The organism is Marichromatium sp. AB31 (assembly GCF_003718685.1).
Lineage (GTDB): Bacteria > Pseudomonadota > Gammaproteobacteria > Chromatiales > Chromatiaceae > Marichromatium > Marichromatium gracile.
In genome coordinates this window covers 1-56,137 of sequence record NZ_RHFI01000001.1, presented here as the reverse complement: position 1 = coordinate 56,137, position 56,137 = coordinate 1, and the positions used below count along the sequence as shown (strand labels likewise).

Genomic DNA, 56,137 nt, shown 5'->3' with positions numbered 1-56,137 from the left:
CCTCGGCGATATGGGCGGTGAGCCGGTCCATCTCCTCGTCGACGTCGAGCTTGGTGGCGACGAGCACGATCTCCTGTTCGAGACGGGCTTCGTCGAGCTCCTCGCGCAGCTCGGCGAGACGCTCGGCGAGCCGGGCGCGGGTCTCGGCGATGACCTCGGGCATGCGGTTGCGCACTTGTCCGACACAGACCTCGAGCCGGTCGCAGCGCTCGCGTACCAGCTGCGCGAGGCGCGCGCCCTCGCGCTCGCGGGTGGCGATCAGGCCGTCGATGGTCTGATCGAGCAGCGCCATCGCGGCGGCGCCGATCTGATCGAGATCGCGCTCCTGCTCCCGGATCACGCCGGGCCAGCGCAGCAGTTCGAAGGGCGTGGGGCGGGTGTCGCGACCGCTGAGCCCGGCGAGGGCGTCGCCGGCGGCGAGCAGCTGCTCGACCAGCGGGCGGTTGAGCTCGAGCGCGACCGGGGCGCCGGCGCCGGGATTGAAGCGCAGCGCGCAGTCGACCTTGCCGCGGTGCAGGCGCTCGCCGAGCCGCGCGCGGATCCGGGTGTCGAGCGCGCGCAGCTCCTCGGGCAGGCGCAGCATCGGCTCGAGATAGCGATGGTTGACGGTCCTGAGCTCCCAGGTAAGCTCGCCGAGCGCGCTCTGGCTGGATTCGCGGGCGAAGGCGGTCATGCTCTTGATCATGCTGGCGCGGCTCTCGGGGGCGGAAGAACGGTCGGATGGACTCCAGTATAAGGCAGCGTCGCCCGGCCTTTCGAGCGTCGGTGTCGTGGGTGGTGCGTATACTTGGCGCCGATGCGTGTCGCCCCGTGACGCGTGTCGTCGCCATCGGGCGCCATCAATGGGTGCCGTGTAGCAAGACACCCGGTCCGGCCGTTCGGCCGCCCGGGTCCAGTGGAGCAGATGATCCAGCCATGGCCCTGGCCCGACAAAGCCTCTCTCCGGGCACCCTGGTGGGTGCCTATCAGCTCGCCGAGGTCATCGGCAAGGGCGGCTTCAGCCTGATCTATCTCGCCCACGACCTCGACACCGGGGCCGAGGTGGTGATCAAGGAGTACATGCCGAAGAAGCTCGCCCGCCGCCGCGACGGCGGGCGTGTCGTCCCGATGAGCGCCGAGCAGGCGCTGTCGCTGCACCACGGGCGCCGACTGTTCTTCCAGGAGGTGCAGGCGCTGGCCTCGCTGTCGCACCCGAGCATCGTCCGCGTGCTCGACTTCTTCCTCGCCAACGACACCGGCTATCTGGTGATGCCCAACGAGCGCGGGCGCAACCTCTCGGGCTATCTGCAGCAGCGCCGCGGCGGCGTCAGCACCACCTTTCTGCTGGATGTCTTCGTGCCGGTGCTCGATGCCCTGGCGCTGATGCACCGGCACGCGATGGTCCATCTCGACGTCAAGCCCGGCAACATCCATCTGCGTCACGGCAACCAGCCGCTGCTGCTCGATCTCGGCGCGGTGCACCCGCTCAACCGCGAGCGTGCCCGCGGCAGCCAGGTGGTCACCGCCGGTTACTCGCCGGTCGAGCAGTACTTCAGTCGCGCCGAGCTCGGTCCCTGGACCGATGTCTATGCCGTCGGCGCGAGCATCCGCACCTGCATGGAGCGCAAGACCCCGCCCCCGGCGCTCGAGCGCAAGAAGGAGGACACCCTGGTGTCGGCACGCGAGGCGCTCGCCGGGCGCTATCCCGGCTTCCTGCTCGAGGCGGTCGACTGGGCGATGCAGATGGAGGCGGCGCGCCGTCCGCGGGATGCCAGCGCGTTGCTCGACTGGTTGCGCCCGCACCTGGATCGCTACCGGACGGGCGCGGTCACCAGCGCCGCCGACAGCCGTCCGACCGGGGTCGAGGCGCATTGACGCCCCCCTGGCCGGCGACCGAAGATGGCCGGCCAATCAACCGAGAGACAGAGCCCATGCGACCATCCCAACGCCGTCCCGACCAGCTGCGCGACCTGCGCTTCACCCGTGGCTTCACCAAGCACGCCGAGGGCTCGGTGCTGGTGGAGTTCGGCGACACCCGGGTGCTCTGTACCGCCAGTGTCGAGGCCCGGGTGCCGCCCTTCCTCAGGGGCCAGGGCAAGGGCTGGGTGACCGCCGAGTACGGCATGCTGCCGCGCGCCACCGGCGAGCGCAGCCCGCGCGAGGCGGCGCGCGGCAAGCAGGGCGGTCGCACCCTCGAGATCCAGCGCCTGATCGGGCGCGCGCTGCGGACCGCGATCGATCTCGACGCCCTCGGCGAGCGCACCATCACCCTCGACTGCGACGTCCTCCAGGCCGACGGCGGCACCCGCACCGCGGCGATCTCCGGCGCCTGGGTGGCGCTGCGCGAGGCCGTCGACGGTCTGCTCGCCAGCGGCGCGCTCGGCGCCGATCCGCTGCACACCCAGGTCGCGGCGGTCTCGGTCGGGGTGTTCGAGGGCGAGCCGGTGCTCGATCTCGACTATGCCGAGGACAGCAAGGCCGAGACCGACATGAACCTGGTGATGGACGCCGACGGGCGCTTCATCGAGATCCAGGGTACCGCCGAGGGCGTACCCTTCGCCCGCGCCGAACTCGACGCGCTGCTGGCGCTGGGCGAGGCCGGCATTCGCGAGATCCAGGCCGCGCAGCGCGCGGTGCTGGCCGACTGACCACCCGATCAACCCACCTGCCGATGGACCCCGCCATGAACCCAAACGTACCCGAGACCCGGATCGTGCTGGCGAGCAACAATGCCGGCAAGGTCCGCGAGATCAACCAGCTGCTCGCCGCCAGCGGGCTGCAGGTCGAGCCACAGCGCGACCACGCCATCCCCGAGATCGAGGAGACCGGGCTGAGCTTCGTCGAGAACGCCATCCTCAAGGCGCGCAACGCCGCGCGTCACAGTGGGCTGCCGGCGATCGCCGACGACTCCGGGATCGAGGTCGACGCCCTCCAGGGCGCGCCCGGGATCCGCTCGGCGCGTTATGCCGGGGCGGGCGCGAGCGATGCCGAGAACCTCGCGCAGCTGCTGCAGGCGCTCGCCGGTGTCGCCCCCGAGGCGCGCAGCGCGCGTTTCCAGTGCGTGCTGGTCTATCTGCGTCATGCCGAGGATCCGACCCCGGTGATCTGCCAGGGCACCTGGGAGGGGCGGGTGCTCGAGACCCCGCGCGGCACCAACGGCTTCGGCTACGACCCGGTGTTCTTCGTCCCCGAGACCGGCTGCAGCGCCGCCGAGCTCGACGCCGAGACCAAGAACCGGCTCAGTCATCGCGGCCAGGCGCTGCGGCTGCTGCAGGCGCGGCTGGCGCCGGCGGGTGTCTGAGTCCCAACGAACACGTTATCGATCATGACCCAAGAGACCATCGACACGCGGCTGCAGCAGGTGCAGTCGCGCATCCAGGCCGCCGCCGCGCGCGCCGGGCGCGATCCGGCCACGATCGCGCTGCTGGCGGTGAGCAAGAAGCAGCCGCTGGCGGCCATCGCCGCCGCCCACGAGGCTGGCCAGCGCGCCTTCGGCGAGAGCTATGTGCAGGAGGCGCTCGACAAGATCACCGCGCTCGAGGCGCCCGGCATCGAATGGCACTTCATCGGTCGGGTGCAGTCGAACAAGACGCGCCAGATCGCCGCCCACTTCGACTGGGTGCACGGGCTGTGCAGCCCGGATCACGCCCGTCGGCTCAACGACCAGCGCCCCGCGGATGCCGCGCCGCTCAACGTCTGCATCCAGGTCAATCTCGCCGGCGAGGCGAGCAAGGCCGGACTCGCGCCCGAACAGGCCGCCGAGTTGCTGGCGCTCTGCGAGACCCTGCCGGCGCTGCGCGTGCGCGGGCTGATGACGCTGCCGCCGCCGGCCGAGGACGAGGCCGCGCAGCGCGTCCCCTTCCGCGCGCTGCGCGCGCTGCGCGACACGCTGGCCAGCGCCGCCACCCCGCTCGAGTGTCTGTCGATGGGGATGTCGGGCGATCTCGAGGCGGCGATCCTCGAGGGCTCGACCCTGGTGCGGGTCGGCACCGCGGTGTTCGGGCCGCGTCCTTATAATTGAGTTTTGGCATGGCGCCCGCCGGGCGTCTGCCGCATGGTTTCCTTCTGTTTCCGGGGTTGATATGACGACAGCCAGCATTGCCTTCATCGGTGGCGGCAACATGGCCACCAGCCTGATCGCCGGCCTGATCGCCGACGGCTACGATGCCGCCGCGATCCGGGTCGTCGAGCCCGACGACCAGCGCCGCGGCGAGCTGCAGGCGCGCTTCGGCGTGCGTGCCTTCGCCGCTGGTGCCGCCGCGATCGACGGGGTCGAGATCGTCGCCCTGTGCGTCAAGCCGCAGGTCGCCGCCGCCGTCTGCCGTGATCTGGCCCCGGCGCTCGCCGGTCGCCGGGTGCTGGTGATCTCGGTGATGGCCGGGGTGCGCGAGGCGACGCTGCAACGCTGGCTCGGCGCGCCGCTGCCGGTGGTGCGGGCGATGCCCAACACCCCGGCGATGGTGCAGAGCGGTGCGATCGGCCTGCACGCCAGCGCCGAGGTCGATGCCGCCGGTCGCAATCATGCCGAGACCATCCTGCGCGCCGCCGGGCTGACCCGCTGGGTCGACAACGAGGCGCAGATCGATGCCGTCACCGCCATCTCCGGCAGTGGCCCGGCCTATTTCCTGCGCTTCATGGAGGCGCTCGAGGAGGCCGGGGTCGCCCTCGGGCTGGATGCCGAGACGGCGCGGTTGCTGACCGTACAGACCGCGCTCGGCGCGGCCAAGATGGCCATGGAGAGCGACGAGACCCCGGCGCGGCTGCGCGAACGGGTGACCTCGCCCGGCGGTACCACGGCGCGCGCGCTGGCGGTGTTCGACGGCGCCGACCTGCACGATCTGGTGGCGCGTGCCGCGCGTGCCGCGCGTGATCGCGCCGCCGAGATCTCGACCGAGCTCGAGGGCCAGTCATGAGTTCGTCCTATCTGCTCAATCCCGCCGTCTTCCTGATCCAGACCCTGTTCGGGCTCTATGCCGCGGTGGTGGCCATCCGCTTCCTGCTGCAGTGGTCGCGCGCCGACTTCTACAACCCGATCTCGCAGTTCGTGGTCAAGGTCACCACCCCGGTGCTGCGCCCGCTGCGCAAGCTGGTGCCCGGCTACGGCGGACTCGATCTCGCCTCGCTGCTGCTGGTGTGGCTGCTGCTTGCCGTCGAGTCGTTGCTGCTGATGCTGCTGCTCGGGGTCGATCGCTCGCCCTTCGCGGTGCTCGGCTGGGCCGTGCCCGGGGTGCTGGAGCTGTTCTTCGACATCTTCTTCTTCGCCGTGCTGGCGCGCGCCCTGCTCAGCTGGCTCAACCCCGATCCCTTCAACCCGGCCGTGGCGCTGCTCGCGCGCCTGACCGATCCGCTGATGCGTCCGGCGCAGCGGCTGATCCCCCCGATCGGTGGCATCGACCTGTCGCCGATGGCGGTGCTGATCGGGTTGGTGCTGCTCAAGATGCTGCTGGTGCCGCCGCTCGATTTCCTCGTCGGCAATCCCTTCTGAGGCGGGCATGAGCTGGTATCGCTGGAGCGGGGAGGATCTGGAGCTGTCGTTGCGGGTGCAGGTGCGCGCGCCGCGCGACGCCTTCATCGGCCCCGATCCCGGTGGCGAGTATTACCGGGTCCGGATCAAGGCCCCGCCGGTCGATGGCAAGGGCAATCAGGCGCTGCGGCGGTTCGTCGCCGACGCCTTCGGGGTGGCACCCTCGCGGGTCACCCTAATCGGGGGCGAGCACGCACGCTACAAGCGGCTGCGCATCGAGGCGCCGCAGCAGCTCCCCCTACCCGTCGAGCGCCCCTGAAGCCGCGAGTCTTTCGCTCAATGTGTTCAACAGGAGATTGCGTTATGTTCAGACTTAGAGCCCTGCTGCTCCCGCTCGGCGTGGCACTGAGCCTCAGCGCCCCGGTCGGCGCCGAGACCGCCACCAGTGCCGATGGCTACCAGATCCACTACAACGCCATCCCCACCGCGACGCTCAACCCCGAGATCGCCAGTGAGTTCAAGATCCTGCGCAGCAAGCGCCGCGGCATGCTCAACGTCGGCGTGCGCGGTCCGAGCGAACAGGGCATGGGGGCGCCGACCCGCGCGCGCATCGAGGTCGAGGCCCTGACCCCGCCCTCGACCGAGACCACGCGTGTGCCGATGCGCGAGATCACCATCCCCGAGCGCGGCACCGTGCACTATGTCGGTGAGTTCCCGATCGAGGAGGAGCAGGTGATGGTGTTCCGCATCGCGGTGACCCCCGAGGGCAGCGATCAGACCACCGAGGTCGAGCTCGAACAGCAGTTCTTTACCGAGGACTGATCCCCGCCGCGCGCGTTCAGCGCAGCACCAGGAGCTGCCAGAGCGCGTGCACCCCGAAGCCCGTCACCACCGCTCCGGCGAGCTGGCGCACCCAGACGCGCTCGCCGAGCCTGGCGGCTGCGCCGGCGAGTAGCCCGAGCCCGACCAGGGTCGGCAGGGTGCCGGCGCCGAAGGCGAGCATCACCAGTGCGCCGCGTCCGGCATCGGCACTCGCCAGGGCGCTGATCAGCACGCTATAGACCAGCCCGCAGGGCAGCCAGGCCCAGATCAGCCCGATCAGCGCCGCCCGCGGCAGGCTGCGCACCGGCAGCAGCGCGCGCCCCAGCGGTTCGAGCCGGCGCCACAGCACCAGTCCCAGTCGCTCGCCGAGCGCGAGTACCCGCCACCAGCCGCCGAGATAGAGCCCGAGCAGGATCATCACCACCCCGGCGAGGCCATAGAGCGCGCGCTGCACCGCCAGCAGCGGACCGAGTTCGACCAGCAGCGCCCCCAGCGCGCCGACCAGCGCCCCGGCCAGGGCATAGCCGGCGATGCGCGCGAGGTTGTAGGCGAGCAGGAAGGGCAGCAGACGTCGTGGCCGGGCACGGGTGGCGGGGTCGAGCCCGAGGGTGAGGGTACCGGCGACGCCGCCGCACATCCCCAGACAGTGCACGCCGCCGAGCAGGCCGACGAGGAAGGCGGTGGGATAGAGTCCCAGTGGGGCCTGTTCGAGCATCGATCGACTCCTCGCAGGGCGCGCGACCCTGCTCAAATGCACGGATGAGCGTTTATCCTATTGGGTCTGTGGCGCCGGCGCGGCCTGGTCGTGTCGGGCGCCGATCCCATCCATCCGACGTTTTCTTTCAGGACACGCCCCCATGATGCAAGACTACCAGCGCGACCTTCTGGACTTCGCGACCTCGATCGGCGCGCTCCGGTTCGGCGAGTTCACGCTGAAATCCGGCCGCCAGAGCCCCTATTTCTTCAATGCCGGTCTGTTCGACACGGGTGTGCGCCTGGCGCGGCTGGGCGAGGCCTTCGCCCAGCGCATCGTCGACGCCGGGGTCGAGTTCGACGTGCTCTACGGTCCCGCCTACAAGGGCATCCCGCTGGCGGCGACCACCGCCATCGCACTCGCCACCAAGCACGACCGCGACCAGCCCTATGCCTTCAACCGCAAGGAGGCCAAGGACCACGGTGAGGGCGGCATCATCGTCGGCAGTCCGCTGCGCGGCCGGGTGCTGATCATCGACGACGTGATCACCGCCGGGACCTCGGTGCGCGAGTCGGTCGAGATCATCCGCGCTGCCGGGGCCGAGCCCGCGGGGGTGGTGATCGCGCTCGATCGTCAGGAGCGCGGGCGCGATGTCCGCTCGGCGGTGCAGGAGGTCGAGGAGACCTATGCCATGCCGGTCTACAGCGTGGTCACCCTCGATGATCTCATCGCCTTCCTCGGCGAGCGCCCCGAGGCCGACGCGATGGCCGCCGCGGTGCGCGATTATCGCGCCCGTTACGGGGCCTGATCGCCGCACGCAAGCCAGGGAGGGCGGGCGCCGCCGCTGGTCTGCCGGTCCGTGAGCGCGGCGCGGCGAAGCCTCCCCGGCGGCGCTCAGCGCCCCTTCCTCGATCGTCAGGAGGTCTTGCGATGTCGAAGCGATCGCCCCGCCCAAGTCCACTCTGCTCGCTGGTCGTGGCGGCCTGTCTGTGCGGTTGTCTGCAGCAGGTCGAGGCGCGCCTGTATCGCTGGGTCGACGAGACGGGCAACATCCATTATTCCGATATCCTGCCGGCCGAGTCGGTCGATCGCGGGCATGTCGAACTCGATACCCGTGGCGTCGAGCGCGAGACGGTCCCGCCCGCGCCCTCCGAGGCGGAGATCGAGGCCGAGCGCGCCCGCGCGCTGGCACAGATGTATGACGACTACATCCTCGCGAATTATCGCAACGAGGAGGATGTCCGCATGGTCATGCAGGGGCAACTGAGCGCGCTCGACGCCCGCATCCAGGTGCAGCGCGACGGCATCCGCCGCGAACGGACGCGTCTCGAGGCGCTCGCCACCGAGCGGGCCGAGGCCGATCAGGGGCAGGCCGAGACCCTGCGTACGCTGGAATCCGAGGTGATCGAGGTCGAGCGACGGATTCTCGAGCACTATCGGCGCATCGTCGGTCTGGAGCGCTCCAAGGACGCGGCGCGCCGACGCTTCGCCGAGGTGCTGGAGCGGCTGCGTGAGCTACGTGGGCTGGACGGGGAGGCGGCGGCGCCGCTCCCGGTGCCATCCCATCGTCTGGTGTGTGGTGAGCGCGCGCGCTGCGCGCGCGACTGGACGCGGGCGCGGGCCTATCTGACGGAGCGCTTCGCGCCGCCCGAGTTGCACCAGAGCATCGATCTGCTGATCGCCCGGGTGCGTGACGAGCGCGAGGTGCGGGTGCTCACCCTGGCCCGGCTGAGCGGGCTGGAGGGCGGCACCGTGCTCTATCTCGACCTGCAGTGCCGCAACCGGCTGACCGGCGCCGACGACTGTATCGACGCCGCCGCCAAGGCCACGGTCGCGGGCTTTCGCGACGCGCTGCGGTCCCCGCGCTGAGTCTCAGCGGCTGCGGATCAGGGTACCGACGCCCTCGTCGGTGAACAGATCGAGCATCACCGCGTGCTCCACCCGGCCGTCGATGATGTGCGCCGAACGCACCCCGGAGTGCACCGCGTCGAGCGCACAGCGGGTCTTCGGCAGCATCCCGCCGGAGATCACCCCCTCCTCGATCAGCGCCTCGACCCGCGCCGCGTCGATCTCCTTGATCAGCGTGCCCTCGCCGTCGAGCAGCCCGGGGGTGTTGGTCAGCAGCAGCAGCTTCTCGGCCTCGAGCACCTCGGCCATCTTGCCGGCGACCAGATCGGCGTTGATGTTGTAGGCGCGACCGTCCTCACCGACCCCGATCGGTGCGATCACCGGGATGAAGTCGCTCTTGACCAGCATGTGCAGGACGTGGGGGGCGATGCTCTCGACCTCACCGACATGGCCGAGGTCGATGATCTCGGAGGCCTTGAGCTCGGGTGCGCCGCGGCGCAGCACCAGCTTGCGGGCGCGGATCAGGTCGCCGTCCTTGCCGGTGAGACCGACGGCATGGCCGCCGTGCTGGTTGATGAAGTTGACGATCTCCTTGTTGACCAATCCGCCGAGGACCATCTCGACCACGTCCATGGTCTCGGCGTCGGTCACCCGCATCCCCTGGACGAACTCGGTGGCCTTGCCCAGACGCTTGAGCAGCGAGCCGATCTGCGGGCCGCCGCCGTGGACGATCACCGGGTTGATGCCGACGAGCTTCATCAGCACCACGTCGCGGGCGAAGCCCTGCTTGAGGCGCTCGTCGACCATGGCGTTGCCGCCGTACTTGATCACCATGGTCTTGCCCTGGAAGCGACGGATATAGGGCAGCGACTCGTTGAGGACGTGGGCGATGGTATGGGCGCGTTCGTTTGCGAGTGTCATCTGTGGTGTCCGGGTCTGTCGATGCGTCGGCGCGCCGGGCGGCGCGGGTGGGACGCGGGTGGGGCGAGCGGAGACGATCGGCGCGTCTTCGCAGCGGGTGCGCCGGGGCGGTCCTGGAGGCCGATGGCGGGCGTCCCCGGCGTGGCGCGGCGCCGCGCCGGCGGTCCGCCGGCGCGCGCTCTGGCGCTCGATTCAGTGTCTGCCGGTGTGGCCGAAGCCGCCCGCGCCACGGTTGGTGGCGTCGAATGCATCGACCACCCGCAATTCGGCCTGCAGTACCGGCACCAATATCAGCTGGGCGATGCGCTCACCGGGTTCGATACGGAAGGGGACCGTACCGCGGTTCCAGCAGGAGACCATCAGCGGTCCCTGGTAGTCGGAGTCGATCAACCCGACCAGGTTGCCGAGGACGATGCCGTGGCGATGGCCCAGCCCGGAGCGCGGCAGGATCATCCCGGCGACGCCGGGCTCGGCGATGTGGATCGCCATCCCGGTGGGCAGCAGCTCGGCGTCGCCGGGGGCGAGCTCGAGCGGGGCCTCGAGCATGGCACGCAGGTCGAGCCCGGCCGAGCCGGTGGTGGCGTATTGCGGCAGTGGATAGTCGCGCCCGAGTCGGGGATCGAGCAGCTTGACGTCAAGACGATGGTGCATGGTGTTCGAGATAGCGTTCGGCGATGAGTTCGGCCAGCGCCCGCGCGAGTCGGGGCTTGGCCATCATGGGCAGGTCGCGCTGACCGTCGGGCCAGAGCACGGTGAGCGCGTTCTCCTCGCGTTCGAAGCCGCCGCGCGGACCGCCGACACGATTGGCGGCGATCATATCGAGCCCCTTGTCGACGAGCTTGCCACGGGCATAGTGCTCGACCCGCTCGGTCTCGGCGGCGAAGCCGACGGTGAAGGGGGCGGGGCGGCGCGCGGCGACCTCGGCGAGGATGTCGGGGTTGCGTTCGAGACGGATCTCGAGCGCGGCGTGTTCCTTCTTGATCTTGGTCTCGGCCGGGGCGACCGGACGATAGTCGGCGACCGCGGCGGTGCCGACGAAGAGTTCACAGGCGTCGGCGCGGGCGATCACCTCGGCGTGCATCTGCAGCGCGGTCTCGACCTGCACCACCTGCTCGACCGGCGGTGGCGTCAGCGCGGTGGGGCCGCTGACCAGGGTCACCCGGGCGCCGAGCGCGGTGAGCGCCTCGGCCAGCGCATAGCCCATGCGCCCGGAGCTGCGGTTGCCGAGATAGCGCACCGGGTCGAGCGGCTCGCGGGTGGGGCCTGCGGTGAGCAGCACCCGGACCCCGTCGAGCGGTCGCGCCGGGTGCAGCGCGGCGGCGATCTCGGCCGGTTCGAGCATCCGCCCCGGGCCCTCGTCGCCGCACGCCTGGACGCCGACGCCGGGGCCGATCACCTGGACGCCGCGCGCGCGCAACCGCGCCAGGTTGTCCTGGGTGGCCGGGTGGCACCACATCTGTTGGTTCATCGCCGGGGCGATCGCCAGCGGTGCCGGGCTGGCCAGCACCAGGGTGGTGAGCAGGTCGTCGGCGATGCCGGCGGCCAGCCGCGCCATCAGGTCGGCGGTGGCCGGGGCGATGAGGATCTGGTCGGCCCAGCGGGCGAGCTCGATGTGGCCCATCCCGGCCTCGGCGCCGGGGTCGAGCATCTCGACCCGCGCCGGGCGCCCGGAAACGGCCTGAAAGGTCAGCGGACCGACGAAGGCGGTGGCCGCCCGGGTCATCACCACCTGTACCTCGCAGCCCTGCTCGCTGAGGCGACGGACCAGCTCGACCGACTTGTAGGCGGCAATACCGCCCCCGACCCCGAGCAGGATGCGGGATCCCGCGCTTGGTTGAGTCGACAAATCGTGTATCCTTGGTGTTCGAATCGGATCAGTTTAACGCAGATCACCGGGTGCGAGCGCGACCGCCGAGCGTGGCCGGACGGCACCCGGCGGGAGACCACGGCGATGCCGATCCGCGACTGGCCGAGTGCCGAGCGCCCGCGCGAGAAGCTGTTGGCGCACGGCGCGCAGGCGCTCACCGACGCCGAGCTGCTGGCGATCTTCCTGCGCACCGGGGTAACCGGCAAGAGCGCGGTCGACCTGGCGCGCGAGCTGCTCGCCGACTACGGCGGGCTGCCCGGTCTGCTCGCCGCCGACCAGCGCCGCTTCTGCGCCGGCAAGGGGCTGGGCACGGCCAAGTACGCGCAGCTCCAGGCGGTACTCGAACTCAGCCGCCGCTATCTGTTCAGCCGCATCGGCGGCGCCGATGCGCTCAGCGACGTGCAGTGCACCCGCGACTATCTCAAGCTACGTCTCTACGGCTCGCCGCACGAGATCTTCGCCTGTCTCTTCCTCGACACCCGCAACCGGGTGATCCGCTACGAGGAGCTGTTCCGCGGCACCGTCGACGGCGCCAGCGTACACCCGCGCGAGGTGGTGCGACGGGTGCTCGAGACCAATGCCGCAGCGGTGATCTTCGCCCACAACCACCCCTCCGGGGTCGCCGAGCCGAGTCAGGCCGATCTACGCATCACCGAGCGGTTGCGCGCTGCCCTGGCGCTGATCGACGTGCGCGTGCTCGACCACTTCGTCATCGGCGCCGGCGCGGGCGTCTCCTTCGCCGAGCGCGGCCTGCTCTGAGTCCGGGCGCGGCCGCTCGCTCGGCCAGCCCGGCTCGGGCAGCTCGCCCTCGGTCATGATCGGGCGCATGGCGTGGAGCATGTTGGCGAACAGCCCCTGGTGCTCGCGCTCCTCGCGCGCCAGCAGGGTCTTCATGTAGGCGCGCTGCGAGGGCATGGTGAAGCAGGCCGGGCAGCTGTCGGGCACCACCGGCAGCCCGGCGTGGGCGGCGAAGTCGGCGGTCTGGCGCTCGCGACAGTAGGCCAGCGGGCGGATCACCCGCAGGTCGCCCTCCTGGTTGCGATAGTGCGCCTTCATGGTGCGCAGCTGGCCGCCGTGGAACAGCGACATCATCAGGCTCTCGGCGAGGTCGTCGAGGTGCTGGCCGAGGGCGAGCACGTTGTAGCCGTGCTCGCGACAGAGACGGTACATGATGCCGCGCTTCATCCGCGAGCAGTAGGCGCAGAAGGAGTCGCCGTCCATGTGCGTCTTGGCCTGCTCCATCAGCGGCTGCTGCTCGTAGTGCCAGGGCACGCCGAGGCGGGTGTAGTAGTCCTTGAGCGGTTGCGGGTCGAACCCCGGCACCTCAGGGTCGACGGTGAGCGCGGCGAGCTCGAAGCGTACCGGGGCATAGGTGCGCAGATGGGCGAGGATGTGGAGCAGCGACAGCGAGTCCTTGCCGCCGGAGACGCCGAGCAGGATGCGGTCGCCGTCGCCGATCATGCGGAAGTCGGCGATGGCGCGGCCGACCTGACGCAGCAGGGACTTCGGGGGTTTGACGAGGTGCGCGGTGGTTGAACTCATGAATGGTGTCGTCAGGCGATGCGCGCGCGCGGCGCGTGCGAATGATGGGTGAATCTGTGCACCTCGACCGTCCAGGTCGAGGCGCGTGCCTCGAGGATCAGGCAGGAGGGGCCGCCGTGGGTCCGGGTGCGGCCGGCCGCGCCCGGGTTGAGCACCCAGGGCGAGACGTCGGTGTCGACGACCAGCCGATGGCTGTGACCGTACACCAGGACCCGGGCCTCGGGGAAGCGTCGGCGCAGCCAGCCGTGGCGGTCGCGCGCCGGGGTCTGGTGGCCGTGGATCACCACCAGGGTGCCGCCGGGCAGGGGGTAGGCGCGCCACTCCGGCAGGTGCTGGAGCAGCTCGCGGTCGGCGCTCGGCCACTGGCGCGGCGAGTCGTTGTTGCCATAGACCGCGAGCACCCGCCCCTGACGGGGTTGCAGGCGCGCGAGCACGGCGGCGTTGCCGATGTCGCCGGCGTGCACCGCGAGGTCGCAGTCGCCGACCAGTTGCTCGATACGTCCATCGAGGCTGCCGTGGGTGTCGGCGAGCAGGGCCACGCGCAGCGCGGGTTCGGGTTGTGGGGCGGGGGTCGGCATGATCTCGGTCCGTGAATGACGTGTGCTCGCCGCGGCGGTCGCCGCTCGGCGGTGGTGTCCGTCCGCCGTGGCGAACCCGTCAGTCTACTGATGATTCTCAATGTGAGGGTGACCGATAGGCAGCGACAAGGGTGTGGGGTCTGGCACAATCGATGGTCCGGTATCGACGCCGGCCATCCCTTCAGCCGAGGAGTGCACGACATGTCCAGCTCCACCCAGGCCAGATCCACCAAGCCCCAACTGTTGGTCCGCAACGCTCGCATCGCCGATATTCCCGCTATCCGCGCCCTGGTCGCCAAGGTCTACCAGAGCGCCGGCATGGGCACCTATTCGGCAGCGATGTTGCGCGGCCAGATCAACAATTTCGCCGAGGGACAGTTCGTCGCCGAGTATCAGGGCGAGATCGTCGGCTACTGCGCCACCTTCCTGATCAGCGGTCAGTTCGCGCTCAAGCCCCATACCTGGGCCGAGATCAGCGGCGGCGGCTATGCCTCGCGGCACGACCCCGACGGCGACTATCTCTACGGCATGGAGGTCTGCGTCGACCCCGATTATCGCGGGCTGCGCATCGGTCAGCGTCTCTATGACGCGCGCAAGAAGCTGGCGCGCGCCTGGGACGCCAAGGGGATCGTCTTCGGTGGCCGGCTGCCGACCCTGGCGCGACGAGTGCGCCGCTTCGACGGTCCCGAGCACTATCTCGAGGAGGCCAAGGCCAGCCGCCAGCGCGACCCGGTGCTCGCCTTCCAGATGCGCAACGGCTTCGAGGTGCTCGGGCTGCTGCCGGACTACCTCAAGGAGGACAAGGAGTCGCTCGGGTATGCGGTGCATCTGCTGTGGCGCAACCCCAATGCCCCGGACGAGCAGGAGGAGCGTCGCGCCAAGAGCTATGGGGCGCGGTTGCCCGACACCGTGCGGGTGGCGACGGTGCAGTACATGCAGCGCCGGGTGGGGTCGTTCGATGAATTCATCGATCTGGTGCGCTATTTCGTCGACGTCACCGCCGACTATCGCGCCGACTTCGTGGTCTTCCCCGAGCTGTTCTCGCTACAGCTGCTGTCGATGGAGGACCAGGAGCTGTCGCCGGCCGAGTCGATCGAGGCGCTCACCAAGTACACCACGCCGCTCAAGGAAGCGCTCAGCGAGATGGCGGTGCGCTACAACATCAACATCATCGGCGGTTCGCACCCGACGCGGATGGCCAATGGCCGGGTCGAGAACATCTGCTACGTCTGTCTGCGTGGCGGCGAGGTCCACGAGCAGCCGAAAATCCACCCGACCCCCAACGAGGTCTACTGGTGGAACATCGAGGGCGGCGACTCGCTCAACGCGATCAACACCGACTGCGGTCCCATCGGGGTGCTGATCTGCTACGACTCGGAGTTCCCCGAACTCGGCCGTCATCTCGTCGACCAGGGCGCCAACATCATCTTCGTGCCCTTCTGCACCGACGAGCGCCAGTCCTATCTGCGGGTGCGCTACTGCTGTCAGGCGCGGGCGGTGGAGAACCAGTGCTATGTCGCCCTCTCGGGCAACGTCGGCAACCTGCCGAACGTGCACAACATGGACATCCAGTACGCCCAGAGCTGCATCCTCACCCCCTGCGACTTCCCCTTCGCGCGCGATGGCATCGCCGCCGACACCACGCCCAACGTCGAGACCGTGGCCTTCGCCGACCTGCGTCTCGAGGCGCTGCGTGCGGCGCGCAACTCGGGCACGGTGCAGAACCTGAAGGATCGGCGTCACGATCTCTACACCACGGTGTGGCGCGAGCGCTGAGGGACGGGTCGTGCCAGGGCCGCAACGACGCGCCCCCGGGCCGGGTGTCGACACCGGGGGCGTTGCGGGCTCGGGGGCGCGCGTGGTGGATGATCACTTCACCTCGACGCGGCGGCGCTCGGCGCGCTCGGTCTTCGGCAGGTGGACCTCGAGGACGCCGTCCTCGAAGGTCGCCTCGACCCGCTCGGTGGCGACCTCATCGGGCAGCCGGATGCTGCGGGTGAAGCCACCGCGGGCGATCTCGGTGTGGCAGTAGGTGCCGCGCTCCTCGCGGGTCTCGTGCGCCCGTTCGCCCCGGATGGTAAGCAGCCGTCCGCTGAGTTCGATCTCCAGGTCCTTGCGGGCCACGCCCGGCACCTCGGCGCGGACCAGGATCTCGTCGTCGCGGTCGATCACGTCCATCCGCGGTACCACCGCCGTCGCCTTGGTCTCGGCGTCCCAGCCCCGCCACAGCCCGGGGAACGGACGCTGCAGCCAGCCCTGTCGCATCATCTGCTCGAAGGCGCGATCCATCTCGTCGAAGAGGGTCGGCGCGCGCTGCGCGCTGGTCTCGGCGGGCATCTTCGTCTTGGTCTTCATGGCACTCCCCTCCTCCCTTGCATCAGCTCGGGGTTTCTGCTTCAAGCATAGCCTGCCGGCGGCCGTTTTCAATCCCGATCATTTCGTTTTTATTTCTTTTATAACATGTGTTTATAGCGATTCTTTCGGCGTCTTGCAGGTCGCGAGATCGGCCGCCAGCCGACGGCTTGCGCCGTAGTCGACCTTGCCGCTGCCGAGCCTGGGGATGCGCTCGACCTGATGGATCTCGGCGGGCATCTCCAGCGGCGTCATCCCCGCCGTGCGCAGCTGACCGCGCAGTTGGTCGAGTTCGAGCACGGCGCTGACCAGCAGCACGATGCGCTCGCCCTTGCGCGGGTCGGGCAGGGTGGTGGCCACCAGGTCGAGCTCGGGGCAGGCGAGCGCGGCCTTGACCTGCTGCTCGACATGACCGAGCCCGACCATCTCGCCGCCGATCTTGGCGAAGCGCGAGTAACGCTCGACGATGGTGAGGAAGCCGTCGGCGTCGACCCGGCCCTTGTCGCCGGTGCGGTACCAGCGCATGCCGTCGAGGGTGATCACCGTCGCGGCGGTGCGTTCGGGATCGTCGAGATAGCCCTTCATCACCTGCACCCCACCGATCAGGATCAGCCCCTCCTCGCCGGGGGGCAGGGTGCGCAGGTCCTCGGGGTCGACGATGCGGAAGCTGGTGCCCGGCAACGGCATGCCGACGCTGCCCGGGCGCGAGCCGATCTGCACCTTCCAGGTGGCGGTCTCGAGCGCGTCGGGGACGTTGACGCTGGCCACCGGGGTGGTCTCGGTGGCGCCATAGCCCTCGTAGATCGGCTTGTTGAAGCGCAGCAGGAAGGACTTGCGCACCTCCGGGTCGAGCCGCTCGGCGCCGGCGACCACCACCCGCAGCGACTGCAGCATCAGCGGGTGTACCCGCGGGTGGCGCAGATACAGCCGCAGGAAGCTCGAGGTGCTGCACAGCACGGTGGCGCGATAGCGGGCGATGGCGCGGGCGTTGGCGAGCGCGTCGGTGGGGTCGGGGTGACAGACCACGGGGATGCCCTCGAGCAGCGGCAGGAAGGTGGTGACCGTCAGCCCGAAGGCGTGGAAGGGCGGCAGGTTGGCGAGGATCAGGTCGTCGCGCTCGGTGTTGAGCACGTCGGCGATCTGGCGCACGTTGGCGAGGATGTTGCGATGGGTCAGCTCGACCCCCTTGGGCAGGCCCTCGCTGCCGCTGGAAAACAGGATCGCCGCGGTCTCGTCGGCATCGAGCCGGGCGCCGAGCGCGCGCAGCAGCCAGCGCGGCGGCAGCAGCCGGGCGAGGACGATCAGCAGCAGTGGCCGTACCCGACCGATTCGCCCGCGCAGGTCCTCCAGCGCCACCGCCTCGACCCCGTCGAGTGCCGCGTCGAGATCGATGCCACGCTGTGCGAGCCGCGCGCGAAAGCGCCTCGAGGTCAGCACCACGCCGCAGTCGGCGCGCGCGATCGACTGGCGCAGCACCTCGGGCCCGGTGGTGTAGTTGAGGTTGACCACCGTCTTGCCGGCGAGCAGCGCGGCGAGGTTGGCGAGCGCGGCGCCGACGCTCGCCGGCAGCAGGATGCCGACCCGCGGCCCGGGGCAACTGGCGCGGACCTCGAGGGCGAAGGCGAGCGCCGCGCCGGCGAGTCGGGGCTGACCCAGACTGGCGCCCTCGGCATCGGCCAGACAGACCCGCGCCGGGGTGCGCCGATTGGCCTCCAGCCAGGCCTCGGGCAGGCTCGGCAGCTGTTCGACATGGCGCTGCCAGGAGCTCACCGAGAGTTCGAACACCGCCTGCTTGACCTGCTCGGCACTGCTCTCGCGCGTCATCGGGGCGCCGAAGGCGACCACCAGGTCGCGGGTGCGCCCGACCCGGCGGTTGGCCTTGAGTTGGTCGCTGGCGTACGAGAAGCGGCTGCCCCAGAGCCCGCGCAGATAGAAGGGCACGATCACCGCGTCGGTGGCCGCGCTGGCGGCGCGCTCGAAGCCGCGCTTGAAGGCCGAGAGCTGGCCGTTCTTGCTCAGCGTGCCTTCGGGGAACAGACAGACCACCTCGCCGGCCTCGAGCAGCCGGGTCACCCGCGCGGTGGCCTCGCGGCTGGCGCCGCCGGAGATCGGGATCACACCGAAGAAGTCGAGCAGGTGGCGCAGGTACCAGCGCTCATAGAGCCCGCGTTCCATGACGAAGCGCACCGGGCGCGGCGCGGCCATCTGCACCACCGCCCAGTCGATCCAGCTGACGTGGTTGCCGAGCAGCAGCACGCCGCCGAGCGGCGGTAGCTGCTCGACCCCGATCACCGCGAGGCGGTAGCGGGTGGCGAGCAGCCGACCGGCGACGAAGCGGGCGAGCGACTGCGGCAGGTGATAGAGGGTGTAGCCGGCGCCGAGCAGGGCGGTCAGCGCCAACACCCCGAGCAGCGCACCCGGGGCGATGCCGAGCGCGAGCGCGGCGGCCACCGCCAGCGTGCCGCCGAGCACCCCGGCGCGCGAGAGCGCCTGAGCACACCCCAGTGCGCTGCCGTGGCGGGCGGTGACGTGGAACTGGATCAGCGCCTGCAGCGGCACCAGGAAGAGCGCGCCGGCGAGCCCGAAGGCGGCGAGTGCGAGCACCTGGGCGCCGCCGGAGAGCCCGGGCAGCAGCAGTAGCGAGACGGCGACGCCGATGGCGCCGAAGGAGGCGAGCGCGCTCTCGATATGATCGCGCGAGAGTCGTGCGGCGAGCAGTGCGCCGAGCACGAGCCCGACGAGCCCGGCGGCCAGCGGCCACAGCAGGGGCAGTGGACGCTCGTCGAGCGCGGCGGGGAGACCGAACAGCAGCCCGGCGGCGATCGCCCAGAACAGGGTGAGGCCGATCAGCGAGCGCCAGATCACCGGATTGGCGCGCAGCGCCCGGACCTCGGCGAGTAGGGACCCGGCCAGCGGCGGTTCCGGCGCCGGTTCGGGCGCGCGCGCCAGGGCGCGGGTCAGCGCGAGCTGGGCGAGCGCGGCCAGCACCAGCGGGACGAGCGCGGGGAGCAATTGGTGCAGCCGTGTCGCCAGGTCCGCGCCCGTGGGGGTGACCAGCAGCAACGACCAGCCGGCGAGCAGCCCCAGCCCGAGCGCGCCGAGCAACTGGGCATTGGCCACCCCCAGCCGGTGCTTGCCGGTGAGCCCCTGGAGGCGCGCCACCACCGCCGGGGCGAAGAGGGCGAGCTGGGCGCCGAGCAGCAGCGCCGCGAGCCAGGGTGTGCCCGGCCAGCCGCGCCACTGCAGTCCGGCGAGCGTCGCGACCAGCAGCGCCTGGGTCCAGGCGGCCAGCCGCAGCACCGGGGTGGCGCCGCGGCGGTCGATCCGGCCACCGATCGCATGGGCGAGCAGCGCCGAGGGTGCGAGCAGCAGCGCCCACACCAGGGGCTCGGCGAGCGGCGCGGCAGCGGCGGGTGACAGCGCGCGATGCAGCAGCGCCAGCACGCCGCCGGCGACGAGACCGTTGAGTGCGACCAGCGCCTGCAGCTGAGTGGTGGCGGTGGGCTGTGGCGACTGATCCATGGAGCGATCCTCGCGTACCGAGTCGGGTGGGAGGCGGTGGCCTTCCACCCGAGTCTAGGCAGGCGGATGCGCGCGCGCCATGGCGCGCGCCGCTCAGTCGTCTTCGGGGATCTCGGCCTCGAGCGCGACCTGGCGACCGACGGCACCGAGCAGCTGGATGACGAAGAACAGCCCGCGCCTGACCTCCGGGTCGTTGAGCTGGCGCGAGAGCTGCCACAGGGTCGGCGGCTCGCTGTCGGCGGCGGTGGCCGAGGCGCTGCGCAGCGCGTTGCCGGCCGACCAGCCGGCCCACACCACCTCCTCGAAGGCCTTGGCGAGCTTCTGGGTGAGCTGGTCGTCGGCCATGTCGATGAAGTCGGAGGTGGCCGAGAGCAGGTCGACGACATTGTGCAGGCGCCGCGTCTGCAGCAGTGGGGCCAGGTGTTCGGCGAGGTCGCGCAGCCCTGCGGCGGTATCGGGGTCGGCGAGCACCGCTGCGGCGTCCTGGGGTTTGGTGGCGGTCAGCATGATCGGGTCCTCCTCTCCACTACACCAGACCGCGTGCCGTGGCCCAGTAGACGCCACGGTTGAAGGTCTTGCGCATCAGCCCGCCGACCTTGGTCGGTGGGGTCGGTTGGACGTCCTGGTCGTAGTCGTACCAGAGCGGCATCCCGGCCTCGAGCCCCATCTGCGCGATCGCCTGGACGCGACCGTCGTAGACTGCCGGGGTGGCGCCCTGACGCAGGTCGAAGGCGATGTTGTCGATGATCACCGGCGACTGGTTGTGACAGGAGCCGCCGGCCTTGGAGATCGGCAGGTCGACGGTGTCGCCCATGCAGTAGACGTTGGGGTAGCCCTTGAGCTGCAGGCTGCGACGGTTGGTCGGCAGCCAGCCCTCGTCCTCGGCGGCTTCGGAGACGCCGGAGTTGATCACCGCGTCGACGGCGCGGATCGGCGGGGTCGACATCAGGATGTCGAAGTCCTCGCTGTCGCCCTCGCTGGAGTGGGCGACGCGGGCATCGGGGTCGACGCGTTCGAGGGTGAAGCCGCGTTTGAAGTGGATGTCGCGGTCGCTGAAGATCTGCGGCAGGACCTCGCAGGTCTGCTTCTGCATGAACAGACAGTTGCGCAACAGTTGCGAGACGCTGGGATAGGTGTAGAGGATCTCGACGCGGTCGCGCACGCCGCGCCGGCGCAGCAGCTCGTCGACCATCAGCGTGGTCTCGATCGGCGCGATCCCGCACTGGTGGGGGACGTCCGGGGTCTTGGGGAAGGTGACGGTGATGAAGATGCGCCCGCGCTCGATGGTGCGCAGCTTCTGCGCCAGACGCCGGGCCGGCTCGAACTGGTAGAAGTGGTCACCGGCCTCGGCCAGCCCCTCGATGCGCTCGGGCGCGGGCAGGCAACCGGTGGAGACGACCAGATAATCGTAGTCGTAGTGGGCGCCGCTGCGGGTGTGCAGACGGCTGGCGGAGAACTCGAAGGCCTCCACCTCGTCGACCACGAAACGCACCTCGGGGCGCAGCAGGGTCGCTTGTTTGCGACGTAATTCGGCCTTGTGGTACATGTCGAAGGCGACATACATGAAGGCCGGCTTGTAGTAGTGCCAGGGTGAGTTGGAGATCAACATCACCTCGACCTGGTTGCGCCGGATCTCGACGCCGAGCTTGGAGACCATGTTGTTGGCGGTCATGGTGCCGCCGATGCCGCCACCGACGATGACGATGCGCTTCTTCATCATCCACCCTCGTCTCGTGTTGCGAACCTGAGTCGGACGGGCCGGAGGCCGGGTGCTCGCCCGGCGCCGCCTCCCGGGCGGTTGCCGATCCCGTGCGCGTCCCGTTCCCGGGCGCGCTTCAGTGCCATGCGGGGCCGCCCGGACGGCTGGTTCGCGAACAGTCGTGGCGGGGCGACTCGATCCCTCATGGTGTCGCGATCCACGGTACTTGGCCGCTGGGGAAAAGGGAATAACCGAGTTTTCCAATCTGAAAAGGTCCCTGTCATGCCCGTCGATCCGTCCCCTTCCGTCCCCGTCGATCCGGTCGATCAGGTTCGCCGGGCGATCATCGAGTGCCTGAACCGCTTCTATGCCATCGAGAGCGGGATGTGGGGCGATCCGCTCTCGAGCCTGATGATCCGTACCGTGACCCAGGCGCGGCTCGAGGGCCGTCCCCACGACATCTCCTCGTTGAGCACCTGTCTCGACCTGAGCCTCGCCACCGTGCACCGCAAGCTCAAGCGCATCGCCGCCGACGGCTATATCGAGATGCGCCGCGAGGGGCGCTCGATCCGGCTCTATCCGACCGAACGGGTGGAGGTGCTGTTCGACACCCGCTTCGACGAGATGATCGAGACCCTGCGCGCGCTCTACGGGCGTGGCGAGGGGAGGGCGTCGGACTGGGGGCCGCCGCGACCGTGCCGTGTCGACGACGGCGATGACTGAGCGCGCTCAGTCGGTCAGCCGGCCGGCTTCGTAGTCGGCGATCGCCTGGTCGATCTCGGCCTGGGTGTTCATCACGAAGGGGCCGTAGTGGGCGAGCGGCTCGGCGAGCGGCCGGGCGGCGATCAGGAGTGCGCCCGCGCCCTCTGTCCCCGCGGTCAGTCGCAGTCCTTCGGTGTCGTCGAGTTCGGCGAGTTGGTGACGCCTGATGCCGTCGTCGGCGATCGCGACCCTGCCCTGGTGGACATAGAGCAGCCGGCGCCAGCCCGGGGTCGCCGGCGGGTCGAACTCGCCGTTCGGGTCGAGCGCGAGGTCGAGCAGCAGGGGGGCGCACGCCGCCTCGGTGAGCGGGCCGTGCGTCTGCGTGCCGGCGAGTTCCAGGTCGCCGGCGATCACCCGTACCCGACAGCCCGGGGTGGGAGCGAGCCGGGGGATCTGTGCGGCGGGGATGCGCCGGTAGGCGGGGTCGCTGAGCTTGTCGCGCGCCGGCAGGTTGAGCCAGAGCTGCAGCCCGTGTGCCCGACCGTTGCGCAGCACGGGTTGTTCGGCATGGATCACGCCGCGCCCGGCGCGCATCCAAGCGACGTCGCCGGTCTCGACCAGATCGCGGTTGCCGAGATGGTCGGCGTGGGCCATGGCCCCGTCGAGCATCAGCGTCAGGGTCTCGAAGCCTCGATGCGGGTGCTCGGGGAAGCCCGGCGGGGTGTCGTGCCGGTCGGTGATGGCGAAGTCGTCGAGCAGCAGCAGCGGGTCGAGCGCACCCATCCCCTCGCGGGCGAGGATGCGCTGCAGCCTGACCCCGGAACCGTCCGAGGCGCGGCGCGCGTCGATCAGTCGGCGGTGGCCTGGGGGGCCATCTCAGTGCACCAGCTCTGCGGCCAGAGCCTGTACCTGCTCGGTGGCCCGGGCGATGCTCGCGCGACGGGGCTGGTCACCGAGATTGAGTCCCTCGGCATAGATCAGGCGCACGTCGTCGATGCCGAGGAAGGGCAGCATGCTCGTCAGATAGGCCGCGACCGTGTCCTCGGGGCTGTCGCGGTGGATGCCGCCACGACTGAGCAGGGCCACCGCGCGCTTGCCCTCGAGCAGCCCGACCGGCCCCTGCTCGGTATAGCGGAAGGTCTCGCCGGCGCGGGCGACGTGATCGAACCAGCTCTTGAGCTGCACGGGGATGGCGAAGTTGTACATCGGTGCGCCGATCACCAACAGATCGGCCTCGCGCAGCTCGGCGATCAGTGCGTCGGATCGCGCGACCCTGGCCTGTTGGTCGGCGTCGCGCTGCTCGGCGGGGGTGGCGAAGGCGGAGACGCCGGCGGCGTCGAGCGCGGGCAGTGGTGTGGCGGCGAGGTCGCGATGGGTGATCTCCAGCGCCGGGTGGTGCGCGCGCAGGGCGTCGACGAGGTGTGCGCCGAGGATGGTCGAGACGCCCTGGGCGGCGAACAGGCTACTGTCGAGATGGAGGATCTTGTTCATGGTGTCCGGCTCCGGTCGGTGATGCAGAGAGGCTTTCAGTTCAGGATAGAGCTGGATTTCGTCGTCTTTCATGCGAATATTCGCGCTTTCCCATCAAGAATTTAGATCAGTCATGTCCAAGCCCCCACGCACCTCGCTCGAACACTGGGCCATGCTCCAAGCGGTGATCGATCACGGCGGGTTCGAGGCGGCAGCCGAGGCGCTCGGGCGCAGCCAGTCGGCGATCAGCTATGGCATCAAGCGCCTGCAGGAACGATTGCCGGTGGCGTTGCTCGAGCAGCGCGGTCGGCGCAGCCTGCCGACCGCTGCCGGTGAGCGCTTGCTGCGTCGTTCGCGGGTGTTGCTCGAAGAGGCGCAGCGTCTCGAACGGCTGGCCGCGACCCTCGCCGAGGGCTGGGCGCCCGAGGTGCGGCTCGCGCTCGATGCCGTGGTGACGCCGCAGGCGCTGGTGGTGGAGGCGCTCGCGGCCTTTGCCGGCGAGGCGCCGCAGATCAGGGTGGAGTTGATCGAGTCGGTGCTCTCCGGGGCGAGTGATGCACTGTTGCAGCGTCGGGTCGATCTGGCGATCACCCCGCTGGTGCCGCCGGGGTTTCTCGGCGAGGCGCTGATCGAGGTCGAGTTCGTCGCCGTCGCCCACCCCGAGCACCCGCTGCATCGGTTGGGACGGACGCTGGGGATCGCCGATCTGCGTCAGCACCGTCAGGTGGTGGTGCGCGACAGCGGACAGCAGCAGATCGATCGCGGCTGGCTGGGGGCGGATGCGCGCTGGACCGTCTCGCAGCTGGAGAGCGCGGTCGCGCTCATCCGCCGGGGGCTGGCCTTCGCCTGGATCCCGCGGGCCGCGATCGCCGCGGCGCTGGCGAGCGGCGCGCTGCGCGAACTCGATCTGGTGGAGGGCGGACGCTATCGGGTGACCCTGTATCTGGTGCACGCCGAGCACGATGAGGCGGGACCGGCGGTCGATGCGTTGACCCGCTCGCTGTTCGAGGCCGCCGCACGCGTGGCGGATTAGATCGCCGCCGGCCATGGGGCCGGCGGCGGGACGGGTCAGCGCAGCAGGTGCAGGAAGTGCATGTGCTTGTGGTACTGGCTGATGATGTCGTTGATCACCGCCTCGCGCGACCAGCCCATCACGTCGTAGTCCTGACCGCCCTCGCCGAGGTGGATCTCGGCGCGGTAGTAGCGCTGCTCCTCGGGCGCGTCCTCGGCGGAGAACTCGGGCTGGATGAAGGCCGGCTTGATGTGCGAGCGGCTGCGCACCTCGTAGATGAAGTCGACCTCCTCGCCGAGCATCACGATCAGTCGCACCCGATCACGCTCCTCGTCGAGTTCGACGGCGGTCTCGAGGTCGTGCTTGCGCAGCTCGTTGGCCACCGCCTCGCAGGCGGGCCGGGCGATACGACGCATGAAGCGGCGCACGTTCTCGCGGCTGGGCGCGTCCATGATGGTACCGAGTCGGTCCTGCCAGTCGCCGAGTCGCTCGCTGGGGACGATCGGGGCCACGTTCATCTGCAGGCTGTCGCGCTTGGCCGCGTCCACCCTGAGCGCCTTGAGCAGGCCGAAGGTGGCGATCAGCAGCACCACGGCGAAGGGCAGCGCCGAGGCGATGGTCATGGTCTGCAGCGCGCCGAGTCCGCCGGCCACCAGCAGCACCGCGGCGACCACGCCCTCGCCCGAGGCCCAGTAGATGCGTTGCCACAGCGGGGTGTTGTCGTGACCGTTGGAGCAGAGCATGTCGACCACCATCGAGCCCGAGTCCGAGGAGGTGACGAAGAACACCACCACCATCACCGTGGCCACCACCGAGAGCACGCCCGACATCGGGAACTGCTCGAGGAAGGCGAACAGCGCCAGGGTGACATCGCTCGAGACGGTGTCGCCGAGACTGGTCAGCCCCTCGTTGAGGATCATGTTGATCGCCGAGTTACCGAAGAAGGTCATCCACATCAGGGTGAAGCCGCTGGGGATGAAGAGCACGCCCATGGCGAACTCGCGGATGGTGCGACCGCGCGAGACACGGGCGATGAACAGCCCGACGAAGGGCGCCCAGGACAGCCACCAGCCCCAGTAGAGGATGGTCCAGCCGCCGATCCAGTCGGTCTTCTCGTAGGCGTAGAGGTTGAAGGTGTTGCGCACGATGTCAGAGGCATAGGAGCCGACGTTCTGCACGAAGGCCTGGAGCAGGAACACCGTGGGGCCGGCGAGCAGCACGAAGGCGAGCAGCAGCACCGCCAGGCCCATGTTGAGCTCGGAGAGCCGACGGATGCCCTTGTCGAGGCCGGTGGTGACCGAGATGATCGCCAGCAGGGTGACGCCGGCGATCAGCAGCACCTGGACACCGACCCCGACCGGGACGCCGAAGAGGTGGTTAAGCCCGGAGTTGACCTGGAGCACGCCGTAGCCGAGCGAGGTGGCCACACCGAACACGGTGCCGACCACCGCGAACACGTCGACGGCATGACCGATGGGGCCGTAGATACGGTCGCCGATCATCGGGTAGAGCGCCGAGCGCAGGGTCAGCGGCAGGCCGTGACGATAGCTGAAGAAGGCCAGGATCAGCGCCACGATGGCATAGATCGCCCAGGCGTGCAGACCCCAGTGGAAGAAGGTGATCTTCATCGCCTCGCGCGCGGCGGCGACGGTGGCGCCGTCGCCGACCGGCGGCGAGAGAAAGTGCATCACCGGCTCGGCCACGCCGAAGAACATCAGCCCGATGCCCATGCCGGCGGAGAACAGCATCGCGAACCAAGTGGTGTAGGAATAGTCCGGGCTGGAGTGATCCGGTCCGAGCTTGATCTCGCCGTAGCGCGACAGTCCCAGGAAGGCGACGGTGATCAGGATCACCGCTACCGTCAATACGTAGAACCAGCTGGCGTTGTCGACGATGCCCTGCTGGAGGTGCTGCAGCCAGGCGTCGGCGGTCTCAGGAAAGGCCGCTGCGATCACCACCATCAGGATGATCAGGGCGGAGGCGGTATAGAAGACTGGAGGGTTGAGTCGGGCTTTTTCTGGAGTGGATTGCATTCATTACCCTTTGGGGTCTTCGGTTTGCAGTCCGATAAGAGTAAATGCAATCGCGTCTGACGGGCAGTCTGGAGCACGTTTCGTGGTGTTTTGGTGGTCTTGCGCGTCGTTCAGCGTCGCCAGAAGGCGGGCGAGAGGATCACCAGGATGGTGAGGACTTCCAGTCGGCCCAGCAGCATCGCGACGACGGCGATCAGCTTGCCGAGATCGCTGACCGTGGCGAAGCTGGTGGCGACCTCGCCGAGTCCGGGACCGAGGTTGTTGATGCTGGTGGCCACCGCGCTGAAGGCATCGAGCGGAGCGAGCCCGGCATGGATCATCAGCAGGGTGAGCAGGGCGAAGGTGGTGAGATAGAGGGCGAAGAATCCCCACACGGACCGTGCCAGTCGCGAGTCGACGGTGCGCCCGCCGAGACGCAGCGGCAGCAAGGCGCGGGGGTGGATCTGCTGGCGGATCTCCAGCAGCCCCTGCTTGACCATCAGCAGCACGCGCAACACCTTGATGCCGCCGGCGGTGGAGCCGCCGCAGCCACCGATGAAGCTGATATAGATCAGCAGGATCGGCAGGAAATCCGGCCAGTGGGCGAAGTCGACGGTGCCGAAGCCGGTGCTGGTGACCACCGAGACGACCTCGAACAGCGCATCGCGCAGGCTCTCGTCGAGTCCCTCGTAACCGCCCTCGAGGCGGAGCACCACACCGATCAAGAGTACACAGCCGAACACCAGCGCGAGGAAGGCGCGGGTCTCGGCATCACGCAGATAGCGCATCGGCTCGCGGCTGCTCCAGGCCGCGTAATGCACCGCGAAGTTGATCGCCGCGAGCAGCATGAAACAGACCGCCACCGTCTCCACCGCCGCGCTGGCGAAATAGCCGATGCTGGCGTCATGGGTCGAGAAACCGCCGGTCGAGAGCGTCGAGAGGCTGTGGCAGAGGGCATCGAAGGGCGTCATTCCGGCCAGCCAGTAGGCCAGGGCGCAGGCCAGGGTGAGTCCGAGATAGAGCGTCCACAGGGTGCGCGCGGTCTGGGTCAGGCGCGGGGTGAGTTTCTCCTCCTTGAGCGGTCCCGGGGCCTCGGCGCGATAGAGCTGCATGCCGCCGATGCCGAGCAGCGGCATCACCGCCAGCCCGAGCACGATCAGTCCCATGCCGCCGAACCATTGCAACTGCTGACGATAGAAGAGCAGCGCGCGGGGCAGGGTGTCGAGCCCGCTGATCACCGTCGCGCCGGTGGTGGTGACCCCGGAGGTGGACTCGAACAGGGCGTCGACCGGTGCCAGCCCGAAGCCCTGGTGCAACGGCCAGGCGCCGAGCAGGCTGAGCAGGATCCAGAACAGCGCCACCACCAGATAGCCGTCGGCGACGCCGAGGGTGCGCGCCTGGTGGCGCCCACCGAGCCAGAGCAGGGCGCCGAGCCCGATCGAGCCGAGCATCGGCCAGAGGAAGTGGCGCCACTGCGGCTCGCCGTACCACAGCCCCACCGCGATCGGGGCGAGCAGGGTGAGACCGAACAGCAGCGCGTAGACCCCGACGATGGCACCGATCAGTGGCAGTCGCATGGGCGTGGTCTCCGCTGGTTTGGCCGCGTGTGCCCCGGCTCAGCCGGCGAGCCCGAGCACCTCGAGATAGTGTGCGGCACTGCGCTCCTGACGATAGGCCGCGACCGCCCGGCGCAGGGTCGCCGGCGGCAGCGGCGCGTCCAGGGTCGCGGTCATGGCGCGTGCCAGCGCCTGATCGTCGCCGACCGCGACCAGCGGACCGTAGCGACCGCCATCGAGCAGTTCGCGCGGACCGCTCGGGCAGTCGGTGGCCACCGACGGCACGCCGAGCGCGAGCGCCTCGGTGAGCACGTTGGGCGAGCCCTCCCAGGCCGAGGAGAGCACGAACTGCCGGGCGCGGGCGATGAAGGCGTAGGGATTGTGCTGGAAGCCGGGCAGGGCGACCGCCGCGCCGATCCCCAGTTCGCGGGCGAGGCGCTCGAGTCGTGCCCGGCCACCGCCCTCGCCGAGGATCATCAGCCGGCACTCGGGCCGTTCGGCATGAACTCTGGCGAAGGCGCGCAACAGGGTCGGGAAGTCCTTCTGGCGCTGTAGCCGCCCGGCGCCGAGGATCACCGGGGGGGCGGCGTCGGCGAGCCAGGGATGGGGGCAGGGCGCGGCGGCCTGCTCGGCCAGCTCCGGGGTGATCACCGGGTTGCGGATCACGCCGATGCGCGCCGGCTCGAGCCGGGCGATCCGCGCGGTGTCGGCCGCCACCCCCTCGGAGACGGCGACGATGCCGTCGAGCCGGGGATAGAGGACGCGGATCGGGGCATAGCGCAGCCAGCGCGCGAGCGCGCCGCGCTCGGCCATGGCGGTCGAGAGATGGGTGCCGAGCCGCAGCACCAGCCGGGTGTCGGTGCCGGCGAGGGCGCGGGCGATCACCGCCGCACGCCCGGCGCGGTCCTTGGCCGCGAGCAGGGCCGCGGGACGACGGCGGCGCAGATAGCGCGCCAGCGCCGGGATGGCCAGCTGGGTGTGATCGACGCCGAGGCGGATCTGTCGGACCTCGGGCGGGAGACGTTCCAGGTGCGGACCCTCGGCACGCACCAGCAGCAGCTCGACCGGCTGACCGAGATCGACGAGACCACGGATCAGGTTGACCAGCATGCGCTCGACCCCGCCGCTCCCGGAGAAGGAGGCGAATACGGCGAGCACGGGCTTGGGGTGGGGCATGGCGCGAGATCCTGGGCTGGGGATGGGGCGGAGGTCTCGCGCGAGACGGGTCCGCCGTCCGGGGCCGGACGCCCCGGACGGCGATCATGATACCCGAGCCGGTGAGCGGCTCGGGTCGGTCGGCGTGGCTCAGGGCAGCCAGGCCTCGACCACCTCGGGGTAGGTCTCGACCCAGCGGCGGGCGTTCTCGTAGGGATCGGCGCGCTTCTCCTCGTTCCACGCCATCAGCTCGCCCATCTGCTCCGGGGTCCAGTGGAAGTTGTCGAGCACCGCATAGGCCTCGGGCAGGTCCTCGGCCAGTCCCTTGCGCACCACGGTGTGGATGCGCTCGACGCCGCCGTAGATGTTCTCGGGGTCGGCGAGATACTTCAGCTCATGGGTCGAGAAGATCCAGTGCGGGGTCCAGCCGGTGACCACCACCCAGTCGCCGTCCTCGATGGCGTCACCGAGCACCGCGGTCATGATCGGGCCGGAGCTCTCCACCAGCTTCATGTCCTCGAGCCCGTAGGTCGCCATCATCTGCTCGGTGCGGCGCATGATGCCGGTGCCCGGCTCGATGCCGATGATCTTGTTGTCGAAGCGCTCGGCGCTGTCCTTGAGCTCGGCGATGGTGTCGATCTCGACATAGCTCGGCACCACCAGGCCCACCTGGGTGCCGATGAGGTTGGGACCGAGGTCGTCGATGCGATCGCGCACATTGTCGTAATAGTTCTGTTGGGTGGTCGGCAGCCAGGCGGCGACCATGCCGTCGACATCGCCCTCGGCGATCGCCTGCCACATGGCGCCGACCGCGACCGAGCGGATGGTGACGTCATAGCCGAGGTCCTCGAGCACCACCTTGATCAGGTTGGTGCTGGCGATCTCGGTGGTCCACTCGCCGTAGACCAGTTCGATCTTGCCCTTGGAGCCGGCGAAGGCGCCGCTGGAGAGCAGCGCGCAGAGACCGAACAGGACGAGGCTGGGGAGGGTGAGGCGGGGTTTATCCATACTGCGAATCAATCCTTCAGGTTGAACGACGCGCCGTCACCGCACGCGCGGGACGCGTTGCGCGGAGCCGGGGGCGTGGGGGAGGGAATGCGAAGCGGGGGAGTTGCAAGCGGGTTGTCGGACGGGCGTCGCGCGCCCGTCCGGGTCGGCATCAGAAGTAGTAGCCCAGGTTCAGGGTGAACCGGTAGTTCCACTCGTCGTTGCCGTTGGCGCCGAAGTCGCCGACGCCGTAGATGCTGCCGTAGTTGTCCTGCAGCCCGTTGCCGGCGTCGTTGCCGACGAAGTAGTTGCCGTTGGAGTAGGCCAGGTCGCTGTAGATGTACCAGCCGCCGCTGGCCCAGGCGGCACCGACGGTGATCAGGTCGCTGTTGTTGAACTCACCCTCGTCCTTGATGATCGAGCTGTACTCGACATAGGGCAGCACATAGTCGAGCCAGGGCAGGTTCGGGGTCTCGTGCTTGTAGCTCAGCGACACCGCCGGGACCCACGCCTTGCTGGCCACCGGCCAGGCGAAGTCGAAGGCACCCATCGGGATCAGGGTGTCGGTCCCCCAGGGGTTGTCGGCGTCGATGTCGTACTCGTAACGGGTCAGCTGGGTGGCCAGGGTCCAGTTGCGGTAACGATTGACCATGTGCGCCGAGGCCGCCCAATGGCTGCCGTCGTCGGCGCGCTGGCCCTTGAGCTGGCCGTACTGCAGCGATACGCCGAGGTCGGTGGGGATGGCGGCGTCGGTGAGGTGGTAGATGGCGCGCAGGTTGAACTGGTGGCGCTCCTCGTAGCCGTTGTTGGCGCCGCCGTAGGTGACGTTGCCGTTCTCGTCGACCGACTCGGTCCAGCGCACCGGGTCGTAGCTGTAGCGGGCGCTGTCGAGGCTGCGACCGAAGTAGTTCCCCTCGCTGGCGGCGTAGTAGCCGACATCGATCGTCCAGTTGTCGATGTCGGTGGTGTACTTCACGCCCAGATCCATGTCGTCGGCGAGTCCGACATAGTAGTGCATGTCGAACATGTAGCTCTGCGACACGCCGAAGGGGCCGGGACCGAAGGGCACCCGGTTGACGCCGACCTTGAGCTCGCTGTCGTCGGCGAAGCGGTAGCCGAGCCAACCGGTATGGAGGAAGTTGTAACTCTCCCGGGTGCCGGCCGGATACCAGCGGTACTGGAACTCGCCGATGAAGTTGTTGTAGTCGAGCGAGAGCTCGAGGCGGAAGGTGTCGAACTCGACGTTGCCGCCGTTGCCGCCACGGTTGGGGGCGTTGTCGAGGCCCTCGTAGCTGCCGAGGACGTAGTTGGCGCGCAGCGCGCCGCCGACGGTGACCGGGCCGAGCTTGATGCTGCGGTCGGCCGGCTCGGGTGCTGCGGTGGCGAGACGCTGCTCGGCCTCCGCCGCCTGCTGCTCGGCGGCGACGGTCTCGGAGCGGGCGGCGGCCAGCTCGCGCTGGGCCGCGGCGAGTTGGCGCTGCAGCTCGGCGATACGGCCTTCGAGGGCTGCGGCATCGGTGGTCGCGGCCGTCGCCGGCAGGGCGCTCAGCGCCCCGCCGAGGGCGAGCAGCGCGAGCGAGGCTCGCGCGCCCGGCTGGGGCAGGTGGTTGCTGTTATTGGTCTTTTTCTTGATCACGGTTTCCAGCTCTCAACAGTCTCTGCGTTCTCTTCGACCCAGCGGCGGGCGTTCTTGTAAGGATCGGCGCGCTTTTCCTGGTTCCACACCATCAGCTCGGCCATCTGTTCCGGGGCCCAGTGGAAGTTGTCGAGCACGGCGTAGACCTCGGGCATGTCTTCCTTGAGCCCCTTGCGCACGATGGTGTGGATCTCTTCCTCACCGCCGTAGATGCCCTCGGGGTCCTCGAGGTACTTCAGGTCGTACTGGGCGAACATCCAGTGCGGGGTCCAGCCGGTGATGACGACCCATTCGTTGTCGTCGATGGCATCGCCGAGCACGGCGGTCATGATCGGGCCGGTGCCCTCGACCAGGGTGATGTCCTCGAGCTCATAGCGCTCGATCGCCAGCTCGGTCTTGCTCATGATACCGGCGCCGGGGTCGATGCCGATGATCTTGTTGTCGAAGCGCTCGGCGGCGTCGTCGAGTTCGGCGATCGAGTCGATCTCGACATAGCTCGGCACCACCAGGCCGATGCGGGTGCCCTCGAGGTTGGGGCCGAGGTCCTCGACGTCGTCGGCGACCTTCTCGAGATAGTGCATGTGGGTGGTGGGCAACCAAGCGGCGACCAGCCCGTCGACGTCGCCGGTTCCCACCGCCTGCCACATGGCGGCGGCCGAGACCGGGGTGATCTTGACGTCATAGCCCAGGTCCTCGAGCACCACCTTGACGACATTGGTGCTGGCGATCTCGGTCGACCATTCGACGTAGGCGAGTTCGACCTCGCCCTTGTCGGCGGCCAGTGCCGGGGTGACGAGCGCACTCAATGCCGTGGCGGCAGCGGTCAGGGTGAATCGGTTCATGGTACGGACTCCTCTGGTTTTGGTGGATGGCACATCATCGATGTGTCGTGGCGCCCCGTCCCTGGGGCACCGGTCGGCATGCGCCGCAATCAGCCCGAGGTCTGGCGGTTGTCGCGGGTGATGCCCTGGGTGATGCGGTCGAGCACCATCGCCAGGATCACCACCGCGAGCCCGGCCTCGAAGCCCATGCCCGCCTCGTTGCGCTGGATCGCGCGCCAGACCTCGCCGCCGAGGCCCTGGGCGCCGATCATGGCGGCGATCACCACCATCGAGAGGGCGAGCATGATGGTCTGGTTGATGCCGGCCATGATGGTCGGGATCGCCAGCGGCAGCTGGACCTTGCGCAGCTTCTGCCAGCGCGTCGAGCCGAAGGCGTCGGCCGCCTCGACCAGGTCGGAGGGCACCTGACGGATACCGAGGGTGGTGAGACGGATCGCCGGTGGCATGGCGAAGATCACGGTGGAGAACACCGCCGCCACCGGACCCAGGCCGAAGAAGGGGATGGCCGGGATCAGATAGACGAAGGCGGGCATCGTCTGCATGAGATCGAGGATCGGGAAGATGATCCGGTAGCCTGTCTGCGAGAGCGCGGCGAGGATGCCGAGCGGGGCGCCGATCAGCACTGCGATCAGGGTGGCGATGATGACCAGCACCAGAGTCTGCAGGGTCGGCTCCCACAGCCCCAGGTTCCACAGCAGCAGGAAGCCGGCGAGGGTGCCGATGGCGGTCTTGACCCCGGCGAGGCGCCAGCTCAATGCCGCGAACAACAGGATGGTGAGCCATGGCGGCAGCCACATCAGGCCGTCGACTGCGCCCTCGATGCCGGTCTCCATGACATCGGAGACGACCTTGGTGGCGGTGGCGAACTGATCGGTGAGGGCGTCGAGACCGTCGTCGATCCAGTCCGAGAGGGGAAGGCGTGGGATCTCGATCATGCGGCCTCCTCGGCGCTGTCTTCGCTGCTGCTGTGCTCGGCTAGGCCCTGGAGCAGCGAGGCGCGGACCACCTGACCCTTGAGTTTGCCCTCGTCGTCGACCACCGGGGCCGGCATCGGGCTCTGCGCGAGCGGCGCGAAGAGGTCGCGCACCGGGGTGTCCGGCGAGACCGGGTCGGCGCACGGCTCGAGGATCTCCTGGATGCTGCGTTCGCCGCGCTGCACCGCCGCCAACGCGGCCTCGTCGCGCACCATGCCCTGGAGCTTGAAGTCACCGCTGACCACGAACAGCGCGCTGAGGTTCTGCTCGTCCATCTTGCGCAGTACGGTGCGCGGCCCGTCGGTGAGGAAGGCGACGTTGCGCACCCGGTGCATCACCGCGCTGGCGGTCAGCACCTTGGTCTTGTCGACCTCGGCGACGAAGCGCTCGACATAAGCGGTGGCCGGGTCGGAGAGGATCTCCTCGCCGGTGCCGACCTGCTCGATGCGCGCGTCCTTCATCAGCACGATGCGGTTGCCGAGATAGAGCGCCTCGTCGAGGTCGTGGGTGATGAAGACGATGGTCTTCTGCAGCCGGTTCTGCAGCGCCAGCAGCTCCTGCTGCATGTCGCGACGGATCAGCGGATCGAGCGCGGAGAAGGCCTCGTCCATCAACAGCACATCAGGGTCGACTGCGAGTGCGCGGGCCAGTCCGACGCGCTGCTGCATGCCGCCGGAGAGCTGGTCGGGACGGGCGTCCTCCCAGCCCTCCAGCCCGACCTGACGCAGTGCGGCGATCGCCTTCTCGGCGCGTACCTCGGGCGCCACGCCCTGGATCTCGAGACCGTATTCGACGTTCTCGCGGATGGTGCGGTGGGGGAACAGGGCGAAGTGCTGGAAGACCATGCCGAACTTGCGTCGGCGGGTCTCGAGCAGCTGGTGGTGATCGAGTCCGACGATGTCCTCGCCGTCGATCAGGATCTCGCCCCGAGTCGGTTCGTTGAGCCGGTTGAGACAGCGGATCAGGCTCGACTTGCCGCTGCCCGAGAGTCCCATGACGACCAGGATCTCGCCCTCGTAGACATCGAAGCTGGCATCGGCGACGCCGACCGTTTGCCCGGTCTTCTCGAGAATGGTTTTTTTGTCGGCGCCCTGGGCGAGCAGCTCCAGGGCCTTCTCCGGCTCGTCGCCGAAGATCTTGGTGAGACCGCGCACGGCGATCTTGATGGATTGTTCTGCGGGCATGGCCCCGATGGTCCTTGACGGATAGATTGATGTGTGAGCACCCGAGGGCCACTCACGGCTTTTGATCGCGGCATGGTGTCGCGCGTACCCCGACCGACCGGGGTGCTTGTGGCACCGTCTCCGGCGGGCGTCGGGGCGATGGTTGATGTTCTGCCGGGGGGTTTCCGGCTGACAGACATTTTCCAACCCTAACAGACTGTTGCGTGTGCGCGCAACCATCCGGGACGGTGTTCGGGGGCGGTTTTGGGGTGGTTTTCGGCCTCGTTGTGTGTGTCGCGCGCGCGGATCGGCAGCGCTTGGCTGGTGACGTAGAATGAGGGCTTTGAACGAGCGGAAGGATGGCTATGACGAGCTTTCGCGGTACAACGATCCTCTCCGTGCGACGCGGCGGCAAGGTCGTGGTCGGCGGTGACGGGCAGGTCTCACTGGGCAACACGGTGATGAAGGGCAACGCGCGCAAGGTGCGGCGGCTCTATCATGGCCGGGTGCTGGCCGGTTTCGCCGGCGCCACCGCCGACGCCTTCACCCTGTTCGAGCGCTTCGAGGCCAAGCTGGAGAAGCACCAGGGCCACCTCACCCGCGCCGCGGTGGAGATGGCCAAGGACTGGCGCACCGACCGCATGCTGCGCCGTCTCGAGGCGTTGCTCTGTATCGCCGACGCCGAGACCTCGCTGATGATCTCGGGGACCGGCGACGTGATGGAGCCGGAGCACGACCTGATGGCGATCGGTTCGGGCGGGGCCTTCGCCCAGGCCGCGGCGCGCGCGCTGCTCGAGAACACCGAGCTCGATGCCCGCGAGATCGTCGAACGGGCCTTGAGTATCGCCGCCGATATTTGCATCTATACCAATCACAATCTGGTGCTCGAGGAACTCGACGCCCAGGCGTGAGTGTCCCGGCGCCCTGGCGCAACCTGCCCGGGGAGCGGAGAATGGCCGCTCGACCGGGCGCGGGAGGTCTCCGCGGCCCCCGTCCCCTTCGCGCTCACCCGCCGTGCCGTCTCGCGGAGGCGGCCCACCCGATGGACAGGCTCAATGTCGGAAATCACCCCACAACGCATCGTCGCCGAGCTCGACAAGCACATCGTCGGTCAGCACGAGGCCAAGCGTGCCGTGGCCATCGCGCTGCGCAATCGCTGGCGTCGCTCCTGCATCGAGGAGCCGCTGCGCTCGGAGATCACCCCCAAGAACATCCTGATGATCGGCCCCACCGGCGTCGGCAAGACCGAGATCGCGCGTCGGCTGGCGCGTCTGGCCAATGCGCCCTTCCTCAAGGTGGAGGCCACCAAGTTCACCGAGGTCGGCTACGTCGGGCGTGATGTCGAGTCGATCGTGCGCGATCTGGTCGATATCAGCATGAAGATGGCGCGCGAGCAGGAGATGGCCAAGCTCGCCGACCAGGCCGCCGCCGCGGCCGAGGAGCGCATCCTCGATGCGCTGCTGCCGCCGCCCTCGGGCTTCGAGCAGGACAGTCGCGCCAGCGCGCCGAGCTCGGCCACCCGCGAGAAGCTGCGCACCAAGCTCCAGGCCGGCGAACTCGACGGGCGCGAGATCGACATCCAGGTCTCCGCCACCCCGCACGGGGTCGACATCATGGCCCCGCCGGGGATGGAGGAGATGACCAACCAGCTCCAGGGGCTGTTCCAGAACCTCGGTCAGGGGCACCAGCAGCGGCGCAAGCTGCGTATCGGTGAGGCGCGCAAGCTGCTCGAGGAGGAAGAAGCGGCCAAGCGGGTCAACGACGAGGATCTCAAGCTGCGCGCCATCGACAATGCCGAGCAGCACGGCATCGTCTTCATCGACGAGCTCGACAAGGTCACCCGCCGGGGCGAGGGCGCGAGCAGCGCCGACGTCTCGCGCGAGGGCGTGCAGCGCGATCTGCTGCCCCTGGTCGAGGGCAGCACGGTGTCGACCAAGTACGGCGCGGTGCGCACCGATCACATCCTCTTCATCGCCTCGGGGGCCTTCCATCTCGCCAAGCCCTCCGACCTGATCCCCGAGCTGCAGGGTCGGCTGCCGATCCGCGTCGAGCTCAAGGCGCTCGACAGCGACGACTTCGTGCGCATCCTCACCGAGCCCGACGCCTCGCTCACCGGCCAGTATCGCGCCCTGCTCGCCACCGAGGGGGTGAACCTGGAGTTCACCGAGGACGGCATCCGCCGTATCGCCGAGATCGCCTGGCAGGTCAACGAGCGCACCGAGAACATCGGCGCGCGGCGCCTGCACACGGTGCTCGAACGGCTGCTCGAGGACATCTCCTTCAACGCCTCCGAGCTCGACCGCGTCACCGTCACCGTCAACGCCGCCTATGTCGACGACAACCTGTCGGGGCTGGCCGAGGACGAGGATCTCTCGCGCTACATCCTGTGATCGATCGCGTCGGGCGCCCGGCGCGCCCGACCCTGGAGGCCCAGCCATGCCCGTACCCACCGAACTCAATCTCCATCGTCAGTCGCGCGTGCTCGAGGTGAGCTTCGACGACGGCGCGCGCTTCGCGCTGCCCTGCGAGTATCTGCGCGTCTACTCGCCCTCGGCCGAGGTGCAGGGGCACAGCCCCGAGGAGCGCATCCTCGTCGTCGGCAAGGAGGAGGTCGCCATCGACCGCATCGAGCCGGTCGGCAACTATGCCGTCTGTCTGCACTTCGACGACGAGCACAACACCGGGATCTACTCCTGGGACTATCTCTACCAGCTCGGTGCCGAGCAGGCCGAGCGTTGGCAGACCTATCTCGACGAACTCGCCCAGTCCGGACATGTCCACAAGGATCGTTCGAACTGACTGATATGACGGCCACGCGCCGGCGGTCCCCGGGCCGCCCGGAGCGCCCTCCGGCAGCGGCCCGGGGGCCCCGATCGGCGCCGGCCTTTGGTGTAAACTAGCCGCCGATTCGACAGCAGGGACACACTATGTCCGACCAGAAGACCACCCATTTCGGCTATCAGCAGGTGCCGATCGAAGAGAAGGCCGCGCGCGTGCGCGAGGTCTTCGACTCGGTCGCCACCCGCTACGACCTGATGAACGACCTGATGTCGCTCGGCATCCATCGGCTGTGGAAGCGCCACACCATCGAGCTGGCCGGCGTGCGTCGCGGTCAGCGCGTGCTCGACCTCGCCTCGGGCACCGGCGACCTGGCCGATCGCTTCGCCGCCATCGTCGGCCCCGACGGTCAGGTGGTGATGTCCGACATCAACGCCGCGATGCTCGGCGAGGGGCGCAAGCGGATGCTCGATCGCGGGCGCGTCGGCAACATCCAGTACTCGCTGATCAACGCCGAACAGATCCCCTTCCCCGACGACTACTTCGACTGCGTCACCATCGGTTTCGGGCTGCGCAACGTCACCGACAAGCAGAAGGCGCTCGGCGAGATGCAGCGCGTGCTGCGGCCCGGCGGTCGGGCGCTGGTGCTCGAGTTCTCCCACCCGCTGACCAAGCCGCTGGGCCGTGCCTACGATCTCTATTCGTTCTCGGTGCTGCCCACCCTGGGCAAGCTGGTGACCAACGACCCGGGCAGCTATCGCTATCTCGCCGAGTCGATCCGCATGCACCCGGACCAGGAGACGCTGCGCGGCATGATGGAGACGGCCGGGCTCGAGCGTTGCGAATACTTCAACCACAGCGGTGGCATCGTCGCGATCCACCGGGGATACAAGTTGTGAGCGAAGGCATCCAGATTCCCGACGCCCTGCTCGCGGTGATCGAGCAGGCGCTCAACCGCTACATCGCCCTCGACCCCGAGGGTCAGGCCGGGTTCGCGGCGCTCGAGGGGCGGATCATCGCCATCGAGGTCAAGGGCTTCGGCACCCGGGTGACGGTGCTGCCGGGGCAGCGCGGGCTGCAGCTGTTCGGGCTCTACGATGCCGAGCCCGATTGTCTGATCCACGGCACCCCGCTGGGGCTGGCGCGCATGGGCATGGCCGAGCGCAAGGCCGCCCAGCTGATCTCCGGCGAGGTCGAGATCGAGGGCGACACCGCGCTGGCGCAGTCCTTCAGCCAGGCGCTGGCGCACCTCGACGTCGACTGGGAGGAGCAGCTCGCGCGCGTCCTCGGCGACCCCTTCGCCCACCAGCTCGGCAACCGTGCGCGCGCCGCCGCCGACTGGCGCGAGCGTGCCTCCGAGACGATGAACGCCAACCTCAGGGAGTACCTGCAGGAGGAGCGGCGCCTGCTGCCGACCCGCTATGAGGTCGAGGCCTTCCTCGAGCAGGTCGACATCCTCCGCGACGATGTCGAGCGGCTCGCCGCCCGCATCGAGCGACTCACCACCCAGGCAGCGGACCTCGGCACCCAGCAATGATCGGACCCCGTCAGGCGTTACGCCTCTTTCGCATCAACTGGGTGCTGCTTCGCAACGGACTCGACGAGGTCATCCTCGCCACCCATCTGCTCCGCCCGCTGCGCTGGTTGATCTATCTCACCCCCTGGTACTGGTTGCGCGGCGAGCTGCCGCCCTATCCGGCACGGGTGCGCCAGACCCTCGAGGACCTGGGGCCGATCTTCGTCAAGTTCGGCCAGATCCTCTCCACCCGTCGCGACCTGCTGCCCGACGACCTGGCCGTCGAGCTGGCCAAGCTCCAGGACCGGGTGCCGCCCTTCGGCGGCGATCAGGCGCGGGTGCTGATCGAGCGCGCCTGGGGCTGTCCGATCGAGGACGTACTCGATGAGTTCGACCCCGAGCCGCTGGCCTCGGCCTCGATCGCCCAGGTCCACACCGGGCGTCTCAAGGACGGTCGCGAGGTGGTGGTCAAGGTGCTGCGTCCGGGCATCGACCGGGTGATCCGCCAGGATCTCGGCTTGATGTATACCGTCGCCCAGCTCGCCGAGCGCTACTGGGCCGATGGCCGGCGGCTGCGTCCGGTCGAGGTGGTGCGCGAGTACGAGAAGACCATCTACGACGAGCTCGACCTGCAGCGCGAGGCGGCCAACGCCTCACAGTTGCGCCGCAACTGGCAGGGCAGCGAGATGCTCTACATCCCCGAGGTGTTCTGGGACTGGACCCGCTCCAACGTGATGGTGATGGAGCGCATCTACGGCATCCCGGTGAGCAACGTCGAGGAGATCAAGGCGCAGGGCGTGAGCATGAAGCAGCTCGGCGAGCGCGGGGTGGAGATCTTCTTCACCCAGGTGTTCCGCGACAACTTCTTCCACGCCGACATGCACCCGGGCAACATCTTCGTCGAGCCCTCGGGGCGCTACATCTCCATCGACTTCGGCATCGTCGGCTCGCTCACCACCGAGGACCAGCGCTATCTCGCCGAGAACCTGCTCGCCTTCTTCGAGCGCGACTATCGTCGGGTGGCCGAGCTGCACGTCGAGTCGGGCTGGGTGCCGCCGGGGACCCGGGTCGACGAGTTCGAGTCGGCGATCCGCACCGTCAGCGAGCCGATCTTCGAGAAGCCGCTGGCCGAGATCTCCTTCGGTCACTTCCTGGTACGGCTGTTCCAGACCGCACGGCGCTTCAACATGGAGATCCAGCCGCAGCTGGTGTTGCTGGAGAAGACCCTGCTCAACATCGAGGGGCTGGGGCGTCAGCTCTATCCCGAACTCGACCTCTGGACCACCGCCAAGCCCTACATGGAGCGCTGGATGAAGGAGCGCGTCGGGGTCAGCGGGCTGGCCGAGCGCACCAAGCGCAACGTGCTCTCGATCGCCGACCAGACCCCCGAGCTGCCGCTGATGGCCTATCGCATCCTCAGCAGCTACGACCGCCGCTTGCGTCTGGCCGAGTCGAGCCACGAGATCAACGCCGAGCGCGCCCGTCAGGCACGCACCAGCGGCAATGCCATCCGCGCCATCGGCGGCGCCACGGTGCTCGTTTGCGGCACCCTGGTGCTGTTGCTCGGCCCCGGCCACTGGCTGCAGGAGGGCGTCGGCGTGGCCCTGGTGGCGCTGTGCTATCTCTCCGGGATCTGGCTGTTCGCGAGCGCCTCGCGTCGGGCCTGAACCGGCGGCGCTGAGACGCTGTGGAACACGGGACGCCCGCGCCGCGGGCGTCCCGTTGTTCGTTCATCCCCGGCGGCCATGCGTGCCGCCGCGCGCAGGAGCGACGACTGCCTCATGGTCGACACCAACCGTTACGGGCCATTGGCCGCCCGGGTCTATCACCTCGACAAGCCCATCGGGCGTTCCTTCGGTGACATCGAATACTATGCCGAGCGCCTGGCCGAGTGCCCGGGGCCAGTCCTCGAGCCGGCCGTCGGCAATGGTCGGGTGCTGATCCCGCTGCTGGAGCGCGGGCTCGACGTCCGTGGCGTCGACACCTCGGCGGAGATGCTCGCGCACTGTCGCGAGGCGTGCGCGACGCGCGGTCTGTCGGCACCGCTCGAACGGCAGGGCTTCGAGGACTTCTCCTCAGCCCTCGCGTTCGCGGCGATCATCGTCCCCGCCGGCTCCTTCCAGCTGATCACCGATCCCGGTCGGGCGCGTGCCGTGCTGCGCCGCTTCCGTGCCGCGCTGCGTCCGGGTGGGCGACTGATCCTCGATCTCGAACCACTCTCGGCGCTGACCGCGCCGCCCGGCGCGGCGCGCCACTGGCGCGATGGCGCGGACCTGCTCACCCTGACCGAGCAACGGGTGGAGACCGATCCCGTGCGCCAGACGACCTGCTCCCAGCTCCGCTACGAGCTGTGGCGCGACGGCGCACTGGTCGCCACCGAGATCGACCTGTTCGCGCTGCGCTTCTGGGGGATACTGGAGTTCGAGCTGGCGCTGCGCGAGGCCGGGTTCGAGGCGGTCGAGGTCGCTGTCGATTATCGCCGCGGCGCCGCGCCGAGCGCACAGGCCGGGATGTTCACCTTCGAGGCGCGCTAACCGCCTTGGAGCCCGTGACCGGCCGGGCCGGGCACAGGCTGTCCGCGTCCGAGCCGCACGGCGAACCAGAAGGTGCTGCCTCGACCCGGCTCGCTGCTGCAGCCGGCGCCGCCGCCGAGTCGCTCGGCGATCTTCTTGACGGTCACCAGGCCGAGCCCCGAGCCTTCGTGGCGCCGGCTCATCGAGTTGTCGGCCTGCTCGAACAGGTTGAACAGACGTGCTCTCACCTCGGGGCCGAAGCCGACCCCGGTGTCGGTGACGGTGAAGCAGACCCTCAGGGCCTCGTCACTGCGCTCCTCGATCTGCATGGCGATCTCGATGCTGCCGTGTTCGGTGAACTTGATGGCATTGTCGAGATAGCAGTGCAGGGCGTGACGGATCCACTCGGCATCCCCGCTCACGGGCTCGTTCAGTGCCGCCACCCGGGTCTCGACGCTCAGTCCCTTGGCGCCGATCCGCGTTCGCAGCGGTGCGACGACCTCCTCGACCAGTGTCGCCGGGTCGAGCGGTTCGGGGTGGGTGGCGAGCATTCGCGAGTCGAGTTCGGTGACGCGCAGGACCGCATCGAACATGCCGGTCAGGCGATGTGCCGAGTCGACCACCTGATCGATCCAGGCGTTGCACTTGGGATTGTCGGGCTGGGTCTGGATGAGCTGCAGCAGACCGACGATCTGGTGCACCGGGGTGCGCATCTCGTGCGACATGTTGTGCAGGAAGTTGCTCTTGGCGCTGTTGGCCGCCTCGGCTGACTCCTTGGCCCGTTGCAGCTCGCCGGTGCGTTCGGCGACCTTGCGTTCGAGTGACTCGTTGAGTGCGAGCAGCGCCTGCTCCTGCTCCTTGAGCGCGAGCTGCAGGGCGATGCGTGATTCGAGCACGTCGAGGTTGACCGGCTTGTGGATGAAGTCGGCCGCGCCGCTGCGCAGGGCATCGGTCTCGCTCTCGGCGGTGTTGGCGGCGGTGACGAAGATCACCGGGATGGCCTGGGTGGCGGCATCCTGTTTCAGTCGCGCGAGGACCTCGTAGCCGTCCATGCCCGGCATCTTCACGTCGAGCAGGATCAGTGCCGGACGCTGGGCGTGGGCGAGCTGCAGTGCCTCCGCGCCGGAGGTCGCGGCGAGCACCTCGAAGCCCTGCATCAGGCGCTTGCCGATCACCAGGATGTTCTCCGGTGCGTCGTCGACGATCAGGATGGTCTTCACGCTGCGGCCTCGTGTCGTGTCCTGGTCCAGGGACGTCACCTGCCTCGTGCCGCCAGGTCTCGGCGCGGGGCATGGGCGTTCAGGTGCCGGGCGAGGCGCGCGATGACTCGATGATGTCGAGCGCCTGGTCGAAGTGCAGTGCCCGGATCGCCGCGTCCAGGGCGGCGAAGTCGGCGCTCGCGAGCGTCGCCTCGAGCCCGGGGGCGAGCGTCTCGAAGGTGGCCACCGCGGTGAGTCGGTGGGCGGCAAGGTCATCGCGCAGTTGTGTCAGCGCCTCTTCATCGACAGCAGCCCCCGGATCGGGGGCGTTCGTCCCCGGCCTCGTCGCGCGCGCGTCTTCTTCCACATAAGGGTGGAGGCGGGTCTCGAGATCTCGAAGGGTCCGGGCGAGTTCGTCGAGAGGAGCGACGAGCGGTGCTGGGTCTGCTTGCCTGAGCTGGAGCTCGACCGACCGGGCCTGTTGTTGCAGCGCCTCGGCGCCGATCAGTCCGGCGTTGCCGGCGAGCTTGTGCAGCCGGTCGGCGAACGCCTGTCTGGTCGGCGCGTCGCTGGCCGGTGCGGGGGCTGCGCGGAGATCGGCAAACTCCCTGAGCAGGCTGCGACAGGTCGACCGGAACAGCGCCCAGTCGCCATCGAGTCTGGTCTCGACCTCGCGCATTCGCAGCCCCGGGATGGCCGGCCAGTGCGTCGCCGGTGCGGTCTCACCGACGTACTGGGTGACCGGCAGCGCGGCGCCGCGCGCCAGTTCGATGTGACGGCGCAGGGTGCGCACCATCTGGTCGGGCTCGAAGGGCTTGGTGAGATAGTCGTTCATCCCCGCGGCGAGCGCGCGCTGGCGCTCGCTGGAGAGTGCCCCGGCGGTCAGCGCGATGACCGGCAGTTGCTCCAGCTGCAACTGGTTGCGGATCGCCCGGACCGTGGCGATACCGTCCATGATCGGCATCTGCACGTCGAGCAGCACCGCGTCGAAGCCATGCTCCGGCTGGTCGAGCAGCTCGAGCACCTCCTGACCATTGGTGCAGGTTCGCACCTCGGCGCCCTGACGCTCGAGGATACGGCGCGCGACATCGAGATTGAGCACGCTGTCGTCGACCAGCAGCACCCGGGTGCCCGGCAGCCACTGGATGTGGTTGGCGTCGAGACAGGTCCCCTCCAGCACCCGGTCCTGGTGGCCGGGGCGCTTGACCACCGCGGAGTTGACCTGGTTGAAGAGCGTCGAGCTGTCGACCGGCTTGACCATGATGCTGTCGGGCAGGTCGGCGTTGGGCTCGGCCTCGAGCGCTTCGGCGTCCTGGGCGGTGATCAGGATGGCGGCGGGAAGTTGGTCGGTGCCGATGTGGGTGCGTAGCCGATCGAGGGCGGTGAGGCCGTCGAGTCCGGGCATCCGCCAGTCGACCACCAGACAGTCGACCGGCTGTTGTGAGGCGTCGCGCCCGAGCACATGGTCGATCAACGCCTCGCCGTCGGCCACCCCGTCGGCGTTCCAGCCGAGCGAGGTGGCCATGGCGATCAGCGCCTCGCGCTGGTCGGCGTCGTCCTCCGCGACCACCACCTCCAGGCGGCGTATCCCGCTCTCGAAGACCGCCAATTGGTCGGTGTCGGGCAGGTCGAGCGGGAGTTCGATGCGGAAGGTGCTGCCCACGCCCTCGGTGCTCTCCAGTGACACGCGTCCATCCATCTGCTCGACGGTCTGACGGACGATCGCCAGCCCCAGTCCGCTGCCGCCGAAGCGGCGGGTGGTGGACTCATCGGCCTGGACGAAGGGGGCGAACAGCCGCTCCTGGGCCGCCGCCGGGATGCCGATGCCGCTGTCCTCGACCTCCAGGCGGAGCAGGATCCGGTGGTCGTGTCGGCTGGCGGTCGCGCGCAGCGTGATGCCACCACTGGCGGTGAACTTCACCGCGTTGGTCAGCAGGTTGAGCAGCATCTGGCGCAGCCGGGTGGCGTCGCCGACGAGGATGTCGGGGACGTCGGTGGCGATGTTGAGGTCCACGGTCAGCCCCTTCTCCGTGGCCTGCTCGGAGACGATGCGCAGCGACTCCCGACAGAGGTTGCCGACGCTGAAGGGGATCTGCTCGAGCACCAGCTCGCCGGCCTCGATCTTCGACAGGTCGAGGACATCGTTGACGATGCCGAGCAACGCCTTGCCGGCCGACTGGATCTTGGTGACATAGTCGCGCTGCTCGCCGCTGAGCGGCCCGATACCGAGCAGATGGCCGAGCCCCAGCACCGCGTTCAGCGGGGTGCGGATCTCGTGACTCATGTTGGCGAGGAACTGCGACTTGGCGGCATTGGCCTGCTCGGCGGCGTCGCGGGCCCGCTCCATCGACTCCTTGAGCGCCAGCTGCAAGCGCGCCTCGCGCTGCAGCGCGGCCATGCGCGAGGAGAGCCAGGCGATGACCGCGATCAGCAGATAGGCGGTGGCATTGACCAGCAGGAAATCGGACCAGGCGTTGTGCCGGATCTCGCCCAGTGCCTGGTCGAGCGGGTAGATCGCGTGCAGGGTCAGCGGCTTGCCGTCGCCGAGGCTGTAGATCCGTCGCGAGTCGACGATGAAGATGCGGTCGGTGTCTCGCGCGCGCATCAGCCGCGCGCCCTCGAAGCCGGCGGGGTACTCGGCGGGGGTGAGGAACGCGAAATCGCCCTGCCAGTCGGAGATCGGGCCGGGGGCGTATTCGTGCTGGAAGGCCGCGGCGCCGGGATGGAGCAGATAGTGACCATGACCATTGGTCAGGAAGTAGCGGGTGGCGTCGTCGCTGCGACCGAGTTCGTCGAGCAGGGCGCCGAACTCGTAGTTGACCACGACGACGGCGAAGGTCTCGCCGCGGGCGTTGGCCACCGGGGTCGAGACCCGTACCGTCGGTCGATGGGGCTCCTCGAGCCTGCCGTGTTCGCGGTTGAGTTCGATCTCCGAGACCACCAGGGTGCCGGGTGGGGCGGCGATGGCCTCGATGAAGTAGGGGCGGTCGCCCTTGTGCTGAAAGCTCTCCTCGGCGGGGATGCGGGGCGTGCCGCTGGCGTCGCGCTCGACGCGGATCAGCTCGAGACCGTCGCTGGCGGTGCCGATGAAGCGGGCCTGGAACACCCGCGGCTCGGCCCTGAGGAAGCCGAGATAGATCTGGTCGAGTCGGTTCTTCCACACCGAGAAGGTCTCGCCGTTGACCGGGTCGACGCCACCGTGGAGCAGCACCCGGGCGATCCCCGGCACCGGTGGGACCGAGGCGAGGAACTCGGTCATCCGCTTGAGATGACTGATCTCGCGATCGAAGACCGTGGCCTTGAGCGCGAGCTGGCTCTGTTGCTGGAAGGAGACGGCGTTGAAGAAGGAGCGCCCGGACTGGACCTGGGCGTACCAGTAGGTGCCGAATGAAAAGGCCGCCGCGGCCATGATCGCCAGGGGCCAGGCTGCACGCGATCTCAGTGTTCTTCCTGGCTCGACCATGGCGCCTCCGTGTCGCGGCGAGGAGTGTCGTTGAAGCTAGTCGATAATGCCGTGCTTCGCGACCTCCCGGTGTTCGGCGCGCTCGTGCCCCGATGATCTGCGTCGCGACTCAGTCGCGCATGACGATGTCGGCGGTGCTGATCGCGGCGATGTCGCGATGGCCGATGAAGGCCATGGTCAGTTCGGTCTCCTCGTGGAGGATCTCGAGCATGCGGCTGACCCCGGCGCGGCCATCGGCGCCGAGCCCGTAGACCAGCGGGCGCCCGATCATCACCCCGCGCGCGCCGAGCGCGCGGGCGCGGATGACGTCCTGGCCGGTGCGCACGCCGCTGTCGAGCCAGACCTCGATGTCCCCGCCGACGGCCTCGACGATCTCCGGCAGCACGCTGATCGAGGAGCGCGCGCCGTCGAGCTGACGCCCGCCGTGGTTGGAGACGACGACGGCATCGGCGCCGAGCGCGACACAGGCGCGCGCGTCCTCGGCCTCCATGATCCCCTTGATGATCAGCGGCCCGTCCCACCACTCGCGATAGCGCTTGATGTCGTCCCAGCCGAGCTTGGGGTCGAAGGAGGCGGCGGTCCATTGCATCAGGTCGCGCATGTCCTCGACCCCGGTGGCGCAACCCTGGATATTGCCGAAGCCGCGGTTGCGGGTGGCGAGCATGCCGAGCGCCCAGCGTGGACGCCGGGCGATATCGATGAGATTGGGCAGGGTCAGGCGCGGCGGTGCGGTCATGCCGTTGCGGTGATCGGCGTGACGCTTGCCGATCATCTGCAGGTCGAGGGTGAGCACCAGCGCCGAGCAGCCGACCGCGCGGGCGCGCTCGATCAGCTTGCGGGTGAAATCGCGATCGCGCTGAACGTAGAGCTGGAACCAGAACGGCTTGGTGGTGTGGCGCGCCACCGTCTCGATCGAGCAGATGCTCATGGTCGAGAGGGTGAAGGGCACGCCGAAGTCCTCGGCGGCCTGGGCGGCCTTGACCTCGCCGTCGGGGTGCTGCATGCCGAGCAGTCCCACCGGGGCCAGGGCGACGGGCATCCGCACCGGCTGGCCGACCAGGGTGGTGGCCAGGGTACGCGGTTCGAGATCGCGCGCCACGCGTTGGCGGAAGAGGATGCGCTGGAAGTCGGCGCGGTTGAGTGCGAGCGTCTGCTGGGTCCAGGAGCCCGACTCGCAGTAACCCTGGAACATCCTGGGGACGCGGCGATGATAGAGGCGTTGCAGGTCGGCGAGTTCGCAGATCACGGTCATGGTGAAGGGTCCTGTCGCTCAAAAACACGAGGCTACACCAAGATCTGCCCGCCGGGTCGGCGTGCCGGCATCGTGTCGACGGCGTGGATTCCGACGAGCGAGGGTTGAATCACGATCAGCGACACCAGTTACCAGTGGGGCAATGCGTTATTGCGGAACGGCTGACGGCGCCAGGCTCCGTCCGCCGAGCCCCCGAAGGTATGCGATCGATGTCGGTCGTTGAGAATGTTCACCCCTTTCAACTCGGACAGGATGGAGGCGTCTCCGTGCAATGGTTTCGTGACCTGAGCTTCCGCTGGAAGCTCGCCCTGCCGATCCTGCTCATCGCCGCGATCATGGTGGTGAACGCGCTCCTCGCCCTCAACGGTATCGCCGCCCTCAAGCGGGAGTCGCAGTCCGTCTCGCGTGGTTTCCTGCCCGGGATCGATGCCCTGATCGAGGCCGATCGCGATCTCTATCAGGCGCTGCTGGCCGAGCGGACTGCGCTCTTCGCCGCCCCGGGTACGCCCGAGTTCGCGGCGGCCCTGGCCTCGCACGAGGAGAACGCCGATCAGGCCAGGACCCGGGTGGGACGCTTCGCCACGGCGATCCGGCTGACCGGGATCGAGCGGCCCGAGGAGATCGAGACCCTGTTGCGAGGCTTCGATCAACTCTATGCTCAGTGGCTGGAGTCGAGCCGGCGGGTCATCCGGTTGCGCGAGAGTGAGGGGCGGGAGGGCGCCGAGGCTTTGAGTTACGGCACGGCCGCCACGCGCTTCGAGGAGATGCGCGAGGTGCTCGACACCCTGACCGAGCGCTCGCTCGTCGCCGCCGACCACGCCAGCGAACGGATCGATCAGGTGGCCCTGGGCTCGACCCTGTCGAGCCTGAGCGGGCTGCTGCTGGGGTTGGTGCTGTGCACACTGCTGGCGGTGCTGTTTCCCGGCATGATCACCAGGCCGCTGTATCAGATCATCGCGCGGCTGGAAGACATCGCCCAGGGCGAGGGCGACCTGACGGTGCGCCTGAGCGCTGACAGGCGCGATGAACTCGGCCGTCTGGCGGCGGCCTTCAACCGCTTCGTCGACAAGCTCCAGGGGCTGATCGGGCGGATCGCCGGCGCCACCGCGCAGGTCGCTACCGCCGCAGAGCAGGTCTCGACCGTCACCGCCGAGGTCACCGACGCGCTCACCCAGCAGGAGGCGATGACCGATCAGGTGGCCACCGCGGCCAATCAGATGGCGACCACGGTGCAGGTGGTGGTGAGCAATACCAGCGAGGCGGCGCAGGCCGCCGCGCACGCCGATCGCGCCTCACGCGATGGCCAGGCGGTGGTCAATCAGACCGTCGATGCCATGGGGCGTCTGGCGCGCGAGGTCGAGGAGGCCGCCGAGGTGATCCGGCGTCTCGGCAGCGATACCGAGCAGATCGGCTCGGTGCTGGACGTGATTCGCGGCATCGCCGAGCAGACCAACCTGCTGGCGTTGAACGCCGCCATCGAGGCCGCGCGCGCCGGTGAGCAGGGACGCGGCTTTGCGGTCGTCGCCGCCGAGGTGCGGACCCTGGCCAGCCGCAGCCAGCAGTCGACCCAGGAGATCCAGACCATGATCGAGCGTCTGCAGTTGGCCGCGCGGCAGGCGGTCGAGGCGGTCGAGAGCGGTCAACGGCAGGCGCACCAGGGGGTCACCACCGCCAGCGGTGCCGGCGAATCACTGCAGTCGATCGCCGAGGCGGTCGGTCGGATCAACAGCATGAATGGCCAGATCGCGACCTCGTCGGAACAGCAGAGCGCGGTGACCGAGGACATCAGCCGCAACATCAGTCAGATCAGCGAGGTCATGCAGCGCACCGTCCAGGGCGCGCGTCACACCGCCGGGGCGAGCCAGGAACTCTCCAAGCTGGCCGTCGAGCTGCAGAGCCTGATCGGGCAGTTCAGGGTGTGATGATTGAGCGACCGCTCGTGACACGAGACAGACCGTACTGGGCGCGATACTCGGACAGGATGTCTTCCGTCGGGCCGGCGGCGATGATGCGCCCGTGCTCCATCAGCACCGATTTCTCGCACATGCTGCTGAGCAGTTCGTCGTCGTGCGACGAGAGCACGATGATCGAGACCTGCTCGGTGAAGCGTTGCAGGCGCTCGCCGGCCTTCTGCAGGAAGGCCGCGTCACTGGTTCCGATGCCCTCGTCGAGCAGCAGGATGTCGGGCGCGACCGAGGTCGAGATGGCGAAGGCCAGACGCATCTGCATGCCCGCCGAATAGGTGCGGATCGGCAGGTTGAGGAAGTCGCCGAGCTCGGTGAACTCGGCGATCTCGTCCATCTGCGCGCGGATCTGCTTGCGGGTGAGCCCGAGGAAGAGCCCGCGCAGCATGATGTTCTCGTAGCCGGTGCTCTCCTGGTCCATCCCCAGGCTGATGTCGAACAGCGGTACCGTGCTGCCCTGCAGCGCCACCCGGCCGCAGTTGGGCTCGTAGATGCCACCGAGCACGCGCAGCAGGGTGGTCTTGCCGGCGCCGTTGTGGCCGACCAGACCGACGCGCTCGCCGTCGCGCAGCGACAGGTTGATGTCCTGTAACGCCTCGACCACCGAGATGCGATTGCCGCCGGCGTCGGCGCGGATCTGTCCGCCGGTGGCGCTCTGCATCAGCCGGTTCTTCAGCGAGCGGGTGGAGGCGCTGTAGACGGGGAAGGAGACCGAGACGTCGGTCAGTTCGATCGAGGCCATTGACGACTTCCTCAGACCCAGTAGGCGATGCGCCAGCGGTAGGCGGAATAGAACAGCAGGGTGACGGCCCAGCCGACCGCGGCGAGCAGCAGCACCGCCAGCCAGTTGGTGAGCGCCGGTGGCTGGCCGAGCAGCGGGGCGCGGATCACCTCGACCAAGTGGTAGAAGGGGTTGAGGTGCAGCAGCAGGGCGCGCCCGGGCAGCATCTCCGGCTTCCAGATCACCGGGGTGATGAAGAACAGCACCTGCACCATGCTGGCGATGATCAACGGCACGTCGCGGAAGCGCGCGCTGAGCAGCCCGAAGAACAGCCCGATCCACAGCCCGTTGAGCAGCAGCAGCGCCAGTGCCGGGAACACCCACAGCAGGCTCCAATCCCAGCTCACGCCGAACCACAGCGCCACCCCGACGAAGACCCAGATGTTGTGGGCGAAGGCGATCAGCGCCGACCACAGCTTGCGGTAGACATAGATCGACAGCGGCGCGTTGAGCTGCTTGATCATCCCCTCGGCGGCGATGAAGGCCTCGCTGCCGTCGAGGATGATCGCCGAGATCAGTCCCCAGATGACGAAGCCGGCGGCGAGGAAGGGCAGGTAGTCGTGCAGGTCCTGACCGAAGATCTGGCCGTAGAGCAGGCCCAGGGCGAGCACCATGATGCCCATCGAGATGGTGATCCAGAACGGCCCGAGCTTGGAGCGGCGATAGCGCTGACGGACGTCGTGCAGTCCGAGCGTTCCCCATAACTCGTAGTGCTTCCAGCCGTTGCGGACATCCGCGAGGGCATCGTGAATCTGTTCGCGGCGCAGACCATGACGGAACTGCCTCACGAGGGATGATCTGCCGCTGTCGGCATCTGTAGACATCAGGGTGGTTCCGGGAGCGAAGTCACGCGGTGGTGGCCGTGGACACTAAGTCGACCGGACACGTCCATGTTCGGCGTCGTGTCGGTCAGCCTCCACTTCGCGCCAGAGGATGAGCATGCGGCATGCATCCCGGCGTCATCGCGCCATCGGGGAGTGCCTGCGTGCTTCAAGATTGAGTGAGGACCTATCTTAAAAAGTGCCCTTAGGTTCACCCCGGGCATTGCTGCGATGGGCGCGGGCCTAAGGAGAAAAAACGTTGCTGAGTATATCACGCCTCTTCGGGGTCCTGCTCCGGGTTCTTCCGCTGGGTCTGGCGGCTTTCGTCGGTCGCGCCCCTTGCGTTTCCCCGGCCACGCGCTAAAGTCAGCGCACTTCCTCCCTTGCGCGTGCCCCGACTCGTGCCCGACCCCGAACCCCATTCCCTCACGCCGCCGGTGTCCACCGGCGAGGCCAGCGTGCGTGCCGCCGCGCTCGCCGATCTCGACGACCTGCTCCGCCTCGAGACCCAGTGTTTCACCAGCGACCGCATCAGTCGCCGGCAATGGCGCTATCTGCTCACCCGTGCCCGGGCGCGCACCCTGGTGGTGACGCGTGCCGATCGGGTGGTCGGCTATGTGCTGCTGCTGTTCAGTCGCGCCACCTCGGTGGCGCGGCTCTACTCGATCGCCGTCGACCCCGACACCCGTGGCGAGGGCGTCGGCCGGACGCTGGTCGAGGCGGCCGAGCGCGCCGCCTGGGCGCAGGATCGCGCCTATCTGCGCCTCGAGATCCGGCGTGACAACCGCGCCTCGCAGGCGTTGTTCGAGGGCGCCGGCTATCGCCGCTTCGCGACGCGCGCCGATTACTACGAAGACCGCATGGCGGCGCTGCGCTACGAGAAGCCGCTGGCCCCGGGGTTGAAGCCGGCCTTCGATCGGGTGCCCTTCTACGAGCAGACCCTCGACTTCACCTGTGGCCCGGCCTCGCTGATGATGGCGATGCGGGCGCTGCGCCCGGCGCTGGTCCTCGACCGCGCCCTGGAGCTGCGGCTGTGGCGCGAATCGACCACCATCTTCATGACCTCGGGACACGGCGGCTGTGGCCCGCTGGGGCTGGCGCTGGCCGCCGATCGGCGCGGCTTCGCCGTCAGCGTCCACGTCAACGACCCCGGGGTGCCGCTGATCGACTCGGTGCGCAGCCCCGAGAAGAAGGCGGTGATGCGCCTGGTGCACGAGGACATGCTCGCCGAGGCCGGGCGGGTGGGCCTGGCGGTGCACTACGAGCGTCTGCCCCTGGAGGCGGTCGAGCGTCACTGGGAGGGCGGCGCGGTGCCGCTGGTGCTGATCAGCTCCTATCGCATCTATCAGGAGAAGTTCCCCCACTGGGTGGTGGTCACCGGGTTCGACGCGCGCTTCGTCTATGTCCACGATCCCTATGTCGACGCCGAGCGCGGCGAGACCCGGCTCGACTCGATGGACATGCCGATCCAGCGCGCCGAGTTCACCCGCATGGCCCGCTACGGGCGGGTCGGGCTGCAGGCGGTGGTGCTGGTGGCGGAGGCGCATCATGGCTGAGCACCTGCTGGTGGTGGAGCGTCCCGCGGCCTGGGCGGGGCGAATGCCGGGGGTGGCCGTGGTCGACGTGCGCGACTATCTCGCCGGTGGCGAGCATGCCGCGCGGCGCGGGCTGCGGGTGATCAATCTCTGCGACAGCTACCGCTATCGCTCGCTCGGCTACTACTGTTCGCTGCTCGCCGAGGCGCGCGGCCATCGCGTCCTGCCGAGCGTGGCGACCATCCAGGAGCTCTCCAGCCGGGCGCTCTATGCCCTGGCCACCGAGGAGCTGGACATCCGCGTACAGCGCCTGCTCGGCGCCCGGCGCAGCGCGGCGCCGATCGGCGCCGAGACCCATGTGCTCACGCTCTACTTCGGCCACTGCGAGGCCGAGGCGCTGCGCGCGCTGGGGCGGCGCATCTTCGAGACCTTCCCCTGCCCGATCCTGCGTGTGACCTTCCGCCGTCAGGGCGAGTGGCGGATCAGCGCGATCGAGGCCCTGCCGACCTCGTCGCTTCCCGACGAGCCCGCCCGTGCCGCGCTGCTCGCGGCGCTGGGCGCGCACCTGTCGCGCCGTTGGCGCCGCCCGCGCGCCCCGCACCCCTATCGCTACGACCTGGCGGTGCTGCGCGACCCGGAGGAGGAACTCGCCCCCTCGGACCCCGGCGCGCTGGCGCGGCTGGTCCGCGCCGGTCGGGCGCTGGGGGTCAACGTCGAGCTGATCGGGCGGCGCGACTACAGCCGGTTGGCCGAGTACGATGCGCTGTTCATCCGCGAGACCACCCGCATCGCCCATCACACCTTCCGCTTCGCCAAGAAGGCCGAGCGCGAGGGACTGGTGGTGATCGACGACCCACGCTCGATCCTGCGCTGCACCAACAAGGTCTATCTCGCCGAGCTGCTCGCCGCGCACCGCGTCCCGCGTCCGCGCACCCTGGTGTTGCGGCGCGAGACGCTGCTCGAGGCCGAGCGCGAGATCGGCTATCCGGTGGTGCTGAAGATCCCCGAGGGGTCGTTCTCGCGCGGGGTGTTCAAGGCCGAGGATCGCGCCGCGCTGCGGCGCATCGGTGCGCGGCTGTTGCGCGCCTCGGACCTGATCCTCGCTCAGGAGTATCTCTACACCCCCTTCGACTGGCGCATCGGCGTGCTCGGGCGCGAGCCGCTCTATGCCTGCAAGTACTTCATGAGCCGGGATCACTGGCAGATCGTCAAGCACGGGGTCGACGGCGGGTGTGAGGAGGGCGGGTTCGAGACCCTGGCGCTGGAGGCGGTGCCCCCGGCGGTGCTACGGGTGGCGCTGCGCGCGGCCGAGCCGATCGGCGACGGGCTCTATGGCGTGGACATCAAGGAGACGTCGCGCGGTCCGGTGGTGATCGAGGTCAATGACAACCCCAGCATCGACGCCGGCGTCGAGGACGCGGTGCTGGGCGATGCGCTCTATCGTCGACTGATCGAGTTCTTCGTGTGCCGCCTCGACCGTCAGCGCCAGCGCGGCGAGCCGCGCAGGGCCAAGGGGGCGTAGGGCGGGCGTGCGGCGCCGCGCCCAAACCCTTGGCGGCCTTCGCGGCCGCGCGGTTCAATCCCCTGACGGCTGGCCTTGTCGCGGGCGCTTCTCTATCATCGGTCGCCTTCGCTCCGTCCCGTGTCGCCGCGCGGCCCCGTCCGTGCCGGGCGTGCGCGGGTTTCCTGTCACCGAGTACCCGATCCATGACCGACCGATCCCCCCGCGGCAGCGCTGCCGCGTCGTGTACCCCGGCGCAGATCGCCGCCTCCGCGCTGACCCGTTACCGTGACCTGATCGATGACTGGGACGCCTTCGTCGCCGCCCTCGGGCGTCCACTGGCGCCCTGCATCTGGGCCAACCCGACACGGATCTCGGTGGCCGGGCTGGCGGCGCTGCTCGCCGAGGAGGGGGTCGCGGCCGAGCCGCTGGCGGCGCTGCCCGGCGCGCTGCGTCTCGCCCCCGAGGCGCGCACCGGTCAGCACTGGTGGTATTGCGCGGGGCTCGCGCACGCCCAGGAGCTGGTCTCGCAGCTGCCGGCGCTGCTGCTCGATCTCGCCCCGGGACAGCGGGTGCTCGACATGTGCGCCGCCCCCGGTGGCAAGACCGCGCAGATCGCCTTCGCCCTCGGCAACCGTGGCACCCTGGTCGCCAACGACATCTCCAGCGATCGCATCAAGGCGCTGCAGGGCAATCTCGACCGGCTCGGGGTGATCAACGTCAGCACCACCTGCAAGGATGCCTCGAACTGGCCGCTGCGCGGTGGTCAGTTCGACCGCATCCTGCTCGACGCGCCCTGTTCGAGCGAGGGCACGCTCAGGCGTACCCCCTCGCTGCTCGGCAGGCTGGGGCCGGAGAACGCCGCGCGGCTCGCGCCCAAGCAGCGCTTGCTGCTGGAGAAGGCGGTGCGGCTGCTGCGCCCCGGCGGGCGACTGGTGTACTCGACCTGTACCTTCGCGCCGGAGGAGAACGAGCTGGTGCTCGACGCGGTACTCGCCGCCGCGGGCGAGGGGCTGCGGCTGTTGCCGGCGGCACTGCCCGGTATCCGCTGCGCGCCGGGGCTCACCGAGTGGCAGGGGCGCGCGCTCGACCCGCGGCTCGCCGGCTGCATGCGTATCTGGCCGCACCACAACGACAGCGGCGGTTTCTTCATCGCGGTGCTGGAGAAGCCCGCCGAGGTCGCGGCGAACCGTCAGGGCCATGTGCCGGTGACGCCGCCCGGCGATCCGGCCGAGATCGCCCCCTGGCTGGAGGGGGTGGCGTCGCGCTACGGCCTGCCCGAGGACATCTGGGCACGCTATCGGGTGCACCGCCAGACCAAGCGCGGTCTGCACCTGAGCGCCGCCGATCACTGCCCGCCGCGGGCGCCGCGTCCCGAGGCCAGCGGCCTGTTCTTCCATCGCACCAATGTACGCCCGCCCAAGCCGACCACCGCCGGGGCGCTGCTGCTCGGGCGCGAGGCGAGCGCGCACCGCATCGAACTCGACGCCGAGCAGCGCGATCGTTACCTGCGCCGCGAGACCTTCGCGCCACACCCCGAGCAGCTCGCCGCCGGCGCCTATGGCCAGGTGGTCGCGAGCTATCGCGGGCACGTGCTGGGGATGGCCGTGGTGCACCGCTCCGGGGTGGTCGAGAGCCTGTTCCCGAGCCGCTGGAGCGGCTGTACCGCGGCATCGGGCGGTCAGCCCTCAGCCACCAGCCCTCAGCCGCCAGCCACCAGTAATTGAGGCTCGGCGGCTTGCCTTCAGCCGCCAGCGGGTGCGTTATCGTCGCATCATTTAGAGAGGGTAGTGCCCTGATCGATAGGTTTCGATAAGATCAGAATCTCTTGCTTTAAGGATGAAGAAGATGTATCTGACATGTCCGCAGTGTCACTCCAACCATGTGACCAAAAATGGATTCAACCGGCTGAAAAAGCAGTTGTACAAGTGTCAAGATTGCGGTCGCCAGTTCGTTCTCCATCCTGCCAAGGGGCCGGTTTCTCAGGAAACCCGCGAACTGATCGATCGGTTGCTGC

The 56,137-nt window shown here is 69.0% G+C and carries 52 protein-coding genes (1 of these 52 cut by a window edge); 26 read left to right on the top strand and 26 right to left on the bottom strand.

Going from position 1 to position 56,137, the window contains the following annotated elements:
- Positions 1-685, bottom strand: the 5' portion of a protein-coding gene (locus tag EBL84_RS00260) for a YicC/YloC family endoribonuclease (RefSeq protein WP_123138988.1). Its footprint begins 182 nt before the window's first position; only the first 685 of its 867 coding nucleotides appear in the window; its start codon is at positions 683-685; the stop codon falls past the left edge of the window.
- Positions 686-915: 230 nt separating this feature from the next.
- On the opposite strand from EBL84_RS00260, the gene EBL84_RS00255 reads away from it, so the two are divergent.
- The 8 genes from EBL84_RS00255 (at position 916) to EBL84_RS00220 (ending at position 6,265) form a co-directional block, all read left to right on the top strand.
- Positions 916-1,854, top strand: a complete 939-nt coding sequence (locus EBL84_RS00255; RefSeq protein WP_123138987.1) for a serine/threonine-protein kinase — start codon at positions 916-918, stop codon at positions 1,852-1,854.
- 56 nt (positions 1,855-1,910) lie between these two features.
- On the top strand, positions 1,911-2,627 hold the full coding sequence (gene rph, locus EBL84_RS00250; protein WP_062271544.1) for a ribonuclease PH: 717 nt from the start codon (positions 1,911-1,913) through the stop codon (positions 2,625-2,627).
- Between the two features lie 35 nt (positions 2,628-2,662).
- The gene (rdgB, locus tag EBL84_RS00245) at positions 2,663-3,280 is read left to right on the top strand and encodes an RdgB/HAM1 family non-canonical purine NTP pyrophosphatase (protein WP_123139324.1); all 618 of its coding nucleotides are present in this window, start codon (positions 2,663-2,665) and stop codon (positions 3,278-3,280) included.
- Positions 3,281-3,304: 24 nt separating this feature from the next.
- Positions 3,305-4,000, top strand: a complete 696-nt coding sequence (locus EBL84_RS00240; RefSeq protein ID WP_123138986.1) for a YggS family pyridoxal phosphate-dependent enzyme — start codon at positions 3,305-3,307, stop codon at positions 3,998-4,000.
- A 61-nt stretch (positions 4,001-4,061) separates the two neighbouring features.
- The gene (gene proC / locus EBL84_RS00235) at positions 4,062-4,892 is read left to right on the top strand and encodes a pyrroline-5-carboxylate reductase (protein ID WP_123138985.1); all 831 of its coding nucleotides are present in this window, start codon (positions 4,062-4,064) and stop codon (positions 4,890-4,892) included.
- Entirely contained in the window at positions 4,889-5,464 is a 576-nt protein-coding gene (locus EBL84_RS00230; protein ID WP_123138984.1) for a YggT family protein, read from the top strand. Before proC ends, EBL84_RS00230 begins: the two co-directional genes overlap by 4 nt.
- Before the next feature lie 7 nt (positions 5,465-5,471).
- Entirely contained in the window at positions 5,472-5,762 is a 291-nt protein-coding gene (locus EBL84_RS00225; RefSeq protein ID WP_123138983.1) for a DUF167 family protein, read from the top strand.
- Positions 5,763-5,806: 44 nt separating this feature from the next.
- A complete protein-coding gene (locus EBL84_RS00220; protein ID WP_165913409.1) occupies positions 5,807-6,265 on the top strand; it encodes a DUF4426 domain-containing protein in 459 nt (152 codons plus the stop codon).
- Positions 6,266-6,281: 16 nt separating this feature from the next.
- On the opposite strand, the gene EBL84_RS00215 is transcribed toward EBL84_RS00220, so the two are convergent.
- Positions 6,282-6,980: a sulfite exporter TauE/SafE family protein gene (locus EBL84_RS00215; RefSeq protein WP_123138981.1), complete on the bottom strand. Its 699-nt coding sequence runs from the start codon at positions 6,978-6,980 to the stop codon at positions 6,282-6,284.
- A gap of 145 nt (positions 6,981-7,125) precedes the next feature.
- Between EBL84_RS00215 and pyrE the strand changes: the two genes are divergently transcribed.
- Entirely contained in the window at positions 7,126-7,767 is a 642-nt protein-coding gene (gene pyrE, locus EBL84_RS00210) for an orotate phosphoribosyltransferase (RefSeq protein ID WP_123139323.1), read from the top strand.
- 122 nt (positions 7,768-7,889) lie between these two features.
- Entirely contained in the window at positions 7,890-8,828 is a 939-nt protein-coding gene (locus tag EBL84_RS00205) for a DUF4124 domain-containing protein (RefSeq protein ID WP_123138980.1), read from the top strand.
- Positions 8,829-8,831: 3 nt separating this feature from the next.
- On the opposite strand, the gene argB is transcribed toward EBL84_RS00205, so the two are convergent.
- From argB to coaBC, 3 genes are all read right to left on the bottom strand, one after another.
- Positions 8,832-9,728, bottom strand: coding sequence for an acetylglutamate kinase (argB, locus tag EBL84_RS00200; protein WP_123138979.1), 897 nt, complete (start codon positions 9,726-9,728; stop codon positions 8,832-8,834).
- 192 nt (positions 9,729-9,920) lie between these two features.
- Positions 9,921-10,379 (bottom strand): dUTP diphosphatase, encoded by a 459-nt coding sequence (dut, locus tag EBL84_RS00195; protein ID WP_123138978.1) that lies wholly within the window; start codon positions 10,377-10,379, stop codon positions 9,921-9,923.
- Entirely contained in the window at positions 10,363-11,574 is a 1,212-nt protein-coding gene (gene coaBC / locus EBL84_RS00190; RefSeq protein ID WP_123138977.1) for a bifunctional phosphopantothenoylcysteine decarboxylase/phosphopantothenate--cysteine ligase CoaBC, read from the bottom strand. The genes dut and coaBC overlap by 17 nt, the downstream gene beginning before the upstream one ends.
- A 105-nt stretch (positions 11,575-11,679) precedes the next feature.
- Here coaBC and radC point away from each other — a divergent pair, with 105 nt between their 5' ends.
- On the top strand, positions 11,680-12,354 hold the full coding sequence (gene radC, locus EBL84_RS00185) for a DNA repair protein RadC (protein ID WP_123138976.1): 675 nt from the start codon (positions 11,680-11,682) through the stop codon (positions 12,352-12,354).
- Here the strand turns inward: radC and EBL84_RS00180 are convergent.
- Entirely contained in the window at positions 12,238-13,137 is a 900-nt protein-coding gene (locus tag EBL84_RS00180; protein ID WP_123138975.1) for an ATP-binding protein, read from the bottom strand. The genes radC and EBL84_RS00180 overlap by 117 nt on opposite strands.
- 11 nt (positions 13,138-13,148) lie before the next feature.
- Positions 13,149-13,715, bottom strand: coding sequence for a metallophosphoesterase (locus EBL84_RS00175; RefSeq protein ID WP_062271568.1), 567 nt, complete (start codon positions 13,713-13,715; stop codon positions 13,149-13,151).
- A 201-nt stretch (positions 13,716-13,916) separates the two neighbouring features.
- Between EBL84_RS00175 and EBL84_RS00170 the strand changes: the two genes are divergently transcribed.
- Complete coding sequence (locus EBL84_RS00170) at positions 13,917-15,491, top strand: carbon-nitrogen hydrolase family protein (RefSeq protein ID WP_123138974.1); 1,575 nt, start codon at positions 13,917-13,919, stop codon at positions 15,489-15,491.
- A 93-nt stretch (positions 15,492-15,584) separates the two neighbouring features.
- On the opposite strand, the gene EBL84_RS00165 is transcribed toward EBL84_RS00170, so the two are convergent.
- The 4 genes from EBL84_RS00165 to EBL84_RS00150 form a co-directional block, all read right to left on the bottom strand.
- Positions 15,585-16,070: an Hsp20/alpha crystallin family protein gene (locus EBL84_RS00165; RefSeq protein ID WP_123138973.1), complete on the bottom strand. Its 486-nt coding sequence runs from the start codon at positions 16,068-16,070 to the stop codon at positions 15,585-15,587.
- A 111-nt stretch (positions 16,071-16,181) separates the two neighbouring features.
- Positions 16,182-19,589, bottom strand: a complete 3,408-nt coding sequence (locus EBL84_RS00160; RefSeq protein ID WP_123138972.1) for an MFS transporter — start codon at positions 19,587-19,589, stop codon at positions 16,182-16,184.
- A 93-nt stretch (positions 19,590-19,682) separates the two neighbouring features.
- Complete coding sequence (locus EBL84_RS00155) at positions 19,683-20,096, bottom strand: DUF1641 domain-containing protein (protein WP_123138971.1); 414 nt, start codon at positions 20,094-20,096, stop codon at positions 19,683-19,685.
- Positions 20,097-20,115: 19 nt separating this feature from the next.
- On the bottom strand, positions 20,116-21,309 hold the full coding sequence (locus tag EBL84_RS00150; RefSeq protein WP_223806126.1) for an FAD/NAD(P)-binding oxidoreductase: 1,194 nt from the start codon (positions 21,307-21,309) through the stop codon (positions 20,116-20,118).
- 261 nt (positions 21,310-21,570) lie between these two features.
- On the opposite strand from EBL84_RS00150, the gene EBL84_RS00145 reads away from it, so the two are divergent.
- The gene (locus EBL84_RS00145; RefSeq protein ID WP_123138969.1) at positions 21,571-22,011 is read left to right on the top strand and encodes a winged helix-turn-helix domain-containing protein; all 441 of its coding nucleotides are present in this window, start codon (positions 21,571-21,573) and stop codon (positions 22,009-22,011) included.
- Positions 22,012-22,017: 6 nt separating this feature from the next.
- On the opposite strand, the gene EBL84_RS00140 is transcribed toward EBL84_RS00145, so the two are convergent.
- Together EBL84_RS00140 and EBL84_RS00135 are read right to left on the bottom strand one after the other, a co-directional pair.
- The gene (locus EBL84_RS00140) at positions 22,018-22,791 is read right to left on the bottom strand and encodes a pirin family protein (RefSeq protein WP_223806943.1); all 774 of its coding nucleotides are present in this window, start codon (positions 22,789-22,791) and stop codon (positions 22,018-22,020) included.
- A gap of 75 nt (positions 22,792-22,866) precedes the next feature.
- Positions 22,867-23,481 carry an FMN-dependent NADH-azoreductase gene (locus tag EBL84_RS00135; RefSeq protein ID WP_123138967.1) on the bottom strand — a complete coding sequence of 205 codons (615 nt, stop codon included), beginning with the start codon at positions 23,479-23,481 and terminating at the stop codon, positions 22,867-22,869.
- Positions 23,482-23,593: 112 nt separating this feature from the next.
- Here EBL84_RS00135 and EBL84_RS00130 point away from each other — a divergent pair, with 112 nt between their 5' ends.
- A complete protein-coding gene (locus tag EBL84_RS00130) occupies positions 23,594-24,493 on the top strand; it encodes a LysR family transcriptional regulator (protein ID WP_123138966.1) in 900 nt (299 codons plus the stop codon).
- Between the two features lie 35 nt (positions 24,494-24,528).
- Here EBL84_RS00130 and EBL84_RS00125 read toward each other — a convergent pair whose 3' ends face one another.
- The 8 genes from EBL84_RS00125 to EBL84_RS00090 all read right to left on the bottom strand — a co-directional run bounded on the left by EBL84_RS00125 (position 24,529) and on the right by EBL84_RS00090 (position 34,818).
- Complete coding sequence (locus EBL84_RS00125; RefSeq protein ID WP_123138965.1) at positions 24,529-26,505, bottom strand: choline BCCT transporter BetT; 1,977 nt, start codon at positions 26,503-26,505, stop codon at positions 24,529-24,531.
- Between the two features lie 110 nt (positions 26,506-26,615).
- On the bottom strand, positions 26,616-28,061 hold the full coding sequence (locus EBL84_RS00120) for a TrkH family potassium uptake protein (RefSeq protein WP_123138964.1): 1,446 nt from the start codon (positions 28,059-28,061) through the stop codon (positions 26,616-26,618).
- Positions 28,062-28,100: 39 nt separating this feature from the next.
- Positions 28,101-29,216 carry a glycosyltransferase gene (locus tag EBL84_RS00115; RefSeq protein WP_123138963.1) on the bottom strand — a complete coding sequence of 372 codons (1,116 nt, stop codon included), beginning with the start codon at positions 29,214-29,216 and terminating at the stop codon, positions 28,101-28,103.
- A 129-nt stretch (positions 29,217-29,345) separates the two neighbouring features.
- Positions 29,346-30,203, bottom strand: a complete 858-nt coding sequence (locus tag EBL84_RS00110) for a glycine betaine ABC transporter substrate-binding protein (RefSeq protein WP_123138962.1) — start codon at positions 30,201-30,203, stop codon at positions 29,346-29,348.
- 151 nt (positions 30,204-30,354) lie between these two features.
- Positions 30,355-31,818, bottom strand: a complete 1,464-nt coding sequence (locus tag EBL84_RS00105) for a hypothetical protein (protein ID WP_123138961.1) — start codon at positions 31,816-31,818, stop codon at positions 30,355-30,357.
- The gene (locus tag EBL84_RS00100) at positions 31,815-32,660 is read right to left on the bottom strand and encodes a glycine betaine ABC transporter substrate-binding protein (RefSeq protein WP_123138960.1); all 846 of its coding nucleotides are present in this window, start codon (positions 32,658-32,660) and stop codon (positions 31,815-31,817) included. The genes EBL84_RS00105 and EBL84_RS00100 overlap by 4 nt, the downstream gene beginning before the upstream one ends.
- An 89-nt stretch (positions 32,661-32,749) precedes the next feature.
- Positions 32,750-33,595 (bottom strand): proline/glycine betaine ABC transporter permease, encoded by an 846-nt coding sequence (locus EBL84_RS00095; protein WP_123138959.1) that lies wholly within the window; start codon positions 33,593-33,595, stop codon positions 32,750-32,752.
- Positions 33,592-34,818, bottom strand: a complete 1,227-nt coding sequence (locus EBL84_RS00090) for a glycine betaine/L-proline ABC transporter ATP-binding protein (RefSeq protein WP_123138958.1) — start codon at positions 34,816-34,818, stop codon at positions 33,592-33,594. The genes EBL84_RS00095 and EBL84_RS00090 overlap by 4 nt, the downstream gene beginning before the upstream one ends.
- A gap of 344 nt (positions 34,819-35,162) precedes the next feature.
- On the opposite strand from EBL84_RS00090, the gene hslV reads away from it, so the two are divergent.
- From hslV to EBL84_RS00055, 7 genes are all read left to right on the top strand, one after another.
- Positions 35,163-35,708, top strand: a complete 546-nt coding sequence (hslV, locus tag EBL84_RS00085) for an ATP-dependent protease subunit HslV (RefSeq protein WP_062271602.1) — start codon at positions 35,163-35,165, stop codon at positions 35,706-35,708.
- 144 nt (positions 35,709-35,852) lie between these two features.
- Positions 35,853-37,187: an ATP-dependent protease ATPase subunit HslU gene (gene hslU / locus EBL84_RS00080; protein ID WP_123138957.1), complete on the top strand. Its 1,335-nt coding sequence runs from the start codon at positions 35,853-35,855 to the stop codon at positions 37,185-37,187.
- A gap of 46 nt (positions 37,188-37,233) precedes the next feature.
- The gene (locus EBL84_RS00075; RefSeq protein WP_123138956.1) at positions 37,234-37,596 is read left to right on the top strand and encodes a gamma-butyrobetaine hydroxylase-like domain-containing protein; all 363 of its coding nucleotides are present in this window, start codon (positions 37,234-37,236) and stop codon (positions 37,594-37,596) included.
- Between the two features lie 128 nt (positions 37,597-37,724).
- The gene (gene ubiE, locus EBL84_RS00070) at positions 37,725-38,474 is read left to right on the top strand and encodes a bifunctional demethylmenaquinone methyltransferase/2-methoxy-6-polyprenyl-1,4-benzoquinol methylase UbiE (protein WP_123138955.1); all 750 of its coding nucleotides are present in this window, start codon (positions 37,725-37,727) and stop codon (positions 38,472-38,474) included.
- Positions 38,471-39,112, top strand: a complete 642-nt coding sequence (locus EBL84_RS00065; RefSeq protein WP_123138954.1) for an SCP2 domain-containing protein — start codon at positions 38,471-38,473, stop codon at positions 39,110-39,112. Before ubiE ends, EBL84_RS00065 begins: the two co-directional genes overlap by 4 nt.
- The gene (gene ubiB, locus EBL84_RS00060; protein WP_123138953.1) at positions 39,109-40,758 is read left to right on the top strand and encodes a ubiquinone biosynthesis regulatory protein kinase UbiB; all 1,650 of its coding nucleotides are present in this window, start codon (positions 39,109-39,111) and stop codon (positions 40,756-40,758) included. The genes EBL84_RS00065 and ubiB overlap by 4 nt, the downstream gene beginning before the upstream one ends.
- A gap of 114 nt (positions 40,759-40,872) precedes the next feature.
- A complete protein-coding gene (locus EBL84_RS00055; protein ID WP_123139322.1) occupies positions 40,873-41,625 on the top strand; it encodes a bifunctional 2-polyprenyl-6-hydroxyphenol methylase/3-demethylubiquinol 3-O-methyltransferase UbiG in 753 nt (250 codons plus the stop codon).
- Here EBL84_RS00055 and EBL84_RS00050 read toward each other — a convergent pair.
- The 3 genes from EBL84_RS00050 to EBL84_RS00040 all read right to left on the bottom strand — a co-directional run bounded on the left by EBL84_RS00050 (position 41,622) and on the right by EBL84_RS00040 (position 47,518).
- On the bottom strand, positions 41,622-42,824 hold the full coding sequence (locus tag EBL84_RS00050; RefSeq protein ID WP_123138952.1) for a hybrid sensor histidine kinase/response regulator: 1,203 nt from the start codon (positions 42,822-42,824) through the stop codon (positions 41,622-41,624). The two genes, EBL84_RS00055 and EBL84_RS00050, sit on opposite strands and share 4 nt — an antisense overlap.
- 79 nt (positions 42,825-42,903) lie before the next feature.
- Positions 42,904-46,266: a response regulator gene (locus EBL84_RS00045; RefSeq protein WP_123138951.1), complete on the bottom strand. Its 3,363-nt coding sequence runs from the start codon at positions 46,264-46,266 to the stop codon at positions 42,904-42,906.
- Positions 46,267-46,375: 109 nt separating this feature from the next.
- Complete coding sequence (locus EBL84_RS00040; RefSeq protein WP_123138950.1) at positions 46,376-47,518, bottom strand: alpha-hydroxy acid oxidase; 1,143 nt, start codon at positions 47,516-47,518, stop codon at positions 46,376-46,378.
- A gap of 266 nt (positions 47,519-47,784) precedes the next feature.
- On the opposite strand from EBL84_RS00040, the gene EBL84_RS00035 reads away from it, so the two are divergent.
- Positions 47,785-49,440, top strand: a complete 1,656-nt coding sequence (locus EBL84_RS00035; RefSeq protein WP_190287850.1) for a methyl-accepting chemotaxis protein — start codon at positions 47,785-47,787, stop codon at positions 49,438-49,440.
- Here EBL84_RS00035 and EBL84_RS00030 read toward each other — a convergent pair.
- Entirely contained in the window at positions 49,430-50,224 is a 795-nt protein-coding gene (locus EBL84_RS00030; protein WP_062271624.1) for an ABC transporter ATP-binding protein, read from the bottom strand. The genes EBL84_RS00035 and EBL84_RS00030 overlap by 11 nt on opposite strands.
- 11 nt (positions 50,225-50,235) lie before the next feature.
- Positions 50,236-51,051: an ABC transporter permease gene (locus EBL84_RS00025; protein WP_223806166.1), complete on the bottom strand. Its 816-nt coding sequence runs from the start codon at positions 51,049-51,051 to the stop codon at positions 50,236-50,238.
- A 434-nt stretch (positions 51,052-51,485) separates the two neighbouring features.
- Here EBL84_RS00025 and EBL84_RS00020 point away from each other — a divergent pair, with 434 nt between their 5' ends.
- From EBL84_RS00020 to EBL84_RS17550, 4 genes are all read left to right on the top strand, one after another.
- Positions 51,486-52,640 (top strand): GNAT family N-acetyltransferase/peptidase C39 family protein, encoded by a 1,155-nt coding sequence (locus EBL84_RS00020; RefSeq protein WP_223806933.1) that lies wholly within the window; start codon positions 51,486-51,488, stop codon positions 52,638-52,640.
- Positions 52,633-54,141 carry a RimK family protein gene (locus EBL84_RS00015; protein ID WP_123138948.1) on the top strand — a complete coding sequence of 503 codons (1,509 nt, stop codon included), beginning with the start codon at positions 52,633-52,635 and terminating at the stop codon, positions 54,139-54,141. The genes EBL84_RS00020 and EBL84_RS00015 overlap by 8 nt, the downstream gene beginning before the upstream one ends.
- 185 nt (positions 54,142-54,326) lie before the next feature.
- Complete coding sequence (locus EBL84_RS00010; protein WP_123138947.1) at positions 54,327-55,847, top strand: RsmB/NOP family class I SAM-dependent RNA methyltransferase; 1,521 nt, start codon at positions 54,327-54,329, stop codon at positions 55,845-55,847.
- Between the two features lie 112 nt (positions 55,848-55,959).
- A partial coding sequence (locus EBL84_RS17550; RefSeq protein ID WP_148040247.1) for an IS1 family transposase occupies positions 55,960-56,137 on the top strand: 178 nt, incomplete at its 3' end.

Bases quoted from the DNA above. Each gene is read 5' to 3' on its own strand.
- EBL84_RS00090 (WP_123138958.1), bottom strand. From the start codon at position 34,818: ATGCCCGCAGAACAATCCATCAAGATCGCCGTGCGCGGTCTCACCAAG.
- argB (WP_123138979.1), bottom strand. From the start codon at position 9,728: ATGACACTCGCAAACGAACGCGCCCATACCATCGCCCACGTCCTCAAC.
- EBL84_RS00110 (WP_123138962.1), bottom strand. From the start codon at position 30,203: ATGGATAAACCCCGCCTCACCCTCCCCAGCCTCGTCCTGTTCGGTCTC.
- EBL84_RS00100 (WP_123138960.1), bottom strand. From the start codon at position 32,660: ATGAACCGATTCACCCTGACCGCTGCCGCCACGGCATTGAGTGCGCTC.
- EBL84_RS00225 (WP_123138983.1), top strand. From the start codon at position 5,472: ATGAGCTGGTATCGCTGGAGCGGGGAGGATCTGGAGCTGTCGTTGCGG.
- hslV (WP_062271602.1), top strand. From the start codon at position 35,163: ATGACGAGCTTTCGCGGTACAACGATCCTCTCCGTGCGACGCGGCGGC.
- EBL84_RS00240 (WP_123138986.1), top strand. From the start codon at position 3,305: ATGACCCAAGAGACCATCGACACGCGGCTGCAGCAGGTGCAGTCGCGC.
- EBL84_RS00075 (WP_123138956.1), top strand. From the start codon at position 37,234: ATGCCCGTACCCACCGAACTCAATCTCCATCGTCAGTCGCGCGTGCTC.
- EBL84_RS00230 (WP_123138984.1), top strand. From the start codon at position 4,889: ATGAGTTCGTCCTATCTGCTCAATCCCGCCGTCTTCCTGATCCAGACC.
- EBL84_RS00115 (WP_123138963.1), bottom strand. From the start codon at position 29,216: ATGCCCCACCCCAAGCCCGTGCTCGCCGTATTCGCCTCCTTCTCCGGG.
- EBL84_RS00015 (WP_123138948.1), top strand. From the start codon at position 52,633: ATGGCTGAGCACCTGCTGGTGGTGGAGCGTCCCGCGGCCTGGGCGGGG.
- EBL84_RS00030 (WP_062271624.1), bottom strand. From the start codon at position 50,224: ATGGCCTCGATCGAACTGACCGACGTCTCGGTCTCCTTCCCCGTCTAC.
- EBL84_RS00215 (WP_123138981.1), bottom strand. From the start codon at position 6,980: ATGCTCGAACAGGCCCCACTGGGACTCTATCCCACCGCCTTCCTCGTC.
- EBL84_RS00180 (WP_123138975.1), bottom strand. From the start codon at position 13,137: ATGAGTTCAACCACCGCGCACCTCGTCAAACCCCCGAAGTCCCTGCTG.
- EBL84_RS00055 (WP_123139322.1), top strand. From the start codon at position 40,873: ATGGTCGACACCAACCGTTACGGGCCATTGGCCGCCCGGGTCTATCAC.
- EBL84_RS00170 (WP_123138974.1), top strand. From the start codon at position 13,917: ATGTCCAGCTCCACCCAGGCCAGATCCACCAAGCCCCAACTGTTGGTC.
- EBL84_RS00145 (WP_123138969.1), top strand. From the start codon at position 21,571: ATGCCCGTCGATCCGTCCCCTTCCGTCCCCGTCGATCCGGTCGATCAG.
- EBL84_RS00165 (WP_123138973.1), bottom strand. From the start codon at position 16,070: ATGAAGACCAAGACGAAGATGCCCGCCGAGACCAGCGCGCAGCGCGCG.
- rdgB (WP_123139324.1), top strand. From the start codon at position 2,663: ATGAACCCAAACGTACCCGAGACCCGGATCGTGCTGGCGAGCAACAAT.
- EBL84_RS00160 (WP_123138972.1), bottom strand. From the start codon at position 19,589: ATGGATCAGTCGCCACAGCCCACCGCCACCACTCAGCTGCAGGCGCTG.
- EBL84_RS00095 (WP_123138959.1), bottom strand. From the start codon at position 33,595: ATGATCGAGATCCCACGCCTTCCCCTCTCGGACTGGATCGACGACGGT.
- radC (WP_123138976.1), top strand. From the start codon at position 11,680: ATGCCGATCCGCGACTGGCCGAGTGCCGAGCGCCCGCGCGAGAAGCTG.
- hslU (WP_123138957.1), top strand. From the start codon at position 35,853: ATGTCGGAAATCACCCCACAACGCATCGTCGCCGAGCTCGACAAGCAC.
- EBL84_RS00010 (WP_123138947.1), top strand. From the start codon at position 54,327: ATGACCGACCGATCCCCCCGCGGCAGCGCTGCCGCGTCGTGTACCCCG.
- EBL84_RS00125 (WP_123138965.1), bottom strand. From the start codon at position 26,505: ATGCAATCCACTCCAGAAAAAGCCCGACTCAACCCTCCAGTCTTCTAT.
- EBL84_RS00150 (WP_223806126.1), bottom strand. From the start codon at position 21,309: ATGATGAAGAAGCGCATCGTCATCGTCGGTGGCGGCATCGGCGGCACC.
- EBL84_RS00120 (WP_123138964.1), bottom strand. From the start codon at position 28,061: ATGCGACTGCCACTGATCGGTGCCATCGTCGGGGTCTACGCGCTGCTG.
- ubiE (WP_123138955.1), top strand. From the start codon at position 37,725: ATGTCCGACCAGAAGACCACCCATTTCGGCTATCAGCAGGTGCCGATC.
- rph (WP_062271544.1), top strand. From the start codon at position 1,911: ATGCGACCATCCCAACGCCGTCCCGACCAGCTGCGCGACCTGCGCTTC.
- proC (WP_123138985.1), top strand. From the start codon at position 4,062: ATGACGACAGCCAGCATTGCCTTCATCGGTGGCGGCAACATGGCCACC.
- EBL84_RS00045 (WP_123138951.1), bottom strand. From the start codon at position 46,266: ATGGTCGAGCCAGGAAGAACACTGAGATCGCGTGCAGCCTGGCCCCTG.
- EBL84_RS00205 (WP_123138980.1), top strand. From the start codon at position 7,890: ATGTCGAAGCGATCGCCCCGCCCAAGTCCACTCTGCTCGCTGGTCGTG.
- pyrE (WP_123139323.1), top strand. From the start codon at position 7,126: ATGCAAGACTACCAGCGCGACCTTCTGGACTTCGCGACCTCGATCGGC.
- EBL84_RS00155 (WP_123138971.1), bottom strand. From the start codon at position 20,096: ATGCTGACCGCCACCAAACCCCAGGACGCCGCAGCGGTGCTCGCCGAC.
- EBL84_RS00040 (WP_123138950.1), bottom strand. From the start codon at position 47,518: ATGACCGTGATCTGCGAACTCGCCGACCTGCAACGCCTCTATCATCGC.
- EBL84_RS00255 (WP_123138987.1), top strand. From the start codon at position 916: ATGGCCCTGGCCCGACAAAGCCTCTCTCCGGGCACCCTGGTGGGTGCC.
- EBL84_RS00220 (WP_165913409.1), top strand. From the start codon at position 5,807: ATGTTCAGACTTAGAGCCCTGCTGCTCCCGCTCGGCGTGGCACTGAGC.
- ubiB (WP_123138953.1), top strand. From the start codon at position 39,109: ATGATCGGACCCCGTCAGGCGTTACGCCTCTTTCGCATCAACTGGGTG.
- dut (WP_123138978.1), bottom strand. From the start codon at position 10,379: ATGCACCATCGTCTTGACGTCAAGCTGCTCGATCCCCGACTCGGGCGC.
- EBL84_RS00135 (WP_123138967.1), bottom strand. From the start codon at position 23,481: ATGAACAAGATCCTCCATCTCGACAGTAGCCTGTTCGCCGCCCAGGGC.
- EBL84_RS00175 (WP_062271568.1), bottom strand. From the start codon at position 13,715: ATGCCGACCCCCGCCCCACAACCCGAACCCGCGCTGCGCGTGGCCCTG.
- EBL84_RS00130 (WP_123138966.1), top strand. From the start codon at position 23,594: ATGTCCAAGCCCCCACGCACCTCGCTCGAACACTGGGCCATGCTCCAA.